The following is a 57,671-nucleotide window of genomic DNA, read 5'->3' on the forward strand; positions in this document are numbered from 1 at the left end:
GATCGTTTGCAGTGGTTCGCAATTTGGCGCCCGGCGACGGCATTCAGCCGCCAGTGCCGTCAAGTAGCAGCGGTGCTGTGCCGGCGTGGCTGCGCCCAGCGAAAAGAAGGCGCAGTAGGCGCATTTGCCGGCGCAGAAGGGCACGTGGATATAGAGAGAGTCAAACATGACGGGGAATATACAGCGGCTTGGCGTCGTTGGCATCGCGTGCGGCGCGGCCGCTGGCGACGGCGACGCTGCGTTCGTCAAAGACTGCCGGCCAATAGCGGATTTCGGTCAAGCGCCAGGAGCTGAAAATGACCTCGACGATGCCGAACGTGTAGTGCAGGGGCGGTTGGCCGATACCGCGCAGGTACTGCTGTGCCGCTCGGATCAGCCGTTGGCGTTTGCGGTTGTTGACGGCGTCGGCCGGGCGTGAAAAGGGGCGTTTGTGGCGCGTTTTGACTTCGACGAAACAGAGATTGCAGCCGTCCCGGGCGACGATGTCGATTTCGCCGCTGGTGACGCGGTAGTTGCGGCAGATGATATCCAGGCCGATCTCCTGCAGAGCACGGCAGGCCATGTTTTCGCCACGGGCGCCGAAGCGAAGGTGTTTGGCGCGGCGTTTGGCGAAGCGACCGATGTTTTTCGGCAGCAGCGCCGTCAAGGCGTTCTGGAGAGTATTTTGGAGACGTGCATGCGTCATGCTGACCTCAGCTGCGGCCCATGAGTCGGAGTAGGCCTTCGAGGATGGTCGTGGGGTGTGGCGGGCAGCCGGGAATGTACAGGTCTGGCTTGAAGATAGCCTCCAGGCCGCCGTGGGTCTCGGGGCTGTCGGCAAAGACGCCGCCGGAGATGGCGCAGGCGCCGCAGGCGATGACCCAGGCCGGGCGGGGCATGGCATCGTGGGTCTTCCGCAGGGCCAGCAGCATATTACGCGTGACGGGGCCGGTGACTAGGATGCAGTCGGCGTGTCGCGGCGATGCCACGACTTGGATGCCGAAGCGGCCCATGTCCCAGGCAAGGGTGCCCAATACGTTGAAATCCAGTTCACAGGCCGCACAGCCGCCAGCGGATACCTGGCGGATTTTCAGCGACTGGCCGCAGAAATCGCGGCATTGGGCGTTGCCGGCAGTGGGCGGCGCCCAGGCCGCAGCGCTGGCGCCCGCTACGAGCTGCTCACGCGCGAAGGCGGCCAGGCGGTACTCCTGGCCGAAGGCAATGGCCTGGCGTGGGCAGATGGCGGCGCATTTGCCGCAGAAGAGACAGCGGCCAGTGTCGATCTGCGGGCCGTTGGCGCTGACGCTGACGGCCTTGGCGGGGCAGATGTCCAGGCAGGCTGAGCAGTCCTTGGGGCAGGGGCCGGCGAGGAGTTGCGGCCGGCCCTGGAAATGATCTGGTAGCGTAGGTGCCACAGCGGGAAAACGGCCCGTGCGATGACCCTGGAACAGCCTTGCCTTGAGTGCCTTGTACATGACGTGGGCTCCTCCTTACAGATCATGTCCGCAGTAGGACAGATTGAAACTCTTGTTGCAGATCGGAAAATGCGATATCTGTTCACCACGCAGAGTCAGCGCCAGGCCGTACCAGTTGTGGAAGGATGGATCGACGATCTTGTAGTGGCGGAAACGGCCGTGACTGTCCGTCAGGGCGACATGACAGAGTTCGCCGCGCCAGGCTTCCTGCAGGGACACCGCGATCATTGATGGCGCCAGTGCTCTTGCCGGGGAGTGTTGCGAGGACAGTGCGGACGTCTGTTCGTCAGCACTAAGCTCGGTGGCGGCATTCAGCGCCTCATTGAGCCATTGGTTGGAGGCGTCGAGTTCGCGGCGGCGGACCATCGCCCGCGCGAGAACATCGCCGGCGCCTTCGGCGCAGAGGGACAGCGGCCGGTCGGTGTAAGGGCCGTAGGGATGGCTGAGGCGGATGTCGTTGTTTAGCCCCGAGGCACGTCCCGCCACGCCGACAATGCCCACTGCGGCCGCATCGGCCGGGGCGAGTACGCCGGTGTTCTCAAAGCGGTCCAGCACGGACGGGGTGTCGAAGAGCAGATCGAGGGCGTTAGTCAGGTCGGCGTGGACGCGTTTGCGCCAGGCCTGCAGGTCGGCGACCTTCTTGTTGTCGGCGAGGTAGCGCAGACCACCGGGCAGCACATAACCGCGGCCAAAGCGATTGCCGCAGAGCGCGGCGGTCATATTGAGGTACTCGCCGCGAATCCGGCCGCAGAACGACTGTGTGGGTAGGAAGGCGACGTCGCCAGCCAAGGCGCCGAGGTCACCGGTGTGGTTGGCACTACGTTCGAACTCCAGGGCGATGCCCCGCCAGAGCTCGGCAGCCGGACTGGCCTGGCAGGCCGGCGACAGGGCCGCCAGCAAGCGCGCATAGCACCACGCCGATGCGATGGATGTGTCGCCCGCCGCGCACTCAATGAGCTGGGCGCTGCGGACATCAGGGCCGCCCACGAGCATCTTCTCAATACCCCGATGCTGGTAGCCCAGGGAAATTTCCAGGAAGATCACTTCTTCGCCCAGGCATTGGAAACGGAAATGGCCCGGCTCGATGACGCCGGCGTGTACGGGGCCGACGGCGACCTCGTGGGCGGCTTCGTCCGCAATGCGCAGGTAGTCGGTAACGCCGGGCAGGACATCGGCGCCTTTGCCGACCGGTGGCCGGGTGAAGCGTATGGGCTTGGGCCATGGGTGGTTTTCGCAGACCAGGCCGGTGACTTCGGCGATTTCGCGTTCAAACCAGTGAAAGGCCGGGCAGTCCGCACTTAGCGCCAAGTAGCTTTTGCTGACGCGGCTGGCGGCGAGTCGGAGTAGATGCGCGCGGTCGTCGGCGAGGACGGCGATGAGCTCGAAGTCACCAGGCTGATTGTCTGCGGGCGTAGCGAAGAAACTTGACACGCGCAGGCCGTCTTGCATGACGGCTTGGATGAGCTGCGCGCGGAAGTCGTCAAAGGGCAGCACCGGTAGGTCGGCGATGGGCGCGGCGGCGCCGTTGGGCAGTGCCAGGAATGTTGTGTCCATGTTCATACCCACTGACTGCTTTCGATGAAGAAGATTAGTGCTGTACCCATGGCCAGCACGGTGACTACTGCCAAGGCGGGAATGCTACAGAGTGACTCAGCGGCCTTGACGGCTTCGCTGTCGGGTGGTGTTTCAGGCCGTGGGCCCATGACCATGTCCAGGCAGATGCTGGCCATGCCGCAGAAGACGACAAAGAGCAGCGTCAGCACAGTGGCGCCTAGCCACAGTGGGGCCTGCGTCACGAGCAGAAGCTCGGTGATGAAGAGCGGCGATGGTGGCGTGCCGCAGATCAGCAACACCCCGATCACCCACAGCGTCGCTGTTCGTGGGATGGCGCCGAACATGCCTTTGATGTCGTGGACAACCCGGGTGTCGTAGGTCAGGTAAATATTGCCGGCGACGAGGAAGAGCATCATCTTGGTGAGGGAATGGCCGCAGAGGTGCACGTAGGCCACGTTGTTCATGCCCAGGCCGAGGATGATCGTAGCCAGGCCCATGTGCTCGACGCTGGAAAACGCCAGCATGCGCTTGTAGTCGCGCTGGCGGATGATAAAGAAGGCCGCGACCACGAGCGAGCAGAGGCCAAGGGCAATCAGCAAAGTCCGGCAAAACCCGGTCAGTTCCGGCGGCGCGATCTGCACAAAACGGAAGATGCCGAGGAATGAGCAGTTCAGCAACGCGGCCGACAAGAGGGCTGAGACGGTCGCTGGCGCTTCGCTGTGTGCGTCCGGCAACCAGGTGTGGAAGGGGGCTAAGCCCATTTTGGTGCCGTAGCCGGCGAGGATGAAGATGAACGCGGCCTTGAACCAGGTGCTGTTGAGCTCATGACGTGCGGCCATGAGGGCGCTGAGGTTGAGGCCGGGCGATAGCTCGTGCGCGCCGGTGAAGGCACTTGCCAGCAGGAGGGTACCGAAGAGCGCCAGGCCAATGCCCACGGAGCAAATCAGCAGGTATTTCCACATGGCCTCCAGCGAGCGCGGTCCTTGGTGGAAGATGATCAGCGGTGCGCTGGCCAGCGTTGTCGCCTCGACGGCAATCCACAACACCCCGAGATTGCGGGCTACCAGTACCATGCTCATCATGCTGAGGAAAGACAACATACAGGCGACAAAGAGCCCCGGCCGCAAGGAATGGCCGTGTCCGCGCTTCATGCCCAAAAGCCGGTCGGCTGGGTACCACCGGGCGCTATGGGCGGCGACACAGGCGAAGAGCAGTGAGGTGAGGGTGAGCAGCAGCCTACTGACGTGGTCAAGGCCAAAGAGGTCAATGCCGTGGAAACTGACGAGGTCGGGTGCACGCCCCGGGAGCGTCACATAACATACCAGTAAGAGATGACAGACCGCGCCCAGCTGCAACAACCGCAGGGGCCACTGGCCGTGGCGGCAAAGACCGAGCGCCAGGACGGCAAACAGTAGCGGCAGTAAAATGATCAGCACTAGTTCCATGATGGCTCCATGCGTGTTTCTGGTAGGCGACCGGAGGCGGTCGCTCGGAGTACCGGTGCAGACTTACGGTAGTTATTCCCCTGTATATCCCGCCGGCGTCGCCGGGCTTTCTGGGTCGCGGCGGTCGCGGAGGGTGTTGAGGCGGTCGGCGTCAATGTGCTGAAATTCCCGACTGATTTTGAAGACGGCGATGCCCATGATAAAGACAAGGGCGAAGACATCGAGAAGAATGCCCAGTTCGACGATGGCGCCGTGGTGGACCATCAGGCCGCTGGCGAAGACCGCGATGCCATTTTCGAAGACCAGGAAGCCGATCACCTGAGTGATGGCCTTGCGGCGGGCAATGATGACGAAAAGGCCAATGAGCATGGTTGCGGCCGCCACCGGTATGGCCAGCAGCGCGGAATTGGTGGCGGCGGCGCCAATGAGATGGCGATAGCCCGCGAAACAGCCGGCGATGATCAGCATGGCGATGAGCTGTGATAATGCGTAACCCACCAGTGGTTCGAGCTCGCGGCGGACCTGCGCCCGGCGCATGGCCAAAATCAGCAGCATGGGCAAGGCAACGCCTTTGACGGCGATGTTCACGATCGCGAGGAACACTAGTTCGCCGTGGGGGGCCGAGCTCTGCCAATCCCAGAAGATCAGCGGCATGATGCCCAACAACACGCCCTGCAGGGCCACCAGCTGGATGCAGTGCACGAGCCGGCTTGACGACACCAGCACGATGCTGCTGAGCAGAAACATAATCAAGATGATTTCAGGCAGAGATGACATGAGGGCAGGTCCTTTCGTTCCGAACCGCGACCACTAGAAAAAAAGAAGCAGCAGGACTGCCGTGAGGACGGCGGCTAGTGAACCAACCAGTAGATGCGGCACTTTCAGGAAGCGATAGCGGGCCATGATGGACTCGACCACGCCAATGCCGACTGCAAAGACCATGATTAGGGCCAGGTACAGCAGCATGCCGGTGAGCGGGCCAGCGACGCGTTGTGGCAGCAGCAGCAGGGTCAGCACGGCGCAGAAGGACCACAGCTTCAGGCTGGCAGTGTAGTGGATCATGGCCAGTTCGGGGCCGGCATAGTCGAGAATCATGGCCTCGTGGATCATGGTGAGTTCCAGGTGGGTCTCGGGATCGTCGAAGGGTAGACGGCAGTTCTCCACCAGGATGACAATGAAAAAAGCGCCGGCGACCAGCAAGACGGCCGGCACGCTAATGCCCGGAGTGACCAGGCTCAGTGGGCTGAGCAGGTCCGACAGGCAGATGCTGCGGGCGACGATCGCCAGGAAGATCACGATGGCAAACAACACGGCCTCGGCCAGCACCGAGAAATGCGCCTCGCGACTGGCGCCCATGCCGGCGAAACTGGAGCCGGTGTCCATGGCGGCGAGGATGGTCAGCATGCGGGACAAGCCCAGCAGGTAGCAGAAGAAGATGACGTCGCCGCCAAAGGCCAGCGGCGAGCGGAAGAGCCCACCGGGAACGAAGAGCATCGCCATGATCGTGGCTAGCAACGACATAATGGGCGCCAGTTGTAGCACGCCGGAGGTCGTGCGGCTGAAGATGCCGGCCTTACGGCTGAGCTTGAACATGTCGTAATACAGCTGCAGAAGCCGCGGTCCGCGTCGGCCCGCAAAGAAGGCCTTGACCTTATTGATAATGCCGAAGAGTAACGGTGCCAGCAACAGCGACGCCAAGAACATCGCCCACCAGAAGCCGTGATTGACGTTGTACATCATTTGCTGATCTCCTCCGTGACGGCTGTTGGCGGCGTCGGCCGGTCCACGCGATGGCAGAACATTCCCCAGACGAGCATGACCACCAGCGCCAGTACCATGGTCAGGATGTAGGCGTGGAGGAAGCCCGACTGCATGCTGTGCGTCTTGATCGCCAGGCGACCGAAACGCCCGAAGAGCGGTTGCCAAACGCTGCTTAGCGCCCGGTCCTGCGAGTTCAAGTCCGCACGGATTTCACGGGGGAAGAGCGCTTCTGGCCGCTGCAGTTGCCGGCGCAACTTGAGGACGCTGGCAAAGGCGTCGAGCAGTGGCTGGGCGAAGGCCGTGCCGGTGTACTCCATACGTGCGGAAGGCGCTGCGTAGCCGCAGTCCCACGTCACGCCTTCGACGTCCTGCCGGCGTGCACCCAGTCGTTGCCGCCAGCGGATGGCCGTAGCTGACACGCCGATCAAAAATAGCGACAGGATGCTCGGCATGCTTAGCAGCAAGGCGATGTCAGGCACCGTGAAGCCGGCAGCACTTTCGCCCGCCAGACGTGTGAGCAGCGGCGTAAACATCGGCAGGATGTACGGTGCCAGGAAGAGTAAGCACAGATTGACGAGCAGGAGCGCGAGGGTGCAGCCGCACATCGTCCAGCTGACTTCGCGGGCTTTTGCTGCGCAGTCGCTGCGGGGCTCGCCCAAAAACACGGCCGAGATGACTTTGGCATAGGCGGCGACGGCCAGGCCGCCGACGGTGGCCAGGGTGATGATGCACAGCAACGACAGTGCCCGCAGCGGGCCGTGGCCGTTGATGACGCCATTGAAGGCCGCTGCGTAGATGAGGAATTCGCCGAGGAAGGCGTTGCCCGGCGGCAAGCCGCTCAACGATAGCGCGTTGGCGGCGAAAGCACCGCCGGTCCACGGCATGCGTTTCATCAGCCCGCCGAGTTTTTCCATGTTAAGCGTGCCGGTAGCGCGATAGACGGCGCCGGCGCCAAGGAAGAGGGCGCCCTTGAGGGCCGCGTGGTTGAACATGTGCAGCAATGCGCCGGAGAAGCCCAGTATGGCCATGCCGGGGACGTCGTATGCTACGCCGAGCACGCCCAGGCCGTAGGCCATGGTCATAATGCCAATGTTCTCAATGCTTGAATAGGCCAGGAGGGTCTTGATGTTGCGCTGGGGTAGGGCGAGGACGATGCCCAGGAGGGCACCAATAAGGCCGAGTATGGCCAGCAACCAGCCGCAGAGAAGCAGCGTGTCACCCGAAAACAGCACAAAACGCAGGATGCCATAGAGGCCCAGTTTGATCATGGCCCCGGACATGACTGCCGACACCGGCGCCGGCGCTGCCGGGTGAGCCGACGGCAGCCATACATGCAGCAGCGGAAAACCGGCCTTTAGGCCAAAGCCGATAATGCCCAGCACCGCTGGCAACCATAGCATGCCCGGGCTGAGGGGGCTGCTGTCGGCAACGAACATCATGATGAGAAAGGCCGCCCCGGCGTGGCAAGCGAGGAGGTATATCCAGCCCGCGCGACGGCTGGCGGCGGCGTCCCAGTCGAAGATCACCAGCGCGAAACTGGCGATGCCCATGACTTCCCAGGTCAGCAGAAAGAGCGGCGCGGAGCGCATTAGGGGGACCATGAGCATGGCCGCCAGCGTCAGGTTGTAGAAGAACCAGTAGAGGCCGCTGCGGGCGGCGCCGTGGCCATGCAGATAGCCAATGCTGTGTATCGCCGCAACTAACCCCAGTAAGGCCACCGGCAACAGAAACAAGAGGGATAAGAGGTCGTACGCAACACCGATGCCATGAAATAGCAGCTGAGTTTCATCCCAGGGGCCACCCGTAAACCCCATCGTCCGCACTAGCACCAGCAGAGTCAACAACAGAGCCGACATGCTTACGATTGCACTGCAGCTGCCGATCTTCATCGCCAGAGAAGGCCGCGAGGATAACAACAGGGATAATAAGCCACCAAAAAGCAATAGCGCTAAGCAAGCAAAAAGGTGTGTCACGGGCTTCTCCGCCGAAAGGTGAACGAGTAGACAATAGGGCACCGATCAAATCGACGAGCTCGTAATGTATTGCTTGATGCCGTATTTGAAAGATTAATAATGACAAATTATGACAAGACTGGCAATGTTTGGTAATTTGGGGGAGCGGACCGATCGGATTAGGGCGGACACATAGGTCCGCCACTACGCGGTCTGATCGGTCTGATCTTTTTGGTTATCGCGGACGGATCGGACGGATCGGACGGATCGGACGGATCGGACGACTTGATCGGTCTGATCGGTCTGATCGGTCTGATCGGTCTGATCATGTCCTACGCGCACTTACTGTCGGGTGAATGCCGGTGACATTGCAGAATGGGGTCGGGTGCTTAGATTAAAGGCCGGTTAACGGCAGCCTGCCACATTTATGGCCTGCCGGATTGCGGCCGTGTTGTCACGGCCTTTTTCATTTTTCCTACGTATATGGAGCGTTCATGTTATTGTCACTCAAGACGGCCCTGCTGGGCATCATCCAGGGAATCACGGAATTTCTGCCCATCAGCAGCACTGGCCACATGATATTGGTCGACGAGTTCATGCAGATCGACTCGGTCTTCAAGGAGTCTTTTTTTGTCATTGTGCAGCTGGGTTCCATCTTGGCGGTGCTGGTGTATTTTCACCGGAAACTCCTGCCGGTAGCCGCATTGCGTGACCGTGAGCTGCGGTGCCAGACTTTCTTTCTGTGGCTGAAGACGGCGGTGGGCGTCATACCCGCGATTGTGGTCGGGGGACTTTGGGGCAGTTGGATCAAAAGCCAGCTGTATGATTCGGCGATCGGCGTGGGCATCGCCTTGTTTTTGGGCGGCATTGCGCTGCTGGCGATCGAAAGCCGGCGTTTGCAGGTGAAGGTCGAGAGCATTGACGCCTTGTCCTATGCCCGGGCCTTCGCGATTGGTTGCATCCAGTGCCTGGCGATGATACCGGGCGTATCGCGTTCGGCGTCGACTATTTTAGGGTCGTTGTTGCTGGGGACATCGCGCAGCGTGGCCGTCGAGTACTCGTTTTTGCTGTCGATACCGACCATGTTTGCGGCATCGGCCTACAGCATACTGAAGGAAGGGGCGTCGCTGACGGGTGAGCAATGGCTGGCCACGGCGGTGGGTTTCGTGGTGGCCTTCTTAGTGTCCTGGGCGGTGATCGCCTTCTTGATGGATTACATCCGCCGCCGGGATTTCAAGGTCTTTGGCTGGTACCGCATCGTCCTGGGCGTGCTCATCATTCTGTGGTTTGCGGTGCTAGGAAACTAATTCGAGCCGGGCGGGGGGGAGTGCTGCGGGCCTTGTTTGGCAAATTCAGTGGCGACATCGACATAGAGCTCGTAGGCCTGCTGGAACTGATCCAGTTCCAGGTACTCCACTGCACTGTGGGCTACGGCGATGTCGCCCGGTCCCATAACCACGCAGGGGAAGCCCATGGCTGAGAGCTGGCCACCATCGGTGCAGTAGGCTACGCCGCTGGGCGTGTCGTCCAGCCCGTGTTGGCGTAGAGTCGTGCGGATGCTTGCCGGCAGGGGATGTTCTGCGGCGGTGTGCATGGCCGGCGAGATGTCCACCACCTGTAATTCCACTGTGAAACCCAGCGCTGCCGATGCGCGCGCAGTCATATCCGCAAAGAACTCATTGGGCGCAGTGACGCATGGCACCAGGCGAAAATCGCAAACCAGCCGGCAAAAATCCGGTACGATATTGTTCTTGACGCCGCCGGCGATGATACCGACTGACAGCGTGCAACCGTCGCGGAAGACCTCGTCTTTGATGCGCGCCAGCTCAGGGATGGTGACCGTTTCTAGGTAGTTGAGCAGGTGTCCGGCCTTGTAAATGGCGTTGTCGCCCAGGTGTGGACGTGAGCCGTGAGCGGCCTTGCCGCGGCAATGGAGTTCGATCGTGGCGTGGCATTTGTGGGCGACCACCAGATGATTCCGCGTCGGCTCGCCAACAATGACGCCGTCGACCGTATAGCCACTGAGGTCGAGCAGAGCCGAGCCCTGGCAGCCCGTTTCTTCGGCGCAGGTGGCGATGTAGAGCAAGTTAATAGGCGTCTTGGTGGCGATGAGCGTTTCGCAGGCGGTGAGCATGGCAGCGAGGCTGCCCTTGGTATCGCAGGAGCCGCGGCCGTACAGGCGCCCGTCGCGGACTTGCGGATCGAAGGGATCTATACTCATGCCGGCGGTGCCGACCGTGTCCATGTGGGCATTGAAGGCCAGTGTGGGCAAACCGTCGTCAACGTGATGTCTGGCAATCAAATTCGGGCGCTTCGGCGCCGGGTACTGCCGCGCGACACTGAATCCCAGCGCATTCAGCTTGCCGGTCAGGTAGTCCGCCATGTCCTCTTCATTCGCTTCCCGGAGGCCTGGCGCGCCAAGCGCGAGGGTGTTGCGGCTATCGATGCGAATCATGTCCGATAAATAAGTAATGCTTGTTGCCAAACGCGTGTCCATGGTCCTCCAGCTGATGTGAGCGCGGAAATGTGAAGGCCAATACACTACCACGTCTTGCCTGCTTGGCAATCGCGGGAACGGGGCGAACGAAATGCGATGTTGCCTGCTTGTAAAAGGCGGTCGCTGTAGCACATTCACGGCTTGATCATCCCGTTCCCTATTATCCATTCATGGAGTTACGACATGTTCAACCTGAACAGCGCGCCGGTTGAGCCAACGCCGGCCTTGCGGCGCCGCGCTGAGCACAAGGCAACAGGCTCGGCGGTATTTGGGGCCATGGGCGATGTCACCTTGACCGACAGCGCCATCATCATTCTGTTTGCCCAGATGATCGGTGCCGGCGACATGTTTTCCATGTTGACGACATCATTGATGCCGCTATTCAATGGTCTGTGCGTGATCCTGATGGCGTGGTTGGCGGAGCGCATGGGCTACCGCCGGCTGATCATCCGCTCCTGCTCCTTGAGCGTCATCGCCTACATCCTGGTGGTCTTCACGCCGTTTTTTGGCAGTGGCTCGGTACCGGTAGTCATGTTGATCGGCCTGCTGTTGATATTTTCGGTGCTGCACACGGCCTATGTGGCGGGGTGGTTTCCGCTGCTTGACACCTTTCTCACCAAAGAACGTCGCGGGCCTTACCTGAGCACGATGCGTTTCTCGTGGCAGCTATCGGCCGCCACATTTTTGTTTTTGGCGGGGCTATTCATCGGCAAAGAGCCGCCCTTGTGGAAACTGCAGGTCGTGCTGTTATGCGGAGCGCTGGTTTTTGCCGGCCGCATTTTTTTCATTGCCGCCATCCCGGAATTCGTGGTCCAGCGCAAGGACAGTTTTGGTTTTGCCGATGGCTTGCGCCGGGCACTGGCCAACAAGCCACTAGTGGGATTCTCGGTATATCTTTTCGTGCTTAATCTGGCGGCATACGGGACCTTGCCCCTGACGACGATTTATCTCAAGAAGTATTTGATAGCGCCTGATAACGTCATTGTGATGATTTCAGCGGTGACTTTGGTGGGCATGCTGTTGGGGTCATTGGTTGCCGGTCGGGTGATTAAGCGCTGGGGCATCAAGAACACCCTGTTATTCATCCACATTACCTATGCGTTTGTGAACGGGGCCCTGTTTTTCATCAGCGAAGGGCGGCCGGTGACCTTTGCGCTGGTGACGCTGCTGCTGCTGCTTTACAGCGTCACCTTCGCGATGGCGTCCATTGCCACGACCTACGAGATGCTAGCTTTGGCTACACCCGGCAACAAGGCGATGGCCATGGCCTTTTGCGTGACCTTTTACTCCAGCGGCTCAGGCCTGTCGCGACTCTTTTCGTCGCTGTTGCTGGGGTCGGGCATTTTGGCGCCGAGTTGGTATATCGGCAGTATGCATGTCTGCCACTACCAGAGCCTCTTTCTACTCTATGCGGTGGCGATTGCCTTCGCCGCCATGTTCCTGGTCGTCGTGCCGGCAATCTTCCCACGCGGCGAATATCTCTACGACGTGCACTAAGCGAGTGGTCTGGGGAATGTCTTACGCCGGGATGGCCAGCAGCGCCAGGGGATTGCGCTGCGTTATCTGTTCGATGTCGTCTGCTGTAGCGCCACGAGCCAGCAGGGCCGGGATGACCAGGTCGTGCACCACGCAGAGGCGCCCGGCGGCCGCTTGCCATGGGCACTTAGGTCGCGCCTTAGGCGCTGAATACTTGGCCCGCTGTCACGAGGATGGAAATAATATCTGCTCTCGACTACCAGCGTGGGTAATGGCACCCACCGCTGAACGAAAGAATCTGTAAGCATGAAAAATAACGCGCGCCGAATAGCAAAGAACGCCAATGCATAATATGTCATAATTTGCTATCATTCAGATAATTACACATTGAATATAAGCGTTTTCCCCGCTAGTTTTATGGCGGATTCCGGCAGGTGTCGGGACCGCACTGATGATGTCTGTACGCGAGGAGGACACGGATGAACAAATGGTCGCCGGCAAAGAAATTTTCGTTGCGTCGGGCTATGCGCCTGGCTATGCGTTTCAGGGACGAGGTAAAGCGGCAAGAATCCCAGCGGCCTGCGCCGATGAAGGGCATGTTGTGCGTAGCCGTGACACTTGAAGATCGTCTTTATGGCGATCTGTTGACGCGTTATTGCGAGCACTGGCTGGAAATTGGCGCCGACGCGGACAATGAGCGCGAGTGTCTGCGCAGCGGTCTGCGCCGGAGTTGGGAGCAGGCTGCTGCTGGCGATGCCGATCGGCTCTTTGAAATCGCCTTGCTTTTTTTCTCCAGTTCGCATCGTCCCGACCATGACTTGGCGCAGGAATGGTGCCGGGAATGCGCTGACCATTACGAAAACCGGCAGGATGTCGAGGCGCTGTTCAGAATGGCTTTGCTGTGCCAGGCGGGCTGGGGGCGGCAGGCCGACAGTGGCCATGCCGTCACCCGTCTGCGTGCCGCCGCCGAAGCCGGTCACGCCGATGCGGCCTACGAAATGGGCGTGTTCTGCTGGGAAGGCCATGAACTACCGCAAAGCGACAGCGAAGCCGAAAAGTGGTTCCGGCTGGCGGCCGAATGGGGCTCGCCGCTCGTTTTGCAGTACATCTACTCGCTGGGCGTGCGCTACCTGATGGGGCACGGAGTCGAAAAGGATCATTCCCGCTCGCGGCGGTGGTTCGATCTGGCTGCACAATTGGGCCATCCCGAGGCTGCAGAAGTCATGGCGATGCACGACTATCCTGATTGCTCACTGACGGCAGCGGAGCAGGAACGGCAGCGTTATTGGGAGAAACACCGGCTGCATGACGAGGAAGATCGCGCCCAAAGTGGCGATGCCGACGCTCAATTACTCCTGGCTTTGCGCTACGAACGGGGCGAGGGCGTCGAGGCTGATGCCGCCATGGCAGCCAAGTGGTTTGAGGAGTCCTTCCGCGGCTTCTTGTTCAAGGCGCAGCATGACGATCCCGAAGGCGATGCCGCGCACAGCCTGGCGCAGTGCTATCTCTTTGGCCAGGGCACGGCCAAGGACTACGCCAAGGCCGCTGAGTGGTTCGCCAAGGCCGGCGAGGCGGGCAATTTTATGGCCTTCACCGACCTTGCGCTCCTGCTGCTGGATCACGACCGCGTGACGGGCATGACGCCGCTGCAAGTCGCTATCTGGATCGACCGCGCTGGTAAACTCCACAATTTTGACGCCGTCGACATGCTCTGTGACTACGCGATTCGGCGCGGAGCTGACTACGAATGGCGCAAAGAGGTCACCGAGGAAAGCTGCCGGCTGGCGATCGAATGGTACAGCGTCGCGGCCAATGCGGATGACGTCTCGGCCCAGGTCAGTCTGGCCCAGCTGTATGAGTCCGGCCATTGTGGTACGCCAGATTTGGCGCTGGCCGAGTTCTGGTATAGCAAGGCCGCCATTCAGAATCAACGCCTTGCCAACGGTGGCAACCCCTACGCCCAGCGTGATCTGGCGTGCCTCTACGAAGATGGCAAAGGCGTCAGACAGGATGACGCCATGGCCAAAATGTGGTTCAAAAAAGCCGCCGCGACTTTTCGTGAACGCGCCGAAAAAGGTGATGCGGCCGCCCAATGCGAATTGGCCGACATGTTCTGCTGCGGCGCCGGCGTTGATTTTGATCCTGAAGAAGCCGAAAAGTGGTACCAGTCAGCTTGTGCCAAAGGCTCGGAACAGGCGGAAAAACACTACGGGAACTTCTGCATGAAGATGGGCTGCATCTGCCTCGGGCTTGATGATCCCGACAGCAACTCCGTTGACCGCCATGCCGCCGTAAAATGGCTGCAAAAGGGGGCCAAACTTGGCAATACCCACGCCATAGACGCTCTCGACTACCTGCAACAGCAAGATATCGGCGACTGAATTGGCGGGCGAAGGGCGGCGGGCACATCTCGTCCAGGCGACAGGAATGTCGCGCCACAGAGACGGGAAATGAGCCGGCACTGGCGTTTCCGCCGGCTGCTGTCAGCAGTCGGCGCTGTCGGGTACGGCGCCGGTGTCGCTGACGGCACCGGCGGCGAGGCGTTGGCGGAGGACTTCGTAGAGCATGATGGTCGTGGCGGTGGCGACGTTGAGTGAGTCGGCCTCGCCCATCATGGGCAGCCTGGCGCAGACATCAGCGGCATTCAGCCAAAAGTCGCTGAGGCCGAATTCCTCGGCGCCGACGACGATGGCGACTGGCCCGGTCATGGCCACGGCGGTGTAGATCGTGTCGACGTGGGGCGACGACGCGATGACACTGACGCCGCGTTGCTTTAGCCACGCGGCGGCAGCGGCCGACGTCGTTTCCGCAATGGGCATGGTAAAGAGATTGCCGGTGCTGGCGCGCACGACGTTGGGGTTGAAGAGGTCCGTGCGCGAATCGCAGAGAATGATGGCGCTGACGCCGGCCGCATCTGCCGAACGGAGGATGGTGCCGAGATTACCGGGTTTTTCGATCTGTTCGCAAACCAGGTAGAATTCCGGCCGGTCGCTGCGAACAATTGCCTCAAGGTCGGCTAGTCCGCGATGACGTTGCGGACCGATGCCGAGGAGCCCCTCGGGTCTGTCGCGATAGGCCATTTTGTGGAAGGCCGGCGCCGAGACCTCGTAGGCCGTCGCCCCACGCTGTTCGAGTTCGGCGATCAGCGTGCCTTCATTTTTACCCTGGAAGAGCTCGGGGCAGACGTAGAGTTCGTCAATGGGGTAATTGCCGGCGATGGCGCGGGTGAGGGCACGATAGCCTTCAACCAGCACCTTCTGATCGCGGTCACGATCACGGCGATCGCGCCATTTGACGATCTGCTTGATCTTGGGATTCTGGACGCTGCTGATTTGGATCATGATTGGACCTGGGGGGATAACGGCGGAATTTTCTGCTTAACGCGGACGGTCTTGCGCCTTAATGTAACGCCAGGACCGCACCGCGACGGCCGCAGCGACGCGAAAAGTCGAGACGGCAAGTAATCGGTCAGCCATAGATAATAGCCGGGACCGTGGTGACGCCTGGGACCGATGGACTAATTGGCGACTGTGCGCTGGGGTGAGGACTCGTGGACTCATGAGGCATGATCCCATGGATTGGACTGTGGGGACTTTTGGGACTGTGGGGAATGACGCCTTGGACGCCGGGGACTGCTTGAGGACCTCTTGGACTCTTGGGAGCGCCGCCGGCCCTGGGTTACTGATCCGGGCCGAAAACCGCTGCCATGCGATGGCGATGTTTTTGCGCCGTAGGCGCTTAACCATGCTTAACCCCAGGCTTCAGCCCATATGCGTTAAGTTGTTCTTTTTTTTCGATTTTTTATCCAAAAGTCCCCTTTTCAAAGCGACAAAGGCGGCCTGACATGTCTTTCCCGTAATTGGTCAGCCATTGATACCAGCCATTCCTGCGGCCTTTGGTTTTCAGCACCGAAGGTGCGCCCTAAGATAGCCCAGGGCAAGCGCCCGCAGGGCGCGTCGCCCTGGGTAAGGTGCCCCATCCCAAAAGAGCCCTGAAGGGGCGGCCTAAAAGACCTGCGACGAAGGGTCACAGCGCAAAATTGCCGCAGCAATCAATGAGTTCCATTGCCTCTTTGGCTCCAGTCAGCTTCGCCGACTGAAGCCAAAGAGGCTGAGGAACACGGACCAATATGGCGCGCTACCCAGGGCGGCGCGCGCCTTCGGCGCCGCTTGCCCTGGGCTATCTTAGGCCGCGCTTTCAGCGCTTCTGCCGCTTCGCGGCGGAAATGCACGACGAGAAAAGGCTGCTTGGTTGAAACAACAAGTGCCATGGATACCGTTAAATGAAGGGCATCGGTTTCATAGGAGCCATAGATAATAGCCGGGACCGTGGTGACGCCTGGGACCGATGGACTAATTGGCGACTGTGCGCTGGGGCGAGGCCTCGTGGGCAAGCGAGTGCAATCGAGTGCAATCGACGGAGGCCTTCCGGCGAACGCCGGGTTATCTTCTCTTCACAAACGCGTTTTCGGGCGCTACATTTTTGGCGTTACTAGTGTTGTGAGCAGCCAGTCTCGTCCAGTGCCGGGAGCCGCCGTGATAGAGTTCATTGCCGACAGCGACATCTATGAGAAGGTGATCTGTGGGATCGTGCCGCAGAGCCGGCGGCGCTTATGGCTGGCGACGGCGGACCTCAAGGACCTCTATGTGTCAACATCCGGTGCGAGCCGCCGGGACATGATACCGTTTTTGGCGGTGCTGGCGGGGTTGCTTGATCGCGGCGTCGAGCTGCGGCTCATCCACGCGAAGGAACCCGGGCCAAATTTTCGTCAGGACTTTGATCGTTATCCTGGCCTGTGGGCGGGTCTGGAACGGGTACTTTGCCCGCGCGTGCATTTCAAATGCGTGATCAGCGACGGCCGCATCGCCTACATGGGCAGCGCCAATCTGACCGGCGCCGGCATGGGCGCCAAAAGCGCGCGCCGGCGCAACTTTGAGAATGGCATCATCAGTGATGAGCCGGCTATCTTGGCGCCGTTGGCCGAGCAATTTGACCGCGTCTGGCGCGGCGCCCACTGCGGTGCCTGCGGTCGCCGGGAGTTCTGTGCTGACTGCCCCCTGGAAGACGGCTGACGCTGCGCGCCAAGGCCGCGCCAAGGTCGTGTTGCCATGGTTGTTCTGGCAGCTACTTCACCTGCAGGAGCTGTTCCCAGCTGGTGGTATAGCTCGGGGTGAGGCGTTCACGTTTCATACTCCAGGGGCGATTGATGCCCTCGGCGAGATTGAAGAGTGTGCCATGGCCGTAGTGGCGGTTGATGTCGTCCATGGCGGCGGCTAGGCGTTCTTTGCGGGAGTCGTCCTGGTGGCTGCTGAAAAGTTGCAGCTGCTGGTGGCTGGTGCTTTCCAGGCCGAAGAAGACCACGCCGCTCTTCTTGTAGCGGCGGCCGGGGATGAACATGGCGGGCAGCTTGGGCGAAATGGCCTTGATGATATCCCCGGTGCTGGCTGTCGGTGTTGGGAAGGTCAGCGTCGTGCCGGTGAAGCCGCCATCGCGTGGCGGCGGGCCCTGTTCGGGGTGGTACTGGAAGTAGACGTTGGCACCGGCGGCTACCAAGCCGTCCCGCCGCAGGTGTTCTGCGGCCTGCGCCGCGTAGTGCGCGACGGATTCGGCCAGATCGGTAAAATCCACGACGGGGTGGCCGAAGGAGCGTGAGCAGGTCACGCTCTGGGCAATGTCGTGGAGAGTGTCGGCAGCGACGGCTGGTATGCCGCGTAGTTCCAAGGCCGTCCTGGCAAGCATGATGCTAAAGCGCTTCAGAAGGAAGTCGTCGTCTTTTTCTGCCAGTTGTTGGGCGTTGCGGATGCCCAGCCGTTCCAGTTTTGGCGCTAGACGCCGGCCAACGCCCCAGACCTCGGCCACCGGTACCGTGGCCAAGACAGTCGACGGGTCGGCGGGCATGACAAAGACGCCGTCGGGGCGTTTTTTGCCGATGTGATTGGCGATTTTGGCCAGGGTTTTGGTCTTGGCGAAGCCCACACCGCAGGGAATGCCCACCCAGCGCAGCACCCGCTGGCGCAAGGACAGGCCGAAGCGGTGGCATTCCTCCAGATCGTCCAGCGGCACCTGGACAAAGGCCTCGTCAATGGAGTACTGCTCGACGTCCTGGGAAAACTCCTGCAAGACCGCAATGACCCGGCGCGAGATGTCGCCGTAGAGTTCGTAATTGCTGGAGCGGAAAATCAGCCCGTAGTACTTTTCGGCTTCGCGCAGCTGAAAATAGGGCGTACCCATGGGAATCTGCAGATTCTTGAACTCCTGGGAGCGGGAAATGACGCAGCCATCGTTGTTTGACAGCACCGCCACGGGCTTGCCTTCAAGCGACGGGTCAAAAATCCGCTCGCAGGATACGTAGAAATTATTGCCGTCAACGAGGCCAATCATGCTGCGCTCACCCGAAATCACGTTCTGACAAACTGGTGGATGACCGCCGTGACGACGCCGAAGATGCGCGTGTCCATGTCGTCCTGCAGAAAGATAGGGCGATACGCGGGGTTGGCGGCCTCAAGCCGGACGCCGCGCTGGTCGCGACGAAGGAACTTCACCGTGAGCTCGCCATTGACGGCTGCAATGACTATCGCGCGGTCGGTGGCTTCAAGACTGCGATCGACCACCAGGACGTCGCCCGGGCGAATGCCGGCGCCGACCATCGAATCACCAATGGCGCGCACGAAAAAAGTTGCCGCCGGCCGGTGCACCAGCAGTTCATTGAGGTCAAGCGGGCCTTCGACATACTGTTCGGCAGGCGAGGGAAAGCCTGCTGCGACCGCATCGCTCATCAACGGCGGCAGGGCATTGTCCGGCGTTTCGGCTGGCTGATGGTCGGACATGGCGTCACGCTCCTGGCTAAAAGTGTTGAAGGTGGCGCATACGAGCTGTGCTGGACGTCACTGCTGCGGCTGTTTGCAGTGAAACGTGCGCATGGGGGATCAGGACTCGGGTGGCGTCGCCGTGCCACTGCTGACACAACAGCTTTTATTCGTCACCAACGCGTTGTTCTGCACGAGGTTGCTGATGCCGTTCAGAAAGAACAGCAGTGACATCACGAGGCTGATGAAAAGCAGTACGCGCATAGTCAGAAGGACTTGCCGACCATGCTCTTGGAGGCGAATGGCGTTGTGCTGCAGTTCGAGGATAGTGTTGTCTATCGCATCAAGCACCTGCTGGTGCGCATTGACATCGAAGGCGCCGAGGGCTTTGTCGGCGGCGGCCATGGTCGACAAATTGTCTTTGGCCAGTTCCTTCAGGCGCTGGGCGGGCGTTGCCAAGGAGGCGAATGGTGCTACATCCACCAGCGGCAATTGCAGTTTGCTGATACCGAGGAGATTGTCGGCAAGTTTGTCTATGTCCGCTGAGAAAGCGCCGATGCTCTGGAGGTTATTGCGCAAGGGCGGCAGGACTTCATAGAAGCCCTCATAGACCTTCCGTTGCGTTTTCAGGACGCCGGCGTAGTGATTGAGGAGGGCTGCGGACGATTCAAAGACGTCCGATTTTGTCGCCCGCCGGTTCAGTAGGTAGATGTAGATGGCCGCAATGGCCAGAAAGACGGCCAAAATAACTTGCGCCCAGGCCGAAAATTTGATGAATGAGGTTGAGCAGCAGGGCATGGGCGTTACCTTTCCTGGAACGGACAGTTACGGTTGCGCCTCATTTTTTGGCGCGGGTGCTTTCACGGGCTTTCATAAAAGCCATGATTTTGTCGACACAAGTTTCGGGCGTATCTTGGGCGGTTTCGACGACGAAGGCGGGTTCCTTGGGCGCTTCGTATGGCGCGTCGATGCCAGTGAAATCGGTGATTTGACCGAGGCGGGCTTTTTTATAGAGACCTTTCGGGTCGCGCGCTTCGCAGACTTCGACCGGCGTATTGACGTAGAGTTCGCTGAAGCTGTCGATGCCGATGATGTCGCGCGCCATGGCGCGGTCGTTGCGGTAGGGCGAAATGAAGGCCGTGATGACGATGACGCCGGCGTCATTGAGCAGTCGCGCCACCTCGGCAATGCGGCGGATGTTCTCCTTACGGTCATCAGCGGAGAAGCCCAGGTCGCGGTTCAGGCCGTGGCGGATATTGTCGCCGTCGAGGATATAGCAGAGCCTGCCGTCGTCGGTCAGTTCGCGTTCGAGGAGTTTGGCGATGGTGGATTTGCCCGAGCCGCTGAGGCCGGTGAACCACAGCGTCTGGGCGCGTTGGCCGAGCAGCAGTTCCCGTTCATGACGGCTGACCAGTGACGACTCGCGGGTGATGTTGGCGGCGTGGTCACTGCTGGGTGCCGCGCTGTCCGCACTATCGGCGGCGCTAGTGCGGTCGAGGATCATGCCGGCGGCGACGGTGGCGTTGCTCATGCGGTCGATGAGGATGAACGAGCCGGTGTCGTGATTGCGTTCGTAGGCGTCGAAGATGAGCGGCCGGTGTAACACCATGCGTACCCGGCTGATGCTGTTGAGGTTGAGGACGGTTGCGCCCTGTTCGTCGCAGGCGGGGTCTTTTTTGCGCATGCTGTTGATGTCCACCTCGTAGCGGACTTTTTCCAGCGTGCCAGGCAATTGCGCGCAGGCGTGCTTGACCAGGTATTTCTTGCCCTCGCGGCCGGCGCTTTCATTCATCCACACCAGCATGGCGTCGAATTCGCTTTCGACGCGGGGGATGTTATTGACCGGCACGATCATGTCGCCGCGGGAGGCGTCCACTTCGTCTTGGAGTCTGACGACGACAGACATGGGGGGAAACGCGTGGTTAAGGGGGCCGTCCCAGCTGACGATTTCGGCGATCTTCGTCGTCGTCCGCGCCGGCAGCACCATCACCTCGTCACCGGGACGCATGACGCCGGAGGCGACAGTGCCCGCAAAGCCACGGAAATTCAGGTCTGGGCGCAGGACATACTGCACCGGGAAACGCATATCGATGAGATTGCGGTTGCTGGTGATGGTGACGTTTTCCAGGTGGTGCAGGAGCGTCGGGCCTTTGTACCACGGTGAATGCGGGCTGCTGTCGACCACGTTGTCGCCATGTAGCGCCGACATGGGGATGAAATGGACGTCCTTGAAGGCCAGGCGCGCGCAGACTGCATTGTAGGCCTGGCGGATATCCTCATAGACCTTTTCAGACCAGTCGGCCAAGTCCATTTTATTGACGGCGACGACCACGTGGCTGATGCCCAGCAGGGACGCGATGAAGCTGTGGCGTTTGGTTTGAACGGTGACGCCGTGTCGCGCGTCAATGAGGATGATCGCCAGCTGGCAGTTGGACGCGCCCGTGGCCATGTTGCGCGTGTATTGCTCGTGGCCGGGCGTATCGGCAATGATGAATTTGCGCTTGCTGGTGGAAAAATAACGGTAGGCGACATCAATGGTGATGCCCTGCTCGCGTTCGGCCTTGAGGCCGTCGGTGAGCAGCGCCGGGTCGAAGTCGTCGCCCGTGGTGCCGTGAATGCGTGAGTCGCGGTGGACGGCGGCGAGCTGGTCTTCGTAGATCATCTTGGCGTCGTAGAGCAGTCGGCCGATGAGGGTGGACTTGCCGTCGTCGACGCTGCCGCAGGTGAGGAGGCGCAGCAGGTCCTTGTGTTTGTGTTGCTCCAGATAGGCTTCGACATCCCGGGCGATAAGCTCTTCATCGGGAATGATCATGGATGGTTTCTTGCTGCTGCTCATGGTCATGCTATTCGTGGGTGATGGGGACACTGGCTGAGGCGGTGAACGGTGGCGTGGCAACGTATGCCACGCGTGGCGAATGAGCGCCTAGAAATAGCCGTCTTTCTTTTTCTCTTCCATAGATGCGGCGCCGTCGTAGTCAATAACGCGGCCTTGGCGTTCGGAACTGGTGGCCAAGAGCATCTCCTGGACGATCTTTTCGAGGGTGTCGGCCTCAGACTCGATGGCGCCGGTCAGCGGGTAGCAGCCCAGCGTGCGGAAACGGACCTTCTTTAGCAGCGGTTTTTCGCCGGGCAGCATGGGCAGGCGCTCGTCATCTACCAGAATGAGGTTCCCCGAGCGTTCGACCACGGGACGCTCCTTGGCATAATACAGCGGGACGATGGGAATCTTCTCCAGGCGGATGTAGAGCCAGATATCCAGCTCAGTCCAGTTCGAGAGGGGGAAGACGCGAATGGACTCGCCGGGATTGACGCGGCTGTTGTAGATGTTCCACAGCTCGGGACGCTGGTTCTTGGGGTCCCACTGATGATAGCGATTGCGGAAGCTGTAGATGCGTTCCTTGGCGCGTGACTTCTCTTCGTCGCGGCGGGCGCCGCCGAAAGCCGCGTCGAAGTGGTAGTGGTCCAACGCCTGTTTGAGTGCGTCGGTCTTCATAATCTGGGTGTGTTTTTCCGACCCGTGGATGATGGGGCTGATATCCTGGGCGATGCCGTCGGGATTAGTCCACACCAGCAACTGGAAGCCGATTTCCTTCGCCATGCGTTCGCGGAAGCTGATCATCTCGCGGAATTTCCAGCGCGTATCGACGTGCATGAGCGGGAAGGGGATCTTTCCCGGGTAGAATGCTTTTTGGGCCAAGCGCAGCATCACCGACGAATCCTTGCCAATGGAATACAGCATGACTGGATGCTGGAATTCAGCGGCGACTTCGCGGATGATGTGGATGCTCTCGGCTTCGAGCTGTTGCAGGTGTGTTAAGAGGTAGCTTTCCATCAGATCGATTCCGTTGTGGGCCGCGGCCAGCTTGGGCCGTAGACGACAAAAAAGGGATTGGTGAGGTTCACTTTGTTATAGCGCAATGGCTCGTCGCTGCCGAAATCCACCACGCGGCAGCCGGCGGCGACGGCGACGGCCTGCGCGGCGGCGGTATCCCACTCCATAGTCGGCGCGATGCGCGGATAGACATCCGCAGAGCCGTCGGCTACCAAACAGAGCTTTAGGGAGCTGCCGATGGACAAGAGCTCCACGCGGCCATAGCGTTTCTCGAGGTCGGCGATGAACGCCTCCGTGGCGTTATTGCTGTGTGAGCGGGACGCGACCACGCTCAGCGGGCGGCCGGGCGCTGGCGGCAGCGGCAGTGCTGGGAGCGCGCTGGCGGTGGCCAAAGCGTGGACAAGATCGTCGCGGTCCTGGAAATGCTCGCCGCGGCGGAGCATGCGGGCGCCAGCGCCTTCGGCGCCGAGGTAGAAGAGCCCAAGGGCAGGGCTGTAAACGATGCCCAGCACGGGCCGACCGTCGTGAATCAGGGCGATGTTTACGGTGAACTCGCCGTTGTGTTTGATGAATTCCTTGGTGCCGTCGAGGGGATCGACGAGCCAGAAGTCCTGCCAGTCGCGGCGGGTGTCGTAGGGCACTTCACGGCTTTCCTCGGAAAGTACTGGTAGATCCCAATGTGCCTGCAAGCGGGCCATGATGAGCTCGTGAGACGCCTTGTCGGCGGCCGTCAGCGGCGACTGGTCGGCCTTGTACTCGATGTCGAGATCGCCGTCGTAGATGGCCATGATGGCCTCGCCGGCATCATAGGCGGCCAGGACGGCCGCCGGACAGTAGTCGGGCAGGAGATCGCGGTAGTCGTTGTGCATGGCTGAACTGGGTTGAGAATGGGTCATGTTAGGGGAGCAAGCGACACATCAGGAAGAAGAAGCGCTCAATATAGCCCCCCGAGACCAAAAAACGCATCGCTGACGTGATGAAAGTGCGCAGGCGTCTTGTCAGTCGCGCGCAAAATCGCTATACTAGCAGCAAACAGTGTTATGAAGTGCGTGCCGATGTTTTTTAAGCTCTTGTTTAGAGGAGAGTACGGTCATGAAATCGCGTTTGTTCACCTTGATTGAATTGCTGGTCGTGATTGCCATCATTGCCATTCTGGCTGCCATGTTATTGCCGGCCCTGGCAAAGGCGCGGGAGAAGGCCCGAGCGATCTCCTGCGCGTCGAATGCCAAGCAGATCCTTCTGGCAGCGGCGCTGTATGGCGACGAAAATGAGAGCTATTGGGTGGGTATGGCTCAAGACGCTGTGACCACCTACAGTGCTTACACCATGTACGTGACCCGCGGTAAGTACATCAGCAAGGAAGTGTTCTTCTGCCCGTCGCACGAACTAGTGAACTACAGCTCATCCTATACCTACGGCGTCATCCGTCCAGATATGCAGTACACGCTGAGCTCTTTCTATACCAAGCGGGATACCTGGGGCGACTTTACCGTGCGTGACGCGGATTGCGGCAAGGCCAGCAAAGACAACGCCTACTTCATTGTCAACGCCTGCAAGATGCCGTCGTCGGTGCCTTACTGCGGCGACAGCATTTCCTTGGCCAATACCACCTACAGCCGCTGGACTTTCAATATCGGCCACGCGGAAGGCAACGAGTACTCCGCATCGGCGCACCACGGTGGCCGGTCGAACGTGGGTTTCTTCGATGGCCATGTGCAGTCCTGCGGCAAGGGCGAGTTGTCCGCCGCGGGCTATACGTCCTGTTCCTTCGATGGCCTGAACATCGTGACCAAGTTCTGAGCGTTGACCGTCTTCGTTGTCTACCTGCCCTGATATCGCGCCCGGCGGCAAATGCGCCGGGCGCATTTGCGTTTACGGAGTGATTTGTGGCCGCCGCCGGCTTGGATAGTCGTATGTTTGGTGACGTATGGATGGTCAATTTTCCGGTACGGACGATCAGGCGGATGTAATACTGGGCATAATTAAGCTGACGGAGTGGTGTTATGGCAAAGTCCTTGAGTGGTCGGAAGGCGTGGGTGACGGGGTCGTCCCGTGGCATTGGCCGATGCATTGCCGAGCAGCTGGCACAGGCGGGCTGCGACGTGACGATACACGGGCGCAATCGCAGCAATCTACGCAGTTCGGGCGAGGGCGATGACCTCGTGGAGGTCGCGAGCGAGATGGCGCATCGGCATGGCGTGAAGGTCGTGGCGATTTGCGGCGAACTGACCGATGAGGGCGAGGTGAAGCGCTGCTGCGAAGAAGTCGTTTCGCAGCTTGGCGGCTTAGACATTCTGGTCTGTAATGCTGGCGGCGCCAATCTCACTGGCGAGCTCGACATGAACGCGGGCAGGGATACGGCGAGCAACTTCGACTTGGAGTCCTTGGAGAAGCGCCTTCAGCATAATCTGGCGACGACGGCGTTATGCTGTCGCGAGGCCGTGCCGTTGCTGAAGCAATCATCGGCGCCGCGCATTGTCACCATTGGCTCAATAGCGGGTTGCGGCGGCAATAAGACTGGCGGGCATTTTGCGCCGTACTCCCTGGCCAAAGCCGCTGTGCACCAGTACACGCGGCTTTTGGCGGCGGAATTGCGCCACGACGGCATTCCAGTGAACTGCGTCATTCCAGGCAACATCCACACGCCGTCGACGGCCATCCGTTTTCATTATGGCCAGGGGCTGACAAAGCCCGGGCAGAGTCGCCTGGAGGGCCTTGGCGTGCCGGCTGACATCGCTGGGCTGGTCAGTTTCCTCTGTGGGCCTGGCGGAGCATACATCTCTGGTCAGTGCATTCGCGTCGATGGCGGCGAGCAGCTGTCGCCCTGCTGAGCACCACCAGGCGGCGTTGTTATTGCAGTTCCGGCTAGGGGCAGGCTGGCATTGGCGTTGGCGATGACTAGTCCGGATGTATCGCTGCATTGCTGGAAGACGCGCAGGTCGAAAGCGGGCAGGATGGCCAGCAGGTGGTCGAAGATGTCGGCCTGAATTGCTTCGTAGATGACCCAGCGGGTGTCGTTGGTGAAGCAGTAGATTTGCAGTGGCAGGCCGGTGACGCCAGGCTGCAACTGCCGTACCATAATGATCATGTCCTGATTGATGCGCGGATTGTGTCGCAGGTATTGCTCGATATAGGCGCGGAAAGTACCGATGTTGGTTACCCGGCGGGCGTTAATGGGTTTGGCGCCGCGCTCGGCCAGGCGGGCATTCCATTCGGCCAGCTCCCGCCGCTTTTCCTCGAGGTAGTCGTCGAGAATAACGAAGTCCTTGAGCTTTTCGACATCGTCGTCATTGAGGAAGCGCACACTGCGTTGGTCGAGGTAGAGTGAGCGCATGATGCGGCGGCCGCCCCATTCGGTCATACCGCGCCAGTTTTTGAACGAGTCAGTGATGAGTTTCCGCGTGGGCAGAGTGGTGATGGTCTTGTCCCAGTTCTGGACTTTGACGGTATGCAAGGCGATGTCAATGACGTCGCCGTCGGCATTTTGGCTGGGCATTTCGATCCAGTCGCCGACGCGGACCATGTCGTTGCTGCTCAACTGCACACTGGCGACCAGCGACAGGATGGTGTCCTGAAAGACCAGCATTAGCACGGCCGCCATGGCGCCAAGGCCGGAAAGCAGCATCAGCGGGCTGCGGTCTACCAGCGATGCAATCATCAGGATCAAGGCCACTACGCCGATAACGATTTTCAGGACCTGCACATAGCCCTTAATGGGCTTGGTCTTCGCAGCGGGGCGGCGGCGATAGGAACATTCGAGGAGGTCGAGGGCCTTGACAAGAGCCATGGCAATGGTCAGAACAATCCAGGCACGACAGCAGTTGCTGACCAGTACAATCATGGCGTCTGGCAAGCCGGGGATGATCTGTACGCCCCAGGTCAAAACCAGCGCCGGAATGATGTGCGCCAGCAGCGGAATCACTTCCATACGCACGGCTTTGTCTTCCGGCGCGGCCATGGTGACGGCGGTAAGGAGCCGCTGAGCGTTGCGCAGCAACACATTCTTGGTCAGCCAGTTGGCCAACCAGGCAAGCAGCGCCAGAAAAACGAAAACAACCAGTGCGTAACTGCCGGGATAGGGCTCAAGAGCGGTCTGCAGAATCTCAAAATACTTCACCATCAATCGTTATCTCCTTGGTTGGTTACTACAGGAGGTAACGCAGGAGATCCGCTTCTATTGCCCGGCGCGGCCGTTTTGTCCATCTCGGTGCGCAGAAGCCTGCCCCAGCGAGCTGGGTTATTGGCGTTTGGCGATATTTGCTGGCGTTCTTGCTGGCTCAGAGCATCAATGCCTGTGGTGGTGCGAAGTCCGGATGGTCGATGCATTCGACGACGGCTTCGCGGAGGCCGGCCAGTTCGAGGATAACGATGTCGTTGTCGCCTTGGTGGAGCAGTGGCGCCGGCAGGTAAAGTGCGAATTGCGGGCCGATATGCCAGTAGCGGCCGAGGTTGAAGCCGTTGACCCAGACGATGCCCTTGCTGCCGTAAGGCACGCGCAGATAGGTATCGGCGGGGCTGTCGATCTTGAGACGGCCGCGATAGAAGGTCGGGGCGCTGCAGGTCGGCGCACCGGGACGGAAGACCAGGCCGCTAAGGTCGTCCAGGGGCAGGGGATAGACGTCCCAGTGGTAGAGCCGGCGGGCCTGCACGTGGGCGCCAGTCATGCCCTTGCGCCAGTCGTTCTGCAGGCCCATGCCGGTATTCACGCGGCCGAGATTTTCCACCAGAATATCGATTTGCCCGGGATGGACCTGCGCGGTCTGGTCGCTGTCGTTGCGGAAGAAGTCCCCGCAGAATTGGCCATTGCTGTAGACCTGTGCGCGGTCGCCAAGCTTTTCAATGCGCAGGGGATAGACGCCGCGCGGCAAGTCCAGCTGCGTGCGGTAGAGGATGAGGCCATAGCTTTGGCCGTAGTGCTCCATGCTTTCGGCGGTCACTGACTCATGACGGCTGGACAGGGCGGGCAGGGTGTCCCACAAGGACGCGTGCTCGCTGAGCTGCACCCGGCCGAAATCGCGCGCAGGGTGGACGATCGGTTCGCCGACCTCGGCGTCTGGGCAGTATTTTTTGATAAGGTCGCGAATCATGGCGTATTTGGGCGTGGGATTGCCGGCCTCGTCCATGGGCGCATCGACCTCATAGCTGTTCAGGTAGGGATAGTACTCCTTCTCGCTGGCCATTTTGGCGCCGGGCATGAAGCCGAACGAGGTCCCGCCGTGGAACATGTAGAAATTGAATGACGAGCGGCGTTTGAGCAGGGACTCGACATCAGCGGCGACTTCCGCAACGGCGTGCTTGTGGTATGGCTCGCCCCAGCGGTGCGATACGCCGGACCATAGTTCCATGACGAAGTCCGGGTTATCCGGCCGCAGTCGCTGCACCAGGTCCAGGCCGTGACAGGGGTGATTGCGGCAGTTGACGGTGAGGAGCGTCGAGGGCAGGGCCCCGCAGCGATAGATGGCCTCGGAGGGGCTGTCAGAGATGAAGAGCGGCACGGTGACGCCCTGCTGGCGGAAGAGATCGTAAAGATGCTGCAGGTACTCGCTGTCGTTGCCGACGCTGCCGTATTCGTTGTCGATCTGCATCATGATGACGGGCCCGCCGGCGGGCCATTGCAGCGGCGTTAGGATGTCAAGGGCGTTTTCGAGGAAGCGGTCGGCGGCGGTGAGAAAGTCTTTGTTCATGCAGCGGATGCGCATGTCGGGCTTGGTGAGCAGCCATGCCGGCAGGCCGCCAAAATCCCATTCCGAGCAGATGAAGGGGCCGGGGCGGACAATCGCCATAAGCCCCAGCGCTTGTGCTTCGCGGAGGAATGCCGCCACGTCCCAGCGGCCGCTGAAGTCGTAGTGGCCTTCCCGGGGTTCGTGGACATTCCAGGCCAGATAGGTCTCGACGGTATTGAGGCCGCAGCGCTTGAGATTCAGCAGGCGGTCGTGCCATTGTTCCGGCAGACTCCGGAAGTAATGCATAGCGCCGGAACGTATCTGTGTCGGTTGGCCATTGATGACGATGTCTTTACCACGAATGACAATGGACTGACTGGACATTGCTGCTGCTCCCCTGCTGCTGCTCTCCGTCACCTATGCGACCGCATTTGGCCGCATCTTTGCATCATGAAAAAACGGGGAAAGGCGCGTGTGCTGCCTTTCCCCGTAACAAGCTCATTTACATAATTTTAGACATCGACTTCCTGGTTGTTGGCGCAGGACTTGTAGATGGCGTCGAGCAGGCGCATGACGATGACGCCCTGGTCGCCGGTGGCCGGGATTTGTCCCTCGCCGTTGATGGCGGCGACGAACTTGGTCAATTCGACGGCGAAGCCATCATTCTTCTTTTCGTAGTCGAGTTTGATGTCGGCGAGGCGGTTGTCGAATTCGGTGAGCAGGACGGTATCGGCGCCGGCGAGTTTGACGCCGCCCTTGGTGCCGAGGATTTCGACGTAGTTTTCGGGTTGGGCGTTGGCGGCCCAGGCGACTTCAAAGACCATGGTAGCCTGGTTGCCGAAGCGGACCATGCCGGTGGCGTAGTCATCGACGTTGAAGGTGCCGTCGTATTTTGGTGGGCCGGCCCACATGCTGACGTAGTGGTAATCTTTCATGGGCGAGCCGAATTTCGAGTAAGTCTTGGCGCTGGCCTTGGTGGGATTCCAGAGGTTGGTGACCCACATGGCCAAGTCCAGCGAATGCACGGCGATGTCGATCAGGCAGCCGCCGCCAGACTGTTCCTTGGTGGTGAACCAGCCGCCCATGCCGGGAATGCCGCGGCGACGGATCTGCTTGATGCCGATGTGGTAGATTTCGCCCAAACGGCCGCTGTCGATGAGCTCGCGGACCAGCTCGGCGTCGGGACTTTGACGGCGGACCATGCCCATTTGTAGGAGCTTGCCGGACTTGTCCCGCGCGGCGCAGATGTCCATGCCGAGCTTGGCGTTGAGCGCCATGGGTTTTTCCAGCATGACGTTTTTGCCGGCGTTAAGGGCGTCAATGGCGATGGGCGCGTGCATGGCGTTGGGCACGCAGATGCTCACGGCGTCGATTTCCGGATCGGCGAGCAGTTCCTGGTGGGTGGCGTAGGTCTTGGCGACGTGGTGCCGAGCGGCCTTCTCCTTCAGGCGGTCCGGCAGGATATCACAGAGTGCAACCAGTTCCGCGTCAGCAACTTTGGTGTAGGCCTCCGCGTGAACGGAGCCGATGGTACCAGCACCGATAATGCCGATTTTGATCTTCTTTCCCATGATGCGCTTCCTTTGTTGGGGTGGACTCATGCCTGGTAGAGGCAATGCAAACGACTATTGTCGTCCAGGAACCTACGAGGCGGCGCCTACGGCAGCAGGCGCCAGATGCAAGTTTGCGCACCTGGCGTTGGTGCCTGGCTATGTACAAGGGGATAGTGTATTATGCTTTCCGCGAAAAAAAAGCCGGCGCCGGCCACTATTGTTGGGCCGTTTTAGCGGAAGACGATGGGCACGGCTATGCGTTCATTGGGTGGCACGCGAATGCCGTCGGCGTAGGCCCAGGTTGGCGGCTGGCTGAAGATGGCCGTGGACAGCCATGATGAGAGTTTTCGGCCATCGGCGAGCTCCAGTTCCAGGCGGAAGTTGCATAACTTGCAGCAATCGACATCGCGATTGTTGATGGCGAAGGTGTTGATGGCGCTGATGGAACGGATGGCGGCGGGAGAGTTGATGGGCACGCGGACTTCGTCGGACCAGATATTTTTGCTTTCGTTACCGCCGGCGCCGATGAGCAGACCGATGTCCTCGCCATTGAGGATGCCGTAGCTAGGCATGCGTTCGGCGTTGCTGCTGAAGCCCTGCGCTTGGTAGCAGAGCCAGGCCTTGGCAATGCGCCCGACGGTATCCTCCGCCCACGGCGCGCTGTCGGTGGTCTTTGTGAAGGCGTAGCGTTCGCGAATGGGGTCAAGCGTGAAGAAGAAGTGGCTTTGGCGCGTTTCCAGGCGCAGGTCGGCCAGCGCTGACCAGTCGCCATAGGAATTGTCATCGGGGCCAATGTCGGAGATGATTTTGAGGCCGATGTCCTGTCCGGCCCAGGGTGCCAGATCGGCTTCGATGTCGTACCACTGGTACTTGACTGCGGCTTGCTCGGCCAGCTGGTGTTCTTTGCCGTCGCCGTCGATGACGACGATTTTGAAGACCGTGCCGTCGCCGTAGGCGCTGGCGTCGATTTTGCCGACGCGGGCGCGGAAGGCCACATCGTCGCTTGGTGGTACGGCCAGGGAGTAGAGCATAAAGACATTGCCGGTGCCGTCTTTCCACGGCGGATGGACGAAGAAGCCATCTTTTTCGACGCCGGCGCAACTGACGGCCTGTGCTTTGCTTACGGCGCCGCTGCCGCCGAGTTCGAAGGTGGGCTCCTGGCCGCGCAACTGCATACCCACGCGGAAGTTCTTGCTGAAATCGCAGGCGTATGGTCGTGGTTTGAGTTCGGCAATGATGCCGCTGCTCCAGACGCGGTCACCGAAGCGCGTGTAGTGAATGTCGAAAGGGTACATGCCAGGGCGGTCCATGGCTGTCGGCACCGCGAAGCTGACGAACTGGCGCAGGCCCTTACTGAAATCGACCGACTGTTCTTGCCCCCATGCCGTGAAGACGCAGAGCTTGTCCAGGTCGTAGGGCACGGTCGTGATCTCCAGCTGGAGGCGATCGCCATCAATGCGGCCGATAATGTCCAGCGGTTCGCAGATATCGAAATCAAGCCAAGTGCCATCGGCGATTTGCTGCCAGTAGCGGCTGTTGCAGTGCGTGTCCATGGGTATGCTGATGTCTTGTTCGCCGACGCGAAGCGTCTGGCCGGGAAAAGCGTCGCGGGGCTGCTCGCTGGCGACGCCGGCGATGGGCTTGGTGCCGGCGGGAACGCTGAGGTAGTAGCTGAAGGCGCCGGCGACGGGCATGACCGTGGTCAGGCCGCGGGCGTGGCGGAGTTCGGCCGGCCCCATGTCCTTGCCGTCGAAGTCGATGGCACGGGCGCTGGTCGCATTGATGGCGAAGGCGCAGTCGGCGTTATCGTAGGGTATGACTTCCCAGCGAGTGTCGTCAAGGCGCCGGCAAAGCGCAGCGCCGTTGACGGCGACCATGGGCGAGCGCACGAAGCCGTTGTTGCGCGAGTCCATGAAGATGTATTCCGGGGTCACGGCGGCATCGCAGCGCTTGCCGTCAACAAGTGTGCTGCTAACCTCGATGCTGCCGTCTTCGGTCCAACCGGCGTAGCCGTGGGGCGGGAGGCTGATTTCGCGGCCGGCGAAACGGATGCAGAGCGGTTCGTCGCGATGGCCATTGACGACCACGCAGCTGCCATCCTGGTAGCGCAGTGCGAGTTGATTGCGCTCGTAAGCGCGATTGAGCAGCGCCGCCGAGATGTCCCAGAGCTGACCGTCGGCATCGACGTAGTTGATTTCAGCGATGCTGGCCTGGGTATAGCGCGCGTGGAGTTGCTGCAGCATGAAGTAGCCGCGGATGGTTCGGCGCATACCGCCGACATTGAGCAGGAAGGACGGGTGGCCGAAGGCCAACGTCGCGCAGAAAAAGCGGTCGGTACTCGTGTCAATTTCGTCGTCGGTGCTACCGAGCGAGACGCTGCGGCCGTAGAACATGTCTGGCCGGCCGACCCCGAAATTGCATTCGAGGTCGTGCATGCGGCGCAGATCAAAATCGACGATCCAGGGATTGTGATTGAGGTCGTAGCGTTGGTCCTGCGCGTAATTGCCGTCAGTGAGGCCGCTGTAGAAACAGTGCTGGCCGCCTTCGGAATAGACCGGCCCGCCCCAGGCTTTTTTCTGATGGAGCATGATTTCACCGAAGGCGTAGTAGGTCTGGGCGAAGGTGCCGGCGCCGGGCACACGGTGGTCGAAGTCGCAGCGGTCTGACGGTGTGACGCAGGTGTGTACATCGCAATAGCCAGCGCTGAAGCCGAAGCTCTGCTGGTTGCGGGGCGCTTGCTTTGCGCAGAATTCGACTGCGCGGAGGGGCTTGGGCGCGTAGCAGCGCATCCAGGAGCGCAGCAGCTGGTTGCTGCGACTGCGGGTGATCAGGTCGGTGCTCCAGAACTCATTGACTGGGGCAAAATCGGTGAAGTTGTTGTAGGGGCCATAGACAATGCCGAGGGTGTCCTGCATATAGCGCGAGTACTTGCGCCAGGCGTCGTCGCCGCCTTTGCCGGGTGCCGAGCGGGTACGGAAGGTGAAGCTTTCGCCGCCGTCGCGCCAGCCGACTTCGTGGTCAGTGACCAGTAGTTCGGTCATGCCATGCCGAGTGATGTTGTACCAGTACTTGTAATCGCGATCGCGGTCGGCGCTGGCGCCGTGTGAGCGCCACACCTTGGTGCCAGTGATAGGCTTGTGCGGCGATGGTGGATTGGCGATGGTCGGTAGGTGATCTTCAACGCGTGGCGACACGGTGATGAAAAAGCGCTCAAAGCAGTCATTGCGCCGGCCATCGGTCTTGGAGATGTAGTTGACGCCGCCATTGGCCGCGGCCGTGCCGTCCGGGACGGCGCCAATGCCGTAGAGCTCGCTGCCGTTGGAGCGGTACCAGTCCGTATGCGCGGAGACAAAGAGGCGATTAGCAGCGGTGCTGCCGGCAACGACCAGCGCCGGTCGGCTTTTGCCGTAGTCGTAATAGGGCATGGTTACGGAGCGGGCGCCAGCGAGGCCACTGACCTGGCCATAGACCACGGCGGCGACCGCGCCGCCAGGGGCCACGCTGTCCAGCACCAGGCTCTTGCCCCACAGGCGCAGCACGTAGGTCGCCTCCACGGTTACGTCGCCCCGGCGCAGGTGCCAGCGGGCGGTGACGGCGTCAGCCGTGTGGTCGCAGCTGATCAGGTCGGCCTGCTCGGGGACCTCACCAGCGGAAGCGCCGTTGCTGGCGAGGCGCAGGCCGCCGTCTTCCAGAGGACGAATAGCGGGTCGGCCCTGCCAATGGGCGCTGATGTCGTTCCACGTGCCGGTCGCGGGCGTGTAGCGGTATTCCAGCACGCCGTCCAACCCGTCGTAACGGAAGGTGTAGACGCCGGCAGTCTCGCTGATGGTGGTTTTGGCTCCGGGAGCGGCGTTGTCGGGCCAGATGGTTTCTTCTCTGGTGGGGAAGGGCAGCCGACCGGGGCCGCGATTGGCGCCGGGATCCTGTCCTGGGAATAGCGTCAAGTTGCGTTCCGGCCGGGGCTCAAAGCTGAGCGGTTTGAGTTCGTCCGAGAAGACCTGCAGGTTGTCAAAATAGAGCACGCGTTCGGCGGTGTTGCTGCAGTTGCTGATCTCGAAACCGGCGAAGCAGGCGCCCGGGCAGATTGAGCTTGCCGATTTCATCGGGAGTGAGGCGGAGCAATGGCAGAAACCACTCTTTCCAGTTGACGGTGATCAGGGGTAGGGCGAGAGTTTCGCCCTCGGCGGTCTGAAAGAGCAGCTTGATCTGCACCTGCGGCGTGGTCTTGTCGCGTGACCAACCCCAGTTGTTGCCATAGATCCAGCAGCCGGCCATATCGAAGGCGGCTGGCAGCGGCACCGGCTGCGGTGGCGCCAGCGTGATTTTCGGCGCGGCTTCGCCCGTGCCCTGGTAGCTGAGCTTGTACACGTAGTCGCCCCAGAGTTGCTGTTCGCGGCTGCGTGTGAAGGTCGCCTTGACGTGATGGGTGGTGACAATCCACGCCTCATCGCGCTCAAAATCGATCAGCGGCGCGTGGTCGTCCGCCACGCGCCCCGCCCAGTCCAATTCATATGGCCGTTTGCCGACAGCCTCAGCGCTGACCATGCCGGATAACAGGACCGTGGTTAGCAAACTCCAGCATAGGGCACGAACCATGATCGCTTCTCCTAAATATGGGGGGCAAGACACATGACGATAAAGGACTGCTGGCTGGTCGGGGATTGCCGGGGAAATCCGGCCGGGCCACCGCTTGGTGAGTACGGCGGGTATAGTGTAACACTCGGCGGTGATCTTTACACCGGCAGAACGCAAAACGCTATCGGCTTCTTGGCAGAAGCACGCTAAGCCCATGCGGAACCCTGTCCGTGGCGAAAAGCGCCGTCGCCGGAAATGACGAAGGCCGCCGATGCGTATGGTGACGCGTCGGCGGCCCGGAGATGTCTGTTTGCGTTGCGGGTAGCGTGGTCAGTTGGTGACCACGGCATCGGCACCATTGTGCAGCCATCTGGTATTGCGTGATCCGAGGCGCTTGGGTGTGCCAAAGATATTTTCTTTCTTCATCGACTCGACGTGGCCGTCGTAGAAATAGAAGTTCACCACCGTCTGGGAGTTATGAGCGCGGCGCATACGGCCGTAGTTGCTGTAGGAGTCCCAGATCCAGCTGCCGTCGCCGCCTTGAATCGTGTAAGACGGATCGACAACCGAGGTCAGCTTGGTTTCGCTGCCAGACGCATAGAGCCACGTGTTGTAGCCGTATTCATCAAAAGCGCTGGTGTAGACAGCAGATGGACAGTCGAACGTCTTGATGTCGCCGACATAATCCATGATGTGATAAAAGTAGGGTCGCTGATTGCTGCTGATGGTGCTACCGTTGATATTTTTGAATGGATAGGTGATGGTCGTACCAGAGCCGGAAGCATACCATGCGTTGAGCGGTAGTGTGTCGTCGTTGTCGCCGGAGTACATGGTACAGCCCAGGGCGATCTGCTTGAGATTGCTGGCGCAGGAGATCTGCCGGGCTTTCTCGCGGGCCTTACTTAAAGCCGGGAGGAGCATGGCGGCCAAAATGGCTATGATGGCAATCACCACGAGCAACTCAATGAGGGTGAAAGTGAGAATTCTGTTGATTTTCATGGGTGTTGTCTCCTTTTAGTGCCTTTGTTTTAAAGCAACAAAAAGCACTGATTGTTTTATTCTTTGCGAACCACGCTTCTCATAGCCTGTGAGGTCCCGCTTGGTGTCGTGCTAAAAATCTGTCAATAGTGCCATTATACACGTTTGTCAGATAAAAAACAAGAAAGTAAACGAATGCAGGATAAGATTGTATTCTGCTGTTAATGCAACTGTGCTACTATGGTGTTGTGTCCGTGTATGAGGGATTTTGGGGGGATTGGCCACTATCCGGCAAGTCACTGGAGTTATGCTTGCCGGGCACGTGGCCCCATGCGTAGATGTAGCTGGATCAGAGCGCCAGAGTGATGTGTTTGTCGGCGTGCTTGCTGAGGGTGAGGGCGGTCTTGACGGTGCCGGCGTCGGTGCTTATTTCCGCGTCGTAGTCGCCGTAGAAGCCGCGGAAGACGTTATCGGCGCCGTGTTCATATTCGATGCTGGTGGTGGTGCGCCACTCGTGATTAATGAGGCGATCGAGGGCTGTGAAGGCAGGTTTGGGGCTCATATCGTAGTTGACGAGGCCGGCGCGGAGGGCATTTTCGCCTTGTTCGCTGCCCATTGGCGCGTAGGCGGCGGTGCCATCGACCATGTTCCACCAGACGATGGACTCGGTGGCGGGGTGGCTGAACCAAATGCGGTAGAGGCGTTCGGTTACCAGCTCCTGGAAGCGGTCGCCATCGCCGAGGTCACGGCGGCTAATGATGCTGACTTCGCTGAAATTGACTGGCACGGCGAGTTTTTGGTACTGATCCAGCACGGCGTAAAGTACGCTGGGATTCATGAAGAGGGACGCTTCCTTGAGCAGGTTTGAGAACATGTGATACTGCAGGCCTAGGCCGCCGAGGCGACAGCCGTGTTCGATGAGGCGGCTGGCGAGGAGATATACCGGCGAGTAATCGCCCTGGGCGTTCCACCAACGATTATCGTCGTTGTAGATGAGCTGCGCTTGGGGCAGGAGGCGCTCGGCCATCCGAAAGACCTGTTCGACGTGGTCAGCCGGGTAGGCCGGTGGATTGTTGCGGGTAAGGGGATTGCGGCTCTGCGCTTCGTTGACGCAGTCCCAAATGAAAATGTCTTTGCCATAGCGGTCGGCAATTTCAGCGATGCGCTGTTCAAGGCGGCGCATCATGGCGACGCGGTTGTTTGGCGCCCACGACGGCACGAAGAGGTGCCAGCAGAGCGGATGGCCCTTCGGCGTGATGCCGTAGCGCTTGCAGAAGGCGAGGACGTCGTCAGTGGGTGGCCGGCGATAGAGGTCTGGCTTGGCGCCATGTGCGAAGCGCGGCTTGCCGTCTTCGGGTTCGAGGTCGGACCAGTAGAAGGGGACGACGGCCTCATTGAAGAGACTGGCGAAAGCCTCTTCGTATTGGCGGTTCTGTTCCTCGCTGGGGAACTGTCCCTGCATAAAGGCATTGCACCCGAAGAGGTATTCGTGGCTTTTCTGCTTTAAGCGGATAGTCGCGCGCTGGACGGGCTTACCGTCGCGATCCTTCAGTTGCAGGTGTCCAAAGCCCTTGCGGTACATTTCCGTGCCGTATTCAATGCGAAAATCTGTCTCGGCGTCCTTGGCGAGGAGGTATTTGCACAGTTCTTTGGCTTGGTCGTTCATGGTGATCCTTGTTCTCGTAAGTTGTTATGATATGGGATAAATGAACGCTCCTGTGCGTGTTGGCACTGATGGCAGCGTTCCACTGGGGTGAATTAGTGGTAATGTGCGAAATCTTGTGATAGAAAGAGAAACTTGACTCAGTGGTTCTGAATCCTTTGTCTGCCCCTACGGGGCAAATTCACGCACAAATGCTTGACAAGCAGGTTATTGTAAAAAGTTCTTTTTGCATAAGAAGAGTTTAGATCATATTTGCACCAGGAATCATTGATTGGCAACTACAGGTTTCATCACAAAACTTCGCACATTAACGTATTAGAATTGGAAGGCGCGGTCGCGTTCGGGGCCGCCGGCGCCGATGCGGAAGAACATCATGGCGCGCTGGGCCGGTTTGATGGCGACCATATCGACCAGCATGCTTTGCGTGCGGTTTACTGGCGTGACGTAGTCCACGTTGTCGGGCAGGTCCTTGGTGGAGACCGTACCGTAGCCCTGCGTGATGATAAAATGGATATCGTGATACAGCGCTTGGTTGTTGAAATGGCTGTCGCCGGATATGGAACCTGCCAGGCTGCAATCGCGGTTGCTCGTGAAATCCCATTGCACGCCGTCGGCCTCGCCTTTTTCGCCGGTGCGGAAGGCTGCGAGGACCTTGATGGCCAGTTCGCCGTTTTTGATGCTGCCCGGTTTGTTGCCACGCCATTTACCGATGGTCGGATGGATGCAGCGGTGTTGCAGCACGACCGCGCAGGTGCCGGGGGGCAGGCGCAAATTGTCGGCCAGAAATTGTACTTGCGGTACTGAGAAGCCGGCTTCGGACGCGTCGCTGGAATTGAGGAAGAACACGCGGCATTTCTTGCCGGGCAGGTCGTAGTAGCCGTAGTCTTCGCCAGGACTGGTAACCAGCGGCACGCCCTTCTTTTTGGTCATGCCGTTGAACATGGTACCGTATTCCTTCGGGGTGAGGCGGAGTTCGGAGCAGAGGGCGCCGTTGGCGCGGCCATTGTCGTGATTGCCCATGCAGAAAAGCGCGGGCAAGGCAAAATCCTTGAAGAGATTGCGCTGAGCTTCCAGGCGCAATTCGGCGTCTGCCTTTATGGACGGCTGCCATTTGAGGTCGCGATCAAAGCCGATGTCGCCCAGCTCGGCCAAGAAATCAGCCTGGAAGGCATGTGCTGCGCGCTGGGCGAAGAGCACGTGGTGCTTGGTATCGCGGAAATCCGGTGGGTTGGCGAACAGCGGCCTGGCGGCGTGGATGTCGGTGACGATGGGAAAAACCACGACCTCGTCGTCGCCTCGCCAGGCGTCAAAGCGGGCGCGGGCCTCGCCGATCTGTTGGTCCACCCAGGCAGGCACGGCGAACTCCGGAATCGTCGTCGATGGCGGTGCGGTGGCAGTCTGCGCCATGGCTGTGCCGGCGGTCATGGCCAGGGCCAGTAGCGTTGCGCTGGTATTGGCATTGCTGAGGCTGCAGAGTGATCCGATAAGGTGCATGCTTACCTCACGATTTGTACCATAAACAGCAAGGGCCTGTCACGGATGACAAGCCCTGCTACGCAAGCATATATGGCGTACGGTCAAAGGTGGCTGATTAGTCGGTGACAACAGCAGCCACCGCATCTTTCTTCCACGTCGCGCAATTTGGGCTGAAGCGGTTCCGTGGTGAGTCAGCGAAGATAACCTCTTTTTTGAGGGATTCAACGTGCCCGTCGGGCGTGTAGAAATTGCAGGTGGTGGTGCTGTTGTGACGACGGGCGATACGTGAATAGCACGCGTAGTCGTCCCAATAGAACCAGGTGCCATCGCCACCGAGCATATATTGAGTCGGCTTGTCTACGGAGGTCATGACTTTGAAGTAGCTGGAGAGCATGACGCTATAGCCATATTGAGCGTTGATGGCCGGTGAATGGGTGGTGCTTTGGGATGGGCAGACGAAAGTCTTCACGTCGCCGACATATTCATAAATGGGATAGTGGTAGGGGCGGTCAGTACGGGTCATGGTGGCGCCGTTGATATCCTTGTAGGGGAACGTCACCGACGGCTGGCCAGTCCAGTAGGTCGCCGGGAAGGAATCGGTGTTGTCACCGGCGTACATGATAACCCCCAGCGCAATCTGCTTGAGATTGCTGGTGCAGGATATTTGCCGGGCTTTCTCCCGCGCTTTACTCAATGCCGGCAAAAGCATGGCGGCGAGAATGGCGATGATGGCAATGACAACCAACAACTCGATCAAGGTGAAGCGAAGCAGCATTTTCATGGTGGACCTCCTAGTGAATAACAATCCAAATACGCATCAAGCATGCGCAGATGACAAGGAAAGTTTCTGCAACAAATATAATAACAGATGCCAATAATTGCTACTTTTCTGCAAGATGCATGCCGAGATGCTGCTTGCCGTCGCCAAGGCCGGAGAAGCCCTGGCCTAGCGACGGCGACAACAGAGTGATAATCGTCAGAATTTTCGTGGCATGGGGTTTTGGCGGTGGCATTCTTCGATGACGGCGATTTGCTGGAGCACCTGTTCGGGCGGGATGGCCAGAGCGGTGCCGGCGGTGAGGGCGTCATAGAAGTTGTTGTAGAAGCGCCGGGCCATGGAGTTGAAGAGGTTCTTGTCTTCTTCGGGGACGGTCCATTTTTCTTCATGGAAGACGAGTTTTTCAGAGCAATAGGACGGTCCGGGGAGGGGCTCTTTGATGAGGCGGATTGGCGGGGCTTCTTCGGGGAGGTAGTATTTCCAGTCGAGCTGGGTTTGGGTGCCGGCGAGGCTGCCGTAGGTGCCGTAGACCTGATAGGTGAAAGGATTGAAGTGGTTGTTGGAGCAGATTTCCAGGTCAATGACCGGCCGGCCGGGATAGGACAGCAAGACCTTGCAGAAGTCCTCGGCGTCGCCTTGGGCGTTGACCAGGTCCATGCGGCACCACACGTCCGGCATGACATCGCGGCCGATGAAGCCCAGCGCCTGGTCCAGCGGATGGGGGCCGGTGTTGTAGAGATTGCCGGCGTTGTAGGACTGGAGAGTCTGCCAGTCATAACGGCGGGCAAAGCCATTGAAGGCGATTTTGACCATGCGGATCGGGCCGAGAACGCCGGAAAGAAGCACGTCGTTGACCTTGCGGTAGTAGGGGGCAAAACGGGATTGTTGGTAGACGGCCAGCATCCGGCCGGTGCGTTTGGCAACGCCGATGAGCTCGCGGACCTCGTCGGCAGTTTTGGCAAAGGGCTTTTCGCTGAGGACGTTGTGGCCGGCGAGCATGATCTCTTTGCTGATGGGCGCGTGGAGATGGCTGAAGCTGGAGTTGACGACGAAGTCCAGCTGCAGACTCTTGTCGTTGATCATCTCGCGGTAGTCTTGGTAGGTCGCGCAGCCGTATTCCTTCTCAGCCCGTTCGCAGCGGTCTTGGAGCAGATCGCAGACGGCGACGATTTTATATTGTTCCGGACAGGTCTTGAGATATTCCGCATGGATGTCCCGCCCGCTGCGGCCCTGACCGATGATCCCTACGCGTAACGTCTTCATCATGGTGCCTTTCTGTTAACTGACACGATTGCCGGGCCGGGGTTATTGTCCCTGGCTGAGCTCTTCAAGTTCCGCCCAGCGGGCGTAGAGTCGCTCGACTTCTGCTCGCTGGGCATCCAATTTAGCAGTGATGTCGACACTTTGCCGCCCGTGGCGGGCATGAAAATTTGGGTCCGCAAACAGCGCTTCGGTTTCGGCGACGGCCGCTTCGGCGGCGGCGATGGCCGCTTCCATGGCGTCGAGCTCGCGCTGTTCGGCCCACTTGAGCTTGCGCGGGCGGGCCGCAGCGTTGTCGCCCGCGTTGTCGCTGGCAGCAACGGTAGCAGTGCTGGCCGGTTTGTTTTCAGCGGCCTGCGCGGCTTGTGCGGCTAGAATGGCCTGGAGCTTCTCGGCGCGTTTTTCGGCGTAGTAGCTGAAATTGCCGGGTTGGAAAAAGAGCTCGCCGTCGTCCTGAAAGGCCAGAACATGGGTACAGACGCGATTGAGAAAGTAACGGTCATGGCTGACGACGGCGACGCAGCCGGCGAAGTCATTGATGGCCTCTTCGAGGACGCGCAGCGTCGGCAGATCGAGGTCGTTGGTGGGCTCGTCCATAAGCAGGAAATTCCCGCCTTTTTTGATGATTTGGGCGAGGACCAGGCGATTGCGTTCACCGCCGGAGAGCTTGCCGACCTGGGTGTTGATCTCCTCGTCCTGGAAGAGGAAGTTGTGCAGGTAGGTCCAGATGTTGATTTTGCGGCCGTTGAAGAGGACGAATTCGTTGCCTTCGCCGATTTCCTCGAAGACGGTCTTGTCGTCATGGAGGGTAATGCGGTGCTGGGCGATGTAGTTGAACTGCGTGCGTTCGCCGCTGCGGACGGTACCAGTGCTTGGCTGGAGCTCGCCCAAGATGAGCCGCAGCAGGCTGGTCTTGCCCAGGCCGTTGCGCCCGACGATGCCCAGGCGCATGCCGGGTTCGAAATCCAGGTTGAGGTGCGCAAAGAGCTGGCGTTCACCGAGGGTCAGCGACACGTCCTTGAGCGACACGACGATGTTGCCCATGGGCGGCGCCGGCGGGATGAGCAGGGCGATATCGCGCTCGGCAGCGATGCCCTCTTGGTTGGCAGCGTTGTTGAAGCGCTGGATACGGCTCCATGACTTGGTGCTGCGGGCCTGCGGGCCGCGGCGGATCCAGTCGATCTCGCGGCGGATGAAGGCCAGGCGGCGTTGATCGTTGGCTTCGGCATCGGCCTCGCGTTCAGCTTTTTTGCGCAGAAAGTCCTGGTAATTACCGTCATGCGAATAGAGCCCACCGCCGGATAATTCGAGGATGCGGGTGCTGACTTTGTCGAGAAAGTAGCGGTCGTGAGTGACGAAGAGGCAGGTGCAGCTTGAGCGCTGAAAATAATCCTCCATCCATTCGATAGTCTCGGCGTCAAGATGGTTGGTTGGCTCATCGAGCAGAAGCAGGTCCGGCATGTCAAGCAGTACGCGACAGAGACCGACACGGCGCTTTTCGCCGCCGGAGAGGGTGTCGACCACGCGGTCGGGCGCCGGCGCGGCCAGCGCGTCGATGAGCATGGTTAGGCGGCTTTCGAGGTTCCAGCCATCGCGCGCGTTGATGATCGCTTCGAGCTCGTGCAGGTGCTTGCCTGGCGCGCTGTGCTCGTAGTCGTGCAGGACGGTCAGGATGTCCGCCGCGCCATCAAGGATGCAGTCGCGCACCGTCTTGCCCGGCGTTAAATCCACTTCCTGTGGCATATATGCCGCGCGGATGTTCTTTTTGCAGCTGACTTCGCCGGCGAAAAAATGCTCTTGACCGGCGAGGATTTTCATCAGGGTGGACTTGCCGCAACCGTTGCGGCCGACGAGGCCGACGCGTTCGCCCTCATGGATAAGCAGGTCCTGATTGTCGATCAGGACTTGGCCGGCGATTTGAACATGGAGTTTGCTGGCGCTCAGCACCAGCGGATTGGCAGAAAATGATCCCACAGGCGATTCCGATACATGGCAACATGGTTCAGGGTAGGGAACGGAAGCACTGCCGTCGCGCCGGATGAGGTCGTAGTGCGACGGCGTGTTTGGTCACCGAGACGGTGGACGGATTAGGCGTCAGCGACCTGCTGGATTTTGAGGCAGAGTTCGGCGGCTTTGAAAGCGTGTTCCTGGCTCATCGCCAGTTCCGTGCGGTCCAGGCAGTCGCGGATGAACTGGCTGAAGAAGCGGTGTCCGACCGTGCCTTTGGCGTCAATGCGCACTTCCTGTTTCTGGTCGAAGAGATAGAGCTGATTGCCGGGGCGGTCATTGCCGATATCGACGTACTTGCGCAGCTCAATGGTTCCTTCGCTGCCGAGGATCATGGTGCGGCCGTCTCCCCAGGTGCGGAGGCCGTCGGGCGTGAACCAGTCGACGCGGAAGTAGAAAGACGTGCCGTTATCGCCGATCAGTGACGCCTCGCCGAAGTCTTCCAGCTCGGGAAATTCCTGGTGGCCGAAATTGGCGACGCGGGCGAAATTGACCTGTGCGTCTTTGGCGCCGGTATAGCTGAGGAACTGCTCACACTGGTGGCTGCCGATATCGCAGAGGATGCCGCCGTACTGTTCTTTCTTGAAGAACCAGTCAGGCCGGCCGCTGGGCGGACCGAGGCGGTGCGGGCCGAGGCCGATGACCTGCATGACCTTGCCGATGGCGCCCTGGCTGATGAGATCGCCGGCAAGCATGGCGCATTCACAGCAGAGACGTTCGCCGAAGTACACCATGTATTTGCGACCGGTGGCTTCCACTTGCTTACGGGCGGCGTCAAGCTGGTCCATGCTGGTGAAGGGCGTCTTGTCGGTAAAGTAGTCCTTGCCGGCGTCCATGACCTGCAGACCGAGCGGCCCGCGGAGGTTCGGGACGTCCGCGGCGGCGACCAGCTGCACGGCCGGGTCGTCGAGAATCTCTTGCAGACAGCGCGCGGGTTTGGCGTCGGGATATTTTTCCAGCAGCTTGGCTTGTTTTTGTGGATCGCGGTCGTAGACCCATTTCAAGACCGCGCCGGCCTTGCAGAGATCGGCGCACATGCCGTTGATGTGGCCGTGTTCAAGGCCCGTCGCGGCGAAAACAAACTCGCCCTTGGCGCAGGCCGGCTGGGGCAGGGGCGGAATGACGTAGGTGCCGCCGTCTTTCTTGTTCAGAGTGTCGAGGGTGATGACTGCCATGATGGTGGTCCTCGGTTGGAGTGTGTTGGTACTATTCGAGCGTCGTAGTCAAAACCACTTAAGATATAGGCGCGACGCGAAAGACCAAACCTGCGGGACAGGAAAAAAACACGGCCGTGAAGCGATTCGTTGCCCGGCGAAAAAGCCGCAGCGATGGTTGTATTTACGCTTATCGAATCGTACAGTTCTGAGCGTCAAAGCAGCCTGGCAAAGGTGTATTACGCCGGCTGTTGAGCGTGGCAGTGACGACAATGAGGCAAGGTGAATGGAAGCCGGCATGTCCAGCGAGCACAGCTACAGTTCTGCATCGTGGGTCCTGCTGCCGTCGCAGCGTTTGCTGTGGTGGGCGGGGCTGGTTTGCGTGCCGCTGCTGGCGGTGGCTATCGCCATGGCCGGCAGTATCGCGGGCCTGGCGGCGCTGATTGGCCTGATGCTTATTATGCTCGTGTTGATCGCGGACGGCATGGGCTGCGCTGCCCTGGGCAAAGAGATGACCCTGGCCTGCAAGGACGACGTCATGTTGGCCAGGAGTCAGTACGGACGCATCGTACTGTCGCTACAGCAGGCACCACCCGTTGACCTGCGGGCATTTCTGGGGCTGCCGCCGTGTCTGGGATGCAATGAAATGTGGATCCGGGCCGCTGCGCCAGCGCCAGCGCCGGCCAGCGCCGCCGCTGGCGACGTCACCCTGTGCTGGGCGTTGCGGCCACGTCGACGCGGCTCCTGGCAGGCGCGCGAGGTCGTACTGGCGATGGCATCGCCATGGTCACTATGGACGCTGCAACGGCACTACCGCCCGGAGCTGACTATACGCGTGTTACCGGATATCCGCACTGTTTACAAGGATTGCCTGCTCATGCAGCGGCGGACTATGGTCGGGCAGGCGCGCATGCGGCTCTTGGGGCGTGGTCGCGAATATGAAAAATTGCGCGAATACCAGCCCGGAGACAGCTTCGAGGATATTCACTGGAAGGCCACCGCCAAACACCAACGGCTGATAACGAAAGAATATCAGATGGAGCGTCGCCAGGCTGTCTACGTCGTCGTCGACGCGTCACGCCTCAGCGGTCGGCCCGCCGAGGGTGGTGGTACGCCGGAAAGCATTCTCGAACGCTTCATTCAGGCGGCTCTGGGGCTGCTGCTGACCACCGATCGCGTCCAGGACGACTGCGGACTGGTGGTTTTCACGGATCGCATTCGAGCGTTCTTGCCCGCCAAGCACGGCCGCGACCACGTCCAACGCTGCCGCGAGCTCCTCGGCGCCGTTGAACAAAGCGAGGACAGCCCTGATTTCGAGGAAATCGGCAACGAACTGCGCACGCGTATTCGCCAGCGCGCGCTGCTGGTGTTTCTGACGAATCTGGATGATCCGGTTCTGGCGGCGGACTTCACCCGCCAAGCCCGCCTGCTGAGCCGGCAGCATATTGTCATGGCCGACATGTACCGGCCGGCCGGCGCCGAGCCGCTGTTCACGACGAAGGTCGTCGAGCCCGCGGCTGTGTACCACGCCTTGGCCGGTCATCTGCGCTGGCGACAGCTGCGGTCCCTGATGCTGACCTTGCGACGGGATGGCGTACGCCTGGCGCTGCTTGCGCCCGGTCCCATCGCCGGCCAGCTCAGCAGGCAGTACCTGGCCATCAAACAACGGCAGCTGGTCTGACGCATGGGAACGGAGATAATTGCGGGAGCAGCATGATCATTGACGTTGATAAGTATATCGCCCGGTGCCGGCCGCAATGGGATGAACTCAGCGAGCTTTTGGAGCGGCGCAGCCGGCCCGGCGAGCATTTGAGCGTGGCTGAAGCCGAATGTCTTTATGCTCTCTACGTGCAGGCGTCGGCAGATTTGTCTCGCCTGCGGACCTTCGCGGCGGTACCGGAACTGACCCGCTACCTGGAAGGGCTCATCTCACATTCGTATCTGGCGATATATCAGCTGCGGTCCCGGCCAGCCTTCGCACCCTGGCGCTGGTTCTCGCGACACTTCCCAGGCGCAGTGCGCCAGCATTTTCGCGCGCTGGCGCTGGCGCTGCTGTTTTTTGGCTTGGGCGCAGTCCTTGGCGGTGGTTTGCTGCTGCTCCTACCGGCGAGCAAGCCCGTGCTGATTCCCTTCGGGCATCTGCGCATGGATCCATCCGAACGAGTCCAGCAGGAAGAGCGCCGGGAACGACCACTGACACTGCCTCAAGAGGGCATTTTCGCTTCCCAGTTGATGACTCATAACACCCGTGTGTGCATCTTGTCGGCCGCGCTGGGGGTGACATTTGGGCTCGGCACGGCCATCATGCTGCTGAGCAACGGCGTGCTGCTCGGTGCCGTCTGTGCAGACTACCTGGCTGCTGGCGAAGGGGCCTTTCTGGCCGGATGGTTGCTGCCACACGGCTCGATCGAAATACCTTGCGTCCTGCTGGCCGGCCAGGCCGGTTTCGTCCTCGGCGCGGCATTGCTCGGGCGCGACAGTCGGCGCCACCGGCGATTGCGCGCGGCGTTGCCGGACTTCCTTCACATCGCCGGCGGCTGCGCGGTGTTGCTGATCTGGGCGGGGCTGGTCGAGGCGTTCTTCTCGCAGCATCACGAGCCGGCCTTGCCCTATGTGGTCAAAAGCCTTTTTGGCCTGGCCCAGCTGCTGTTTCTGATGGTTTTTTTGTGGCAGCGCAGCACGCCAGTGGCGTCGCTCAACAATACCGCAGGAGCTGACGAGCCATGATCAATGAAGCACAGGCCGTGGCCATCCGCAGTCCAGAGGGGCTGCTGTTCCGGCTCTATCCGGCGGGGCTCTACCGGCGTTTTCTGGCTCTCGTGGTGGATTTTTTTCTGCTGGCGCTGCTCCTGAGCCAGCTCGCCATGCTGTTGGCGGTTTTTGCCTATGTCGGCCTGGCCTTGCGTATTGTCCTGGGCTTTGTGCTGCCTTTGGTTTATCATGTGGCTTGCGAGTGGCTGTGGCGGGGCCAGACCGTGGGTAAATGGCTGATGGGCATATACGTCTGTGATGTCGATGGTGGGCAGCTGGCCTTGTCGCAGGTGCTGGTGCGCAATCTCTTCCGCGCCGTGGATTTTTTGCCCGGAGCTTATCTGGTCGGGATGATTTGCGCCGGCGTGGATTCCCACGGCCGGCGCCTAGGCGATCTGGCGGCGCGGACGCTGGTTGTCAGCCAACAGACGACCTGGCAACCGAGCAACAGTAGTGCCATCCAAGTCCATCGCAACGCCTTACGAGATTACCCCCAGCTGGCGTTGCGCCTGCGTCAGCGCCTGCCGGCGGAACTGCTCGTGCTGTGCTATCAGTCGCTGCTGCGCCGGGACGAACTCAGCGCCGAGGCGCAAGTGCGGGTTTTCAGCGCCTTGTCGGCGGCGCTACAAGACATCGCGCCCTTCCCGGACGAGCTGTTGGCGACGCTGCCAGCCGAACAAATTGTCCGTAATGCCGTTGCCCTGGCGGTCGCCGAACGCCACCTGGCCGCAAGCAGCAGCAGTGGCGGGGCAGGGCGCTAAAACCGGGTTATATTCTGCCTTGTTACATTCTTCAATACAGTGCTCCGGCCTTGCGCAACACAAGCGTGGCCCGCTGGCTTTGGCAGGACGGCGTTTTCACAACCAACGAGGACTCACTATGGGCTGGCAAGCAAATAAGGAACTGGTCGAAACCCTCAGCAGCAAGCAACCCGGGGTCAATTACCGCGAGGAACGGGTGCCCAATTATGTGTTGCCGGACATCCTGAGCTGCGCGGACGGCCGGGCTGTCCACAGTGCTGCCGACTGGCCGGCGCGGCGCCAGGAAATCCTTGAACTTTTCCGGGAGCACGTGTACGGCCGTTCACCGGCGGCGCCGGCGGGCATGCGCTTTGAAACCGTCGAGATTGATCCCAAAGCCATGAATGGCGCGGCGACTCTCAAACGCATCAATATCCATTTTTCCGAACAGGCCGACGCGCCAGTTTTGCGTCTGGTCATGTTCGTGCCGAATCAGCGCACCGCACCGGCACCGGCATTCCTGCTCATCTGCAATCGCGGGGTCGAAAACATCGACTACACGCGGAAGATCAAAAGCGACTTCTGGCCAGCCGAGCGCATTGTCGAACGCGGCTATGTCGCGGCGGCATTCTTCAACGGCGATATCGACCCTGACAAGCATGACGGCTTTGTCAACGGCATTCACGGCCTGTTGGAGCGCCCCGAGGCGCGCACGCCGTCGTCCTGGGGCACGCTTGCTGCCTGGGCCTGGGGCGCCGCGCGAGTGATGGACTACTGGGTTACCGATCCGGATGTTGACGACACGCGTTGCGTGGTCACTGGCCATTCCCGCGGCGGCAAGACGGCCCTTTGGGCCGGTGCTGAGGACACCCGCTTCGCCATGGCCGTGTCCAATGAGTCTGGTTGTGGTGGCGCCGCCCTGAGTCGGCGTTGCTACGGCGAAACGCTGTCTATCATCAATAAGGCGATGCCGCATTGGTTCTGTAGCCGTTTCCATGACTACAACGGGCGCGAGGAGGCCCTGCCGCTTGATCAGCACCTGCTCGTCGCCTTGATGGCGCCGCGAGCGGTGTACATATCCAGTGCCGACCAGGATCTGTGGGCGGACCCCCGCGGCGAATTCCTGGCTGCGCAAGCCGCCACACCGGCCTACGCGCTCTTTGCGCGCAAGGGCCTTGGCAACGACGGCGCCATGCCAGACCTCAATACGCCGCTGTTGGGCGATGGCGTGGCCTATCATGTCCGCGAGGGCAGCCATACCTATAGCCTCTATGACTGGGATTGCCACATGGATATGGCTGACCGGGAACTGAAACTCAAGCCATCGTGACGCCTGCAGCGCAGTGTCCGACGGAAAAACACGATTCGAGGTAAGCATGTCAGATAATCTATTTGATTTTTTAGACGCAACTCTTAGTGATACGGAAAAATTCCAGGAGCTGCTGGGCATAGTGACCGGTTATTCGTTGGTAATGAACCGCAGCGCCAACCGCCTGCAGGCCTACCATGACCTGCTGGTTGATGACGTTTTCGCCAATGCCCAGGCTGAAGCCCACCTGCAAAAAGCCAGCGGCATCATCACCCAGCTTAGGGATAATTCCCGGCGACTGGCCCAAACCCTGCCTACGCGCATGGGCTACGATCGCCTGGCTCTGAATCCGCTGTTGGAAGGCGTAGTCAGCCGCTTCAGCAAAATCATGGCCGAGAGTTGCGCCATCAAGCTGCGCAAAAGCGAAGCGCTGTACTTGTCCGGCGACGCCTTTCAGCTGCAGCAAGTTTTTTACGAGGTCATTCATTGGCTCTGTCAGCGCAACGCATCCTGCGGCGGCCTGAGTGTCGGTGGCATGGAACTGTCCCTGACCGAGAAGGAACTGGGCATGATCCGCCTGGAAGGACAGGGCGGCGTCTTTTCCATCGTCAGCATTGTCCCGGGCGACGAAAGCGACATCAGTCTTGGCGACTACCAGTCAGCAGCCGAAATTCTCGGTCAGCAGAGCGATTCAAGCCTGCCGCTCTTGCGTTTCATGTATTGGCTGGGCGTGATGCACCTCCATGGCGGCAACCTGCTGGTGAATCAGAACGGCCCCGATCATGGCGTCATGTTCCTCTTCCCAGAAATCGAAAATGGCGAAGGCGAAATAGGTGGCATCAAAAGCTGCGGACACGGCGAGACCATCCTGCTGGTGGATGACGAGGAGATGATCTGGGACGTCATCAGCGATATGCTCGACACTCTCGGCTACAAAATCATTCTGGCTGAAAATGGCCGCGAGGCAGTCGAAATTTACCAGAACAACCCCGGAGAAATCGACCTGATTCTGCTGGATATGATCATGCCCGAAATGAACGCCCGGGAAGCGTTCTTCCTACTGAAGAAAATAGACCCCGAGGTCAAGGTGCTGTTGTCCAGCGGTTATGTGTCCGAGGAAGATGCCCAGGACGTGCTCAACGCCGGCGCGCTGGGCTTTCTCCGCAAACCGTACCGCATGGCTGACCTGGCCAGCAAAATCCGCGGCATCCTGGACGATACGGGCAAGTCATGAGCAGAAAGCACAATAACACCCCACCTACTGGCCGAACACCCGATTCTTCGGAAGCAAAAACAACACATCGCAAGCCCGCCCCGCCAAGGCCTGCCGCGCCGCCGAAGCCCGCCGCGCCGCCAAGGCCCACCGCGCCACCAAGGCCCGCCGCCCCGCCTAGGCCCGCCGCCCCGCCTAGGCCCGCCGCGCCACCAAGGCCGGCGGCGCCGTCCGTTCCTGTTGTCACGCCAGTGCCGTCTGCGGGTGGTGGCATGCGTCTGGCGAAAGTCTTGGCCAACGCCGGGATTGCCTCGCGCCGCCGTTGCGAAGAACTCATCGCCGAGGGTCGTGTGACGGTCAATGGCAAGCCAGTTTTGACACCGGCTTGTGTGGTCGACCCCGACCGCGATGCCGTGCGCTTTGAAGGTCGTCCCGTGCAGATGCAAAAGAAGGTCTGCTTGGCACTCCATAAGCCAGCGGGATACACCTGCTCGGCGCAGGACGATCACGCCGAACGCCTGGTCTATGAACTCATCCCGGAACGTTTCGGCCGCATCTACAGTGTCGGCCGACTCGACCGTGACAGCGAAGGCCTGCTGATCCTCACCAACGACGGCGACCTCGCCCATCGCCTCACCCACCCATCCCATGAAGTGACAAAACGCTACATCGCTGAATGCACCGGCGCATTTCACCCGGACATGATCAAGCTCTTCCTCGACGGCTGTGTTGACGAGGGTGAGTTCCTCCAAGCGCGAGCGGTGAGCGTCAAACAGCAGACATCCACGCAGGTGACGCTGGTCATTGTCCTCACGGAGGGCAAAAAACGCGAAGTGCGCCGGCTCTGTCGCCAGGCCGGTCTGGACGTCGTTCGCCTCATTCGCACTGGCTTCGCCACGCTGGAACTCGGGACGTTGCCGCCTGGTCAGTGGCGTGAGCTCAGCGCCGCGGAAATGAACGCGCTCCGGACCATTGCCAGGAAGCCTTCCGGCAGTGCCACCTGACATCATTGTGACTGACTCGATAGGATGACCACGACATGTTTAGTATTATGGCTGTGAATTCGGATACTCTCACGCCGGTCTCCGCCGCTGCGGCGGCCACTGCGGCGGAACTGACCAAGGTTGGTCTGGTTCAGGACCTGGCGGCGGTCATGCTGGCGGCCGGTCTGGTGGCGGCCTTCTTCCATTATGTCGGCTGGCCGAAAGTCATTGGCTACATCAGTGCCGGCGTGCTGATGGGCCTGCCGCCATTCAAACATTTCATGATCAGCAACGAAGCCAGCATCAACGTGCTGGCCAGCCTGGGCATCATTTTTCTGATGTTCACTCTTGGCCTGGAGCTCAATATCCGGCGCCTGCGCAAAATCGGCACGACCGTCTTTCCCACGGCGGTCTTTGACATGACCATGATGATCCTCCTGGGCTACGCGTTGGGACGGCACATCTTCGGCTGGTCGTGGCTGCCCAGTCTGGTGTTGGGCGTCATGATTTGTGACTCGTCGACGACGCTGCTGGCCAAAAGCCTGGAAGAGATGGGCTGCTCACGATCCAAATTCGCCGCCATCATTTTTGGCACCACTCTCACCGAAGACGTCTTGACCATCGGGGTGATGGCCATTCTCACCGGTCTTTTCCTGACTGGCCAATTCCAGGCTGCGGAGCTGGTTCGTCAGCTTGGCTACCTCAGTCTTTTTCTGGTGGGGGTGATGGTTTTTGGTCTCCTCCTGCTGCCGCGTTTTCTGGACCGCCTGAGCCGTCTCAAGGACAACGAGACGCTGCAGCTGATCGTGCTGGGAATTTGTTTTGGCATCGCCTTTGTGGCCGAGAAGCTCAATTTCAGTCTGGCGCTGGGGGCCTTCCTGGTCGGCGCGGTGGTCTCCGAATCAAAGGTGCGCAAACGCGTGCATGAGCACAGCGGCGCGTTGCGCAGCATGTTCAGCGCGGTGTTTTTTGTCACCGTCGGGTTGATGGTCAATCTTGAACAGATGTGGGACAACGCCTGGCAAATTCTCCTGCTGACGTTGTTGGTGCTGGTCTGCAAGACCCTCAACTGCTTTATGGGGGCGTTGATCAGCGGCCAGACCTTTCGTGAATCCCTACTCATTGGCGTGGGCCTGGCGCAACTTGGTGATTTTTCCTACCTCGTGGCCCTGCTGGCCATTGATCTTGCCGCCGGTGCCGAGCCGTACCAACAGCTCTATCAGCTCGCCGTCGGCGTTTCTGTCGTCACCACCTTGCTCAATCCCTTCCTGCTGCGAAAAACCATGGCCGCCAGCGAGCTCTTCCAGCGGTCGCTGCCGCCGAGCTGGCAGAAGGTCCTAGACAATTACCACTCCTGGGTGAATCGGGCCAGGCATCAAGTCGCGGACAGCCGAGAACGCGGCGTCCTCGCCAGGCACGGCCTGTTCCTGCTCATTGATATCATGCTCATCGCGGTCATCTTCTGGGTCGCGGCCTTTTTCAAAGAACAGGACGCCTGGTGGGCCATCTTCCCGGACTTTGTCCGCGGCGAGCTGAAGAATCACCTGCTGTGGTTGGCGGCGTGCTTTTTCTGTTTTCCCATCGCGGTCAGCGCCTTTCTGCATGGCCGCAAAGCCGCCGACGACCTGGCGGCGGCGACAGTGCCGGCCCTTCTTGATGAACGCTGGGCCGGCCCTCTGCGGCGCTTTACCCGAGGCGGGGTGATGATTTTCTGTGCGGCTGTCGTGGCTTGGGAACTGGGCGTGCTGAGCGTGACCGTACTGGGATTGGCGCCCATAGGCTGGCTGGTTATGATCATATTTTACATCGTTGCCTGTCTGATCGCCTGGACGAAGGTAAAGCGCCTGGCTTTGGAAGGACAAACCGCTCTCAAAGCCGTTCTCGAGGGTGAGGAAACTGTTGCTGATACTGCCGCCGCTCCGGTTGAGGCACCAAGCCGCTCCTTGCAGCTGCCGAAACAGTCCGCAGCCATTGGCCTGACCCTGGCGCAGTTGCATCTGCGCCATCGCACCGGGGCAACCATCACCCGCATTGTCAGAGAAAATCAGGAAAGCGTCGATTACCCAGGCCCTGACACTGTGCTCCTGGCAGGCGATGTCCTGACCGTCCGCGGCACGGAAAAACAATTCCAGAACACCCAAGATTTGCTCCTTCAGACCGAGCTTGCGGTGCATACCATGCCCGTTCTCTCACAGATCATTGATCTCCATGTGGAGACCATAACCATTCCGCGGGATTCGCCCTACGCGCAAAAAAAACTGGCCGATTTGCGGCTGCGCAATCACACCGGCGTGACTGTCGTACGCATTGAACGCCAGGGCCAGGCACTGCCCGGTCCACCCGGACCCGACGATCTGGTGTGCGCCGAAGACCGCCTCTTCGTCCTCGGCTCTACCGAACAGATTGAGTCAACCAAGGCCTTTTTCCATACGCAAGAAGCGGAATTCGAGCTCATCTGAGACAGCAGGGCACGAGCCCGGAACAGGCGCCGCGCCGCCTTGCCATCGCGGGACATGGGACTGGTCAACGACATGACGCGTCTTCCGCAAAGCATGCCCGGCGGAATGAGGCGCAGCCACTAATCATCTGGTCGCCAAAAAGATTGTCTTGTTTTGTCGTCAATTGAACCAGATTTACCCGTTTTGTTCTGTATATCAGCTGCTGACAGTGGCTTACGGATGGTTTTTTATTTTTTCACCAGTTTACAATTGATGGATGCACACTAAAGTACCTAGCTCAGTTTTTTCGCCTTTTTCACCGTCAATTCGAAAGCAACCCAATGGAGAATAACCTGTGAAAAATTGTGCACCGGAAAAAATTCGCAATGTGGTATTGGCAGGTCACGCCGGAGCGGGCAAGACGAGCTTGGCGGACCTGATCTTGTTCAAGGGCGGCGTCGTCGGCCGTCGCGGCAGTGTTGACCATGGCACCAGTGTGTCGGATTTTCGCCAGGAAGAGCAGGACAAGAAGAGCAGTATTTTCAGCGCTATTCTCCACAGTCCCTGGCAGGATGGGCATTTGTTTATCACCGACACGCCCGGCAACTCGGATTTCTGCGGCGAAGCCATGAACGCGGTGCACATGGCAGACATGATGATATTGGTGGTTGACGCGCTGCTGGGCATCGGCCCGGGTACCATTCGTGCTTGGAAACAGGCTGTGGAACGCAAGTTGCCGCGGATGATTTTCATCAATGGTTGTGATCGTGACCAGGCCAATTACGAGGGGGTTCTTGACGCGGTCCGGCACGCCTATGGCGCCACCAGCTGCATTCCTTGCACGGTGCCCGTCGGCGACAAAGCGGCCTTGAGCGCTGTGGTGTCTGTTCTGGCCGACAAGATTCCCGCCGAGCTGGCCGACCAAGTCGCCGAATACAAGCAGGCCTTGGTTGACGCCGTTGCTGAAAGCGACGAAGACTTGATGAACAAGTACTTCGAAAACGGCGAACTGTCTCCGGAAGAGATGGCCAGTGGTTTCCGCAAGGCCGTGCTAGCCGGCTCACTCATCCCGATTTTCGCCGGCAGCGCCGGCAAGGACGTCGGCGTTGCCGAGTTGCTGGATGCCGTCATGAGCTACGGCCCGTCGCCTTTTGACGCCGTACCGCTGCCAATGGCTGAAGGCGAGATTGACCGCAGCAGCAAGGACGCCGTGGGCTACGTCTTCAAATCCGTTAATGACTCCTTCATCGGCCAGATGAATTACATCCGCGTCCTCAGCGGAACTTTCAAGTCGGACTCCGAACTGGTGAACAGTAGCAAGAACGGCAAAGAACGCGTGGCCAATCTCCTGCTGGTCCAAGGCAAGGAACAGACCGTTGTTGAAGAAGCCGGCCCCGGCGAAATAGTCGCCATCGCCAAGCTGAAAAACACGGGTCTCAATGACATCCTCGGCAGCAAACATGTGGATTGCCGGCTGGCGGCGGTGAAATACCCACAGCCGACCACGTCCTATGCGGTATCCGCCACTGCCAAGGGCGAGGACGACAAGCTGGGCACGGGCCTGCAGCGTTTCGCGGCGGAAGACCCGACTTTTAAGGTTGAACGCAATCCCGAAACACACCAGACCGTGATCAGCGGCATGGGCGATCAGCACATCAATCTGATGGTTGCCCGACTGAAGTCCGAATCCAAAGTTGGCGTCAACCTGGAAACGCCCCGCATCCCCTACCGCGAAACGGTCACCAGCGTCGGCACCGCGCAGTTCCGCCATAAGAAACAGTCCGGGGGACATGGCCAGTTCGCAGAAGTGCACTTGCGCATTGAACCGTACCAGCCGGAAGAGGGCGGCGATGACTTCCTCTTTGCCAACGAAGTCGTCGGCGGCAATATCCCGAAAAACTACATTCCCGCAGTCGAAAAGGGCGTGGTCGAAACTCGCTTGGTCGGGCCGCTTTCCCGTTCCAAAGTCATTAATTTCAAAGCGACGGTCTTTGACGGCAAGTACCACGATGTCGACTCGTCCGAAATGGCGTTCAAAATCGCCACCCGCGGCGCTTTCCGTGAAGCCATGGCCAAAGCCAAGCCGATGCTGCTTGAGCCGATCCTGAGTCTCAAGATCGTGTTTCCGGATGAATACATGGGCGCCATCAGCGGCGATCTCAATTCCCGCCGCGGTCGCATCCTCGGCATGGACCGCGAGGACGGCATGCAGGTGCTCAACGCCGAACTGCCCCTGGCTGAGGTGTACAGCTATCCGACCCAGCTGCGCTCGATGACCCAGGGCCGCGGCAGCTTTGAAATGAAATTCGACCGCTACGACCCCGTGCCCAGTCAGCTCATGGCGCAAATCCAGGCCGAGGCCGCACGTCTCCAGGCGGAAGAAGACGAATAAGTCCAGGCCTGCCCGAAATATCCGGCCAGGCCGGGCGGGCATGACAGTCATTGCGGCCTGATCATGTCCGGCGCGTTATTTCACGGCGCCCGGTGGTATAAATAACCACTGGGCGTCATGCGTTTTAGCTAAGATGTGCCGGTGTGGCGCGGCCATTCACAACGCCCTGGTTATTTCCACGATCATGCCTGGCACGATCTCTCGTCTATTGCCGCCGGCAGGAACGTTGCAGGCGTGATATATTGGCACTGGTGCTGCGGGTGGCTGTCAGCAGGTACTGACGCTGACGCTGGCGCTGGCGTTGGTGGAAACGAATCAGACAATTTTTCCACGGGGAAGAAAAGGAGCGGAGTATGGCGAAGATATTGGTAGTGTATTACAGCATGTATGGCCACGTCGAGACCATGGCCAAGGCTGTCGCTGAGGGTGCCTGCGGCGTCAAGGGCGCCGAAGTCTGTGTGAAGCGGGTGCCTGAACTCATGCCCGAGGACGTGGCCCGCAAGGCCGGCGCCAAGCTGGACCAGGCCGCACCAATTGCCACGCCAGCCGAACTGGCCGACTACGACGCAATCATTTTCGGCACGCCGACGCGTTTCGGCAACATGTGCTCACAGATGCGCAATTTCCTTGACCAGACTGGCGGCCTCTGGGCGGGCGGCAAGCTTGTCGGCAAGATTGGCAGCGTCTTTGTATCCACCAGCTCCCAGCATGGCGGCCAGGAAACGACCATCACGTCTTTTCACAACACTTTGATCCACCACGGCATGATCATCGTGGGCGTGCCTTACGCCTGCGCCGAGCTTCTGAACATGAAAGAAATCTCCGGCGGCACGCCCTACGGCGCCACCACCCTGGCCGACCATGATGGCAGCCGGCAGCCATCCGCCAACGAGCTGGCCATTGCCCGTTATCAGGGCCGGCACGTCGCCGAAGTGGCCGCAAAGCTATTTGCCTGAGCTACGCCGGCGTTACACCCGGCCATGGGCAATGGCAGTGAATCTTGTGGGGAAATCAATCGAAAGGGAGAATGCACATGAACAAAACATTGCTACTGCTGACGATCACTGCGCTCGTATTCACACTTGGTTGCGGCAAGAAGGTGTCGGACAAAATTACCGAGAGCATCACGGAAAAGATCCTTGAGCAAAGCGCCGGGGACGGCTCAGCCGTCAGCGACGTCAAAGTCAACGATGACGAAATCAGCTACACGGTGACTGATAAGGACGGGGCCAAGACCTCCGTCCAGGCATCAGGAGACGACGTCAGCATCGTTAGTGCCGATGGCAAGTCGACCTTTGTATCGGGCGACAAGGCCAAGGTTCCGGACGACTTTCCCAAGGATGTGCTGGTGTACAAGCCCGCGAAAGTTGTCAGCGCCATGACGGGTCCGGAAGGCCGCCTGGTCAGTCTGCAAAGCGACGACGCTCTAGATGCCATCGCGGCTGAGTATCAGCGCGAGATGAAGGCCCAAGGTTGGAAGGAAGAGTCTTTTTTCAAGGCCGAAGCCCAGACCCTGGCCATCTTCAGAAAAGACAAGCGGGTGGCAACGGTGTCGCTGAACCCCGAGGATAAAGGGACGGCCATCAACGTCATGGTCGTGACCGAAGAAAACGAGTAATCTGCCGAGCCGTGGCCCCTGCCGCCACGGCCGACACCTCCCAGGAGAAACATGAGAGTATTTGCTTGTAGCCTGCTAGCCACTTGCACACTGGCATCCGCAGCAACTAGAATCGAAATCCCAAATGGCGATTTTGAACGCCAGGGAGAACAGTGGCAGATTCGCGACACTGGCATGTCCCGAATCATTCCCGAGGCGGCCTGCCACGGCAAATACGGCCTGCGGGTCGTTGACGATAGCGGGAGTACAGGCAGTGAGATGCAGTCCGCGCCGGTTCCGGTCGAAACCGACAAGGTGTACCGGCTTGATTTCATGGCCCGCAGCACCGGCAATTCGGCGGGCG

General features: G+C 59.9%; 45 protein-coding genes (2 of these 45 running past the window's edge). 17 read left to right on the plus strand and 28 right to left on the minus strand.

All coding sequences use genetic code 11. The annotated features are described in order from the left end of the window. From hemW to J3R75_RS17255, 8 genes are all read right to left on the minus strand, one after another. Positions 1-168, minus strand: the 5' portion of a protein-coding gene (gene hemW / locus J3R75_RS17220) for a radical SAM family heme chaperone HemW (RefSeq protein WP_307264220.1). It extends 930 nt beyond the left edge of the window; the window shows 168 of its 1,098 coding nt (coding positions 1-168); it begins with the start codon at positions 166-168; its stop codon lies off the left edge, out of view. Continuing rightward, positions 161-685 carry a YraN family protein gene (locus tag J3R75_RS17225; RefSeq protein ID WP_307264222.1) on the minus strand — a complete coding sequence of 175 codons (525 nt, stop codon included), beginning with the start codon at positions 683-685 and terminating at the stop codon, positions 161-163. The genes hemW and J3R75_RS17225 overlap by 8 nt, the downstream gene beginning before the upstream one ends. A 7-nt stretch (positions 686-692) precedes the next feature. Beyond that, on the minus strand, positions 693-1,454 hold the full coding sequence (locus J3R75_RS17230) for an NADH-quinone oxidoreductase subunit B family protein (RefSeq protein WP_307264224.1): 762 nt from the start codon (positions 1,452-1,454) through the stop codon (positions 693-695). 15 nt (positions 1,455-1,469) lie between these two features. Further along, positions 1,470-3,014 (minus strand): hydrogenase large subunit, encoded by a 1,545-nt coding sequence (locus J3R75_RS17235; protein ID WP_307264226.1) that lies wholly within the window; start codon positions 3,012-3,014, stop codon positions 1,470-1,472. After that, on the minus strand, positions 3,011-4,453 hold the full coding sequence (locus tag J3R75_RS17240; protein WP_307264228.1) for a proton-conducting transporter transmembrane domain-containing protein: 1,443 nt from the start codon (positions 4,451-4,453) through the stop codon (positions 3,011-3,013). Before J3R75_RS17240 ends, J3R75_RS17235 begins: the two co-directional genes overlap by 4 nt. Before the next feature lie 72 nt (positions 4,454-4,525). Continuing rightward, positions 4,526-5,230, minus strand: a complete 705-nt coding sequence (locus J3R75_RS17245) for a hypothetical protein (RefSeq protein WP_307264231.1) — start codon at positions 5,228-5,230, stop codon at positions 4,526-4,528. Between the two features lie 33 nt (positions 5,231-5,263). Next, entirely contained in the window at positions 5,264-6,193 is a 930-nt protein-coding gene (locus J3R75_RS17250; protein WP_307264234.1) for a respiratory chain complex I subunit 1 family protein, read from the minus strand. Continuing rightward, positions 6,190-8,070 (minus strand): proton-conducting transporter transmembrane domain-containing protein, encoded by a 1,881-nt coding sequence (locus J3R75_RS17255; protein ID WP_307264236.1) that lies wholly within the window; start codon positions 8,068-8,070, stop codon positions 6,190-6,192. The genes J3R75_RS17250 and J3R75_RS17255 overlap by 4 nt, the downstream gene beginning before the upstream one ends. Positions 8,071-8,660: 590 nt before the next feature. Here J3R75_RS17255 and J3R75_RS17260 point away from each other — a divergent pair. Then, positions 8,661-9,473 carry an undecaprenyl-diphosphate phosphatase gene (locus J3R75_RS17260; RefSeq protein WP_307264238.1) on the plus strand — a complete coding sequence of 271 codons (813 nt, stop codon included), beginning with the start codon at positions 8,661-8,663 and terminating at the stop codon, positions 9,471-9,473. Here the strand turns inward: J3R75_RS17260 and J3R75_RS17265 are convergent. Further along, positions 9,470-10,663 (minus strand): M20 family metallopeptidase, encoded by a 1,194-nt coding sequence (locus J3R75_RS17265; RefSeq protein WP_307264240.1) that lies wholly within the window; start codon positions 10,661-10,663, stop codon positions 9,470-9,472. The genes J3R75_RS17260 and J3R75_RS17265 overlap by 4 nt on opposite strands. A 183-nt stretch (positions 10,664-10,846) precedes the next feature. On the opposite strand from J3R75_RS17265, the gene J3R75_RS17270 reads away from it, so the two are divergent. Together J3R75_RS17270 and J3R75_RS17275 are read left to right on the plus strand one after the other, a co-directional pair. Beyond that, positions 10,847-12,160: an MFS transporter gene (locus J3R75_RS17270; RefSeq protein WP_307264241.1), complete on the plus strand. Its 1,314-nt coding sequence runs from the start codon at positions 10,847-10,849 to the stop codon at positions 12,158-12,160. 458 nt (positions 12,161-12,618) lie between these two features. Next, positions 12,619-14,520, plus strand: a complete 1,902-nt coding sequence (locus J3R75_RS17275) for a tetratricopeptide repeat protein (protein WP_307264245.1) — start codon at positions 12,619-12,621, stop codon at positions 14,518-14,520. 102 nt (positions 14,521-14,622) lie between these two features. On the opposite strand, the gene J3R75_RS17280 is transcribed toward J3R75_RS17275, so the two are convergent. Next, on the minus strand, positions 14,623-15,480 hold the full coding sequence (locus J3R75_RS17280) for a TrmH family RNA methyltransferase (RefSeq protein ID WP_307264248.1): 858 nt from the start codon (positions 15,478-15,480) through the stop codon (positions 14,623-14,625). A 1,194-nt stretch (positions 15,481-16,674) separates the two neighbouring features. Here J3R75_RS17280 and J3R75_RS17285 point away from each other — a divergent pair. Next, positions 16,675-17,211, plus strand: coding sequence for a phospholipase D-like domain-containing protein (locus tag J3R75_RS17285; RefSeq protein WP_307264251.1), 537 nt, complete (start codon positions 16,675-16,677; stop codon positions 17,209-17,211). Positions 17,212-17,263: 52 nt separating this feature from the next. Here J3R75_RS17285 and J3R75_RS17290 read toward each other — a convergent pair whose 3' ends face one another. The 6 genes from J3R75_RS17290 to cysQ form a co-directional block, all read right to left on the minus strand. Then, complete coding sequence (locus J3R75_RS17290) at positions 17,264-18,520, minus strand: Y-family DNA polymerase (protein ID WP_307264253.1); 1,257 nt, start codon at positions 18,518-18,520, stop codon at positions 17,264-17,266. A gap of 17 nt (positions 18,521-18,537) precedes the next feature. Further along, on the minus strand, positions 18,538-18,966 hold the full coding sequence (locus tag J3R75_RS17295; RefSeq protein ID WP_307264256.1) for a LexA family protein: 429 nt from the start codon (positions 18,964-18,966) through the stop codon (positions 18,538-18,540). Between the two features lie 99 nt (positions 18,967-19,065). Beyond that, positions 19,066-19,743 carry a hypothetical protein gene (locus J3R75_RS17300; RefSeq protein WP_307264258.1) on the minus strand — a complete coding sequence of 226 codons (678 nt, stop codon included), beginning with the start codon at positions 19,741-19,743 and terminating at the stop codon, positions 19,066-19,068. A 40-nt stretch (positions 19,744-19,783) separates the two neighbouring features. Then, a complete protein-coding gene (cysN, locus tag J3R75_RS17305) occupies positions 19,784-21,781 on the minus strand; it encodes a sulfate adenylyltransferase subunit CysN (RefSeq protein WP_307264261.1) in 1,998 nt (665 codons plus the stop codon). Between the two features lie 87 nt (positions 21,782-21,868). Further along, positions 21,869-22,777 (minus strand): sulfate adenylyltransferase subunit CysD, encoded by a 909-nt coding sequence (cysD, locus tag J3R75_RS17310; protein ID WP_307264264.1) that lies wholly within the window; start codon positions 22,775-22,777, stop codon positions 21,869-21,871. Next, positions 22,777-23,646, minus strand: coding sequence for a 3'(2'),5'-bisphosphate nucleotidase CysQ (gene cysQ, locus J3R75_RS17315; RefSeq protein ID WP_370882406.1), 870 nt, complete (start codon positions 23,644-23,646; stop codon positions 22,777-22,779). Before cysQ ends, cysD begins: the two co-directional genes overlap by 1 nt. Before the next feature lie 223 nt (positions 23,647-23,869). On the opposite strand from cysQ, the gene J3R75_RS17320 reads away from it, so the two are divergent. Both J3R75_RS17320 and J3R75_RS17325 read left to right on the plus strand, forming a co-directional pair. Beyond that, positions 23,870-24,577, plus strand: a complete 708-nt coding sequence (locus tag J3R75_RS17320) for a prepilin-type N-terminal cleavage/methylation domain-containing protein (RefSeq protein WP_307264268.1) — start codon at positions 23,870-23,872, stop codon at positions 24,575-24,577. A gap of 203 nt (positions 24,578-24,780) precedes the next feature. After that, positions 24,781-25,608, plus strand: a complete 828-nt coding sequence (locus tag J3R75_RS17325; protein WP_307264271.1) for an SDR family NAD(P)-dependent oxidoreductase — start codon at positions 24,781-24,783, stop codon at positions 25,606-25,608. Here the strand turns inward: J3R75_RS17325 and J3R75_RS17330 are convergent. The 12 genes from J3R75_RS17330 to J3R75_RS17385 all read right to left on the minus strand — a co-directional run bounded on the left by J3R75_RS17330 (position 25,563) and on the right by J3R75_RS17385 (position 43,905). Continuing rightward, on the minus strand, positions 25,563-26,897 hold the full coding sequence (locus tag J3R75_RS17330; protein ID WP_307264274.1) for a mechanosensitive ion channel family protein: 1,335 nt from the start codon (positions 26,895-26,897) through the stop codon (positions 25,563-25,565). The genes J3R75_RS17325 and J3R75_RS17330 overlap by 46 nt on opposite strands. 157 nt (positions 26,898-27,054) lie before the next feature. Next, positions 27,055-28,824, minus strand: a complete 1,770-nt coding sequence (locus J3R75_RS17335) for a glycoside hydrolase family 35 protein (protein ID WP_307264277.1) — start codon at positions 28,822-28,824, stop codon at positions 27,055-27,057. A 128-nt stretch (positions 28,825-28,952) separates the two neighbouring features. After that, a complete protein-coding gene (locus J3R75_RS17340; protein WP_307264280.1) occupies positions 28,953-30,011 on the minus strand; it encodes a Gfo/Idh/MocA family protein in 1,059 nt (352 codons plus the stop codon). A 212-nt stretch (positions 30,012-30,223) separates the two neighbouring features. Beyond that, positions 30,224-34,096, minus strand: coding sequence for a hypothetical protein (locus J3R75_RS17345; RefSeq protein ID WP_307264282.1), 3,873 nt, complete (start codon positions 34,094-34,096; stop codon positions 30,224-30,226). Beyond that, positions 34,002-34,589: a hypothetical protein gene (locus tag J3R75_RS17350; protein WP_307264284.1), complete on the minus strand. Its 588-nt coding sequence runs from the start codon at positions 34,587-34,589 to the stop codon at positions 34,002-34,004. The genes J3R75_RS17345 and J3R75_RS17350 overlap by 95 nt, the downstream gene beginning before the upstream one ends. 309 nt (positions 34,590-34,898) lie before the next feature. Then, the gene (locus J3R75_RS17355; RefSeq protein WP_307264287.1) at positions 34,899-35,567 is read right to left on the minus strand and encodes a DUF1559 family PulG-like putative transporter; all 669 of its coding nucleotides are present in this window, start codon (positions 35,565-35,567) and stop codon (positions 34,899-34,901) included. Between the two features lie 328 nt (positions 35,568-35,895). Beyond that, positions 35,896-37,212: an endo-1,4-beta-xylanase gene (locus tag J3R75_RS17360; RefSeq protein ID WP_307264290.1), complete on the minus strand. Its 1,317-nt coding sequence runs from the start codon at positions 37,210-37,212 to the stop codon at positions 35,896-35,898. 312 nt (positions 37,213-37,524) lie between these two features. Beyond that, a complete protein-coding gene (locus tag J3R75_RS17365) occupies positions 37,525-38,703 on the minus strand; it encodes a metallophosphoesterase family protein (RefSeq protein ID WP_307264292.1) in 1,179 nt (392 codons plus the stop codon). A gap of 97 nt (positions 38,704-38,800) precedes the next feature. Next, positions 38,801-39,466, minus strand: coding sequence for a DUF1559 family PulG-like putative transporter (locus tag J3R75_RS17370; RefSeq protein WP_307264294.1), 666 nt, complete (start codon positions 39,464-39,466; stop codon positions 38,801-38,803). 195 nt (positions 39,467-39,661) lie between these two features. Then, the gene (locus J3R75_RS17375) at positions 39,662-40,729 is read right to left on the minus strand and encodes a Gfo/Idh/MocA family protein (protein WP_307264297.1); all 1,068 of its coding nucleotides are present in this window, start codon (positions 40,727-40,729) and stop codon (positions 39,662-39,664) included. Between the two features lie 39 nt (positions 40,730-40,768). Continuing rightward, on the minus strand, positions 40,769-42,697 hold the full coding sequence (locus J3R75_RS17380; RefSeq protein WP_307264300.1) for an ABC-F family ATP-binding cassette domain-containing protein: 1,929 nt from the start codon (positions 42,695-42,697) through the stop codon (positions 40,769-40,771). 113 nt (positions 42,698-42,810) lie between these two features. Next, positions 42,811-43,905 carry a Gfo/Idh/MocA family protein gene (locus J3R75_RS17385; RefSeq protein WP_307264304.1) on the minus strand — a complete coding sequence of 365 codons (1,095 nt, stop codon included), beginning with the start codon at positions 43,903-43,905 and terminating at the stop codon, positions 42,811-42,813. A gap of 277 nt (positions 43,906-44,182) precedes the next feature. Between J3R75_RS17385 and J3R75_RS17390 the strand changes: the two genes are divergently transcribed. The 11 genes from J3R75_RS17390 to J3R75_RS17440 form a co-directional block, all read left to right on the plus strand. Continuing rightward, positions 44,183-45,565, plus strand: a complete 1,383-nt coding sequence (locus J3R75_RS17390; RefSeq protein WP_307264307.1) for a DUF58 domain-containing protein — start codon at positions 44,183-44,185, stop codon at positions 45,563-45,565. Between the two features lie 32 nt (positions 45,566-45,597). Then, positions 45,598-46,611 (plus strand): stage II sporulation protein M, encoded by a 1,014-nt coding sequence (locus J3R75_RS17395; protein ID WP_307264309.1) that lies wholly within the window; start codon positions 45,598-45,600, stop codon positions 46,609-46,611. Beyond that, a complete protein-coding gene (locus J3R75_RS17400; protein ID WP_307264311.1) occupies positions 46,608-47,396 on the plus strand; it encodes an RDD family protein in 789 nt (262 codons plus the stop codon). The genes J3R75_RS17395 and J3R75_RS17400 overlap by 4 nt, the downstream gene beginning before the upstream one ends. A gap of 118 nt (positions 47,397-47,514) precedes the next feature. Next, a complete protein-coding gene (locus J3R75_RS17405) occupies positions 47,515-48,705 on the plus strand; it encodes a glucuronyl esterase domain-containing protein (RefSeq protein ID WP_307264314.1) in 1,191 nt (396 codons plus the stop codon). 46 nt (positions 48,706-48,751) lie between these two features. Further along, the gene (locus J3R75_RS17410; protein ID WP_307264315.1) at positions 48,752-49,918 is read left to right on the plus strand and encodes a response regulator; all 1,167 of its coding nucleotides are present in this window, start codon (positions 48,752-48,754) and stop codon (positions 49,916-49,918) included. A 251-nt stretch (positions 49,919-50,169) separates the two neighbouring features. After that, positions 50,170-50,901, plus strand: a complete 732-nt coding sequence (locus tag J3R75_RS17415; RefSeq protein WP_307264318.1) for a pseudouridine synthase — start codon at positions 50,170-50,172, stop codon at positions 50,899-50,901. Positions 50,902-50,936: 35 nt separating this feature from the next. Then, complete coding sequence (locus J3R75_RS17420) at positions 50,937-53,339, plus strand: cation:proton antiporter domain-containing protein (RefSeq protein WP_307264320.1); 2,403 nt, start codon at positions 50,937-50,939, stop codon at positions 53,337-53,339. Between the two features lie 334 nt (positions 53,340-53,673). Further along, on the plus strand, positions 53,674-55,710 hold the full coding sequence (gene fusA, locus J3R75_RS17425; RefSeq protein WP_307264322.1) for an elongation factor G: 2,037 nt from the start codon (positions 53,674-53,676) through the stop codon (positions 55,708-55,710). A gap of 353 nt (positions 55,711-56,063) precedes the next feature. Beyond that, on the plus strand, positions 56,064-56,666 hold the full coding sequence (gene wrbA, locus J3R75_RS17430; protein WP_307264324.1) for an NAD(P)H:quinone oxidoreductase: 603 nt from the start codon (positions 56,064-56,066) through the stop codon (positions 56,664-56,666). A 77-nt stretch (positions 56,667-56,743) separates the two neighbouring features. Continuing rightward, positions 56,744-57,328: a hypothetical protein gene (locus J3R75_RS17435; RefSeq protein WP_307264327.1), complete on the plus strand. Its 585-nt coding sequence runs from the start codon at positions 56,744-56,746 to the stop codon at positions 57,326-57,328. Between the two features lie 51 nt (positions 57,329-57,379). Continuing rightward, positions 57,380-57,671: the start of a heparinase II/III domain-containing protein gene (locus tag J3R75_RS17440; RefSeq protein ID WP_307264329.1), read on the plus strand. It continues 2,114 nt past the right edge of the window; only the first 292 of its 2,406 coding nucleotides appear in the window; the start codon lies at positions 57,380-57,382; its stop codon lies off the right edge, out of view.

Source organism: Oligosphaera ethanolica, from assembly GCF_030814695.1.
Taxonomy (GTDB): domain Bacteria; phylum Verrucomicrobiota; class Lentisphaeria; order Oligosphaerales; family Oligosphaeraceae; genus Oligosphaera; species Oligosphaera ethanolica.

What these genes read in the sequence shown, in the direction of transcription:
- J3R75_RS17225 (WP_307264222.1), bottom strand. Translation starts at nt 685, where the DNA reads ATGACGCATGCACGTCTCCAAAATACTCTCCAGAACGCCTTGACGGCG.
- J3R75_RS17230 (WP_307264224.1), bottom strand. Translation starts at nt 1,454, where the DNA reads ATGTACAAGGCACTCAAGGCAAGGCTGTTCCAGGGTCATCGCACGGGC.
- J3R75_RS17235 (WP_307264226.1), bottom strand. Translation starts at nt 3,014, where the DNA reads ATGAACATGGACACAACATTCCTGGCACTGCCCAACGGCGCCGCCGCG.
- J3R75_RS17240 (WP_307264228.1), bottom strand. Translation starts at nt 4,453, where the DNA reads ATGGAACTAGTGCTGATCATTTTACTGCCGCTACTGTTTGCCGTCCTG.
- J3R75_RS17245 (WP_307264231.1), bottom strand. Translation starts at nt 5,230, where the DNA reads ATGTCATCTCTGCCTGAAATCATCTTGATTATGTTTCTGCTCAGCAGC.
- J3R75_RS17250 (WP_307264234.1), bottom strand. Translation starts at nt 6,193, where the DNA reads ATGATGTACAACGTCAATCACGGCTTCTGGTGGGCGATGTTCTTGGCG.
- J3R75_RS17255 (WP_307264236.1), bottom strand. Translation starts at nt 8,070, where the DNA reads ATGTCGGCTCTGTTGTTGACTCTGCTGGTGCTAGTGCGGACGATGGGG.
- J3R75_RS17260 (WP_307264238.1), top strand. Translation starts at nt 8,661, where the DNA reads ATGTTATTGTCACTCAAGACGGCCCTGCTGGGCATCATCCAGGGAATC.
- J3R75_RS17265 (WP_307264240.1), bottom strand. Translation starts at nt 10,663, where the DNA reads ATGGACACGCGTTTGGCAACAAGCATTACTTATTTATCGGACATGATT.
- J3R75_RS17270 (WP_307264241.1), top strand. Translation starts at nt 10,847, where the DNA reads ATGTTCAACCTGAACAGCGCGCCGGTTGAGCCAACGCCGGCCTTGCGG.
- J3R75_RS17275 (WP_307264245.1), top strand. Translation starts at nt 12,619, where the DNA reads ATGAACAAATGGTCGCCGGCAAAGAAATTTTCGTTGCGTCGGGCTATG.
- J3R75_RS17280 (WP_307264248.1), bottom strand. Translation starts at nt 15,480, where the DNA reads ATGATCCAAATCAGCAGCGTCCAGAATCCCAAGATCAAGCAGATCGTC.
- J3R75_RS17290 (WP_307264253.1), bottom strand. Translation starts at nt 18,520, where the DNA reads ATGATTGGCCTCGTTGACGGCAATAATTTCTACGTATCCTGCGAGCGG.
- J3R75_RS17295 (WP_307264256.1), bottom strand. Translation starts at nt 18,966, where the DNA reads ATGTCCGACCATCAGCCAGCCGAAACGCCGGACAATGCCCTGCCGCCG.
- J3R75_RS17300 (WP_307264258.1), bottom strand. Translation starts at nt 19,743, where the DNA reads ATGCCCTGCTGCTCAACCTCATTCATCAAATTTTCGGCCTGGGCGCAA.
- cysN (WP_307264261.1), bottom strand. Translation starts at nt 21,781, where the DNA reads ATGAGCAGCAGCAAGAAACCATCCATGATCATTCCCGATGAAGAGCTT.
- cysD (WP_307264264.1), bottom strand. Translation starts at nt 22,777, where the DNA reads ATGGAAAGCTACCTCTTAACACACCTGCAACAGCTCGAAGCCGAGAGC.
- cysQ (WP_370882406.1), bottom strand. Translation starts at nt 23,646, where the DNA reads ATGCACAACGACTACCGCGATCTCCTGCCCGACTACTGTCCGGCGGCC.
- J3R75_RS17320 (WP_307264268.1), top strand. Translation starts at nt 23,870, where the DNA reads ATGAAATCGCGTTTGTTCACCTTGATTGAATTGCTGGTCGTGATTGCC.
- J3R75_RS17325 (WP_307264271.1), top strand. Translation starts at nt 24,781, where the DNA reads ATGGCAAAGTCCTTGAGTGGTCGGAAGGCGTGGGTGACGGGGTCGTCC.
- J3R75_RS17330 (WP_307264274.1), bottom strand. Translation starts at nt 26,897, where the DNA reads ATGGTGAAGTATTTTGAGATTCTGCAGACCGCTCTTGAGCCCTATCCC.
- J3R75_RS17335 (WP_307264277.1), bottom strand. Translation starts at nt 28,824, where the DNA reads ATGTCCAGTCAGTCCATTGTCATTCGTGGTAAAGACATCGTCATCAAT.
- J3R75_RS17340 (WP_307264280.1), bottom strand. Translation starts at nt 30,011, where the DNA reads ATGGGAAAGAAGATCAAAATCGGCATTATCGGTGCTGGTACCATCGGC.
- J3R75_RS17345 (WP_307264282.1), bottom strand. Translation starts at nt 34,096, where the DNA reads ATGAAATCGGCAAGCTCAATCTGCCCGGGCGCCTGCTTCGCCGGTTTC.
- J3R75_RS17350 (WP_307264284.1), bottom strand. Translation starts at nt 34,589, where the DNA reads ATGGTTCGTGCCCTATGCTGGAGTTTGCTAACCACGGTCCTGTTATCC.
- J3R75_RS17355 (WP_307264287.1), bottom strand. Translation starts at nt 35,567, where the DNA reads ATGAAAATCAACAGAATTCTCACTTTCACCCTCATTGAGTTGCTCGTG.
- J3R75_RS17360 (WP_307264290.1), bottom strand. Translation starts at nt 37,212, where the DNA reads ATGAACGACCAAGCCAAAGAACTGTGCAAATACCTCCTCGCCAAGGAC.
- J3R75_RS17365 (WP_307264292.1), bottom strand. Translation starts at nt 38,703, where the DNA reads ATGCACCTTATCGGATCACTCTGCAGCCTCAGCAATGCCAATACCAGC.
- J3R75_RS17370 (WP_307264294.1), bottom strand. Translation starts at nt 39,466, where the DNA reads ATGAAAATGCTGCTTCGCTTCACCTTGATCGAGTTGTTGGTTGTCATT.
- J3R75_RS17375 (WP_307264297.1), bottom strand. Translation starts at nt 40,729, where the DNA reads ATGATGAAGACGTTACGCGTAGGGATCATCGGTCAGGGCCGCAGCGGG.
- J3R75_RS17385 (WP_307264304.1), bottom strand. Translation starts at nt 43,905, where the DNA reads ATGGCAGTCATCACCCTCGACACTCTGAACAAGAAAGACGGCGGCACC.
- J3R75_RS17390 (WP_307264307.1), top strand. Translation starts at nt 44,183, where the DNA reads ATGTCCAGCGAGCACAGCTACAGTTCTGCATCGTGGGTCCTGCTGCCG.
- J3R75_RS17395 (WP_307264309.1), top strand. Translation starts at nt 45,598, where the DNA reads ATGATCATTGACGTTGATAAGTATATCGCCCGGTGCCGGCCGCAATGG.
- J3R75_RS17400 (WP_307264311.1), top strand. Translation starts at nt 46,608, where the DNA reads ATGATCAATGAAGCACAGGCCGTGGCCATCCGCAGTCCAGAGGGGCTG.
- J3R75_RS17405 (WP_307264314.1), top strand. Translation starts at nt 47,515, where the DNA reads ATGGGCTGGCAAGCAAATAAGGAACTGGTCGAAACCCTCAGCAGCAAG.
- J3R75_RS17410 (WP_307264315.1), top strand. Translation starts at nt 48,752, where the DNA reads ATGTCAGATAATCTATTTGATTTTTTAGACGCAACTCTTAGTGATACG.
- J3R75_RS17415 (WP_307264318.1), top strand. Translation starts at nt 50,170, where the DNA reads ATGCGTCTGGCGAAAGTCTTGGCCAACGCCGGGATTGCCTCGCGCCGC.
- J3R75_RS17420 (WP_307264320.1), top strand. Translation starts at nt 50,937, where the DNA reads ATGTTTAGTATTATGGCTGTGAATTCGGATACTCTCACGCCGGTCTCC.
- wrbA (WP_307264324.1), top strand. Translation starts at nt 56,064, where the DNA reads ATGGCGAAGATATTGGTAGTGTATTACAGCATGTATGGCCACGTCGAG.
- J3R75_RS17435 (WP_307264327.1), top strand. Translation starts at nt 56,744, where the DNA reads ATGAACAAAACATTGCTACTGCTGACGATCACTGCGCTCGTATTCACA.